The sequence below is a fragment of the Planktotalea sp. genome (assembly GCF_050633725.1).
In the GTDB taxonomy this organism is placed as follows: Bacteria; Pseudomonadota; Alphaproteobacteria; order Rhodobacterales; family Rhodobacteraceae; genus Planktotalea.
The window spans coordinates 1-55,712 of record NZ_JBOEHB010000030.1; the positions used below are offsets into that span (position 1 = coordinate 1).

61 protein-coding genes and 2 tRNA genes (1 of these 63 running past the window's edge) are annotated in these 55,712 nt (G+C 53.8%); 45 read left to right on the forward strand and 18 right to left on the reverse strand.

The features are described 5' to 3' along the window. Window positions 1–577 precede the first annotated feature (577 nt). Both ACRBCU_RS17610 and ACRBCU_RS17615 read left to right on the forward strand, forming a co-directional pair. Entirely contained in the window at window positions 578–961 is a 384-nt protein-coding gene (locus ACRBCU_RS17610) for a hypothetical protein (protein ID WP_431366704.1), read from the forward strand. Window positions 962–1,424: 463 nt separating this feature from the next. After that, the gene (locus tag ACRBCU_RS17615) at window positions 1,425–2,393 is read left to right on the forward strand and encodes a tyrosine-type recombinase/integrase (protein ID WP_431366705.1); all 969 of its coding nucleotides are present in this window, start codon (window positions 1,425–1,427) and stop codon (window positions 2,391–2,393) included. Here the strand turns inward: ACRBCU_RS17615 and ACRBCU_RS17620 are convergent. The 15 genes from ACRBCU_RS17620 to ACRBCU_RS17690 form a co-directional block, all read right to left on the reverse strand. Then, complete coding sequence (locus ACRBCU_RS17620) at window positions 2,378–2,653, reverse strand: helix-turn-helix domain-containing protein (protein WP_431366706.1); 276 nt, start codon at window positions 2,651–2,653, stop codon at window positions 2,378–2,380. The two genes, ACRBCU_RS17615 and ACRBCU_RS17620, sit on opposite strands and share 16 nt — an antisense overlap. Window positions 2,654–2,913: 260 nt before the next feature. Beyond that, window positions 2,914–3,147, reverse strand: a complete 234-nt coding sequence (locus ACRBCU_RS17625; RefSeq protein ID WP_431366707.1) for a hypothetical protein — start codon at window positions 3,145–3,147, stop codon at window positions 2,914–2,916. A gap of 9 nt (window positions 3,148–3,156) precedes the next feature. Further along, window positions 3,157–3,321 (reverse strand): hypothetical protein, encoded by a 165-nt coding sequence (locus tag ACRBCU_RS17630; RefSeq protein WP_431366708.1) that lies wholly within the window; start codon window positions 3,319–3,321, stop codon window positions 3,157–3,159. 20 nt (window positions 3,322–3,341) lie between these two features. Next, complete coding sequence (locus tag ACRBCU_RS17635; protein WP_431366709.1) at window positions 3,342–3,569, reverse strand: hypothetical protein; 228 nt, start codon at window positions 3,567–3,569, stop codon at window positions 3,342–3,344. A 259-nt stretch (window positions 3,570–3,828) separates the two neighbouring features. Continuing rightward, window positions 3,829–3,963: a hypothetical protein gene (locus tag ACRBCU_RS17640; protein ID WP_431366710.1), complete on the reverse strand. Its 135-nt coding sequence runs from the start codon at window positions 3,961–3,963 to the stop codon at window positions 3,829–3,831. A 70-nt stretch (window positions 3,964–4,033) separates the two neighbouring features. After that, a complete protein-coding gene (locus ACRBCU_RS17645; protein WP_431366711.1) occupies window positions 4,034–4,774 on the reverse strand; it encodes a hypothetical protein in 741 nt (246 codons plus the stop codon). Further along, window positions 4,771–5,829 carry a DUF5131 family protein gene (locus ACRBCU_RS17650; RefSeq protein WP_431366712.1) on the reverse strand — a complete coding sequence of 353 codons (1,059 nt, stop codon included), beginning with the start codon at window positions 5,827–5,829 and terminating at the stop codon, window positions 4,771–4,773. The genes ACRBCU_RS17645 and ACRBCU_RS17650 overlap by 4 nt, the downstream gene beginning before the upstream one ends. Beyond that, window positions 5,826–7,349, reverse strand: coding sequence for a DNA cytosine methyltransferase (locus ACRBCU_RS17655; RefSeq protein ID WP_431366713.1), 1,524 nt, complete (start codon window positions 7,347–7,349; stop codon window positions 5,826–5,828). The genes ACRBCU_RS17650 and ACRBCU_RS17655 overlap by 4 nt, the downstream gene beginning before the upstream one ends. Window positions 7,350–7,396: 47 nt before the next feature. Then, on the reverse strand, window positions 7,397–7,585 hold the full coding sequence (locus ACRBCU_RS17660) for a hypothetical protein (RefSeq protein WP_431366714.1): 189 nt from the start codon (window positions 7,583–7,585) through the stop codon (window positions 7,397–7,399). Beyond that, window positions 7,582–7,872, reverse strand: a complete 291-nt coding sequence (locus ACRBCU_RS17665; protein ID WP_431366715.1) for a hypothetical protein — start codon at window positions 7,870–7,872, stop codon at window positions 7,582–7,584. The genes ACRBCU_RS17660 and ACRBCU_RS17665 overlap by 4 nt, the downstream gene beginning before the upstream one ends. Next, window positions 7,872–8,123: a hypothetical protein gene (locus ACRBCU_RS17670; RefSeq protein ID WP_431366716.1), complete on the reverse strand. Its 252-nt coding sequence runs from the start codon at window positions 8,121–8,123 to the stop codon at window positions 7,872–7,874. The genes ACRBCU_RS17665 and ACRBCU_RS17670 overlap by 1 nt, the downstream gene beginning before the upstream one ends. Next, window positions 8,120–8,308 (reverse strand): hypothetical protein, encoded by a 189-nt coding sequence (locus tag ACRBCU_RS17675; protein WP_431366717.1) that lies wholly within the window; start codon window positions 8,306–8,308, stop codon window positions 8,120–8,122. The genes ACRBCU_RS17670 and ACRBCU_RS17675 overlap by 4 nt, the downstream gene beginning before the upstream one ends. A gap of 307 nt (window positions 8,309–8,615) precedes the next feature. Next, window positions 8,616–9,245: an acyl-homoserine-lactone synthase gene (locus tag ACRBCU_RS17680; protein ID WP_431366718.1), complete on the reverse strand. Its 630-nt coding sequence runs from the start codon at window positions 9,243–9,245 to the stop codon at window positions 8,616–8,618. Further along, window positions 9,187–9,657, reverse strand: a complete 471-nt coding sequence (locus ACRBCU_RS17685; protein ID WP_431366719.1) for a response regulator transcription factor — start codon at window positions 9,655–9,657, stop codon at window positions 9,187–9,189. The genes ACRBCU_RS17680 and ACRBCU_RS17685 overlap by 59 nt, the downstream gene beginning before the upstream one ends. Before the next feature lie 325 nt (window positions 9,658–9,982). Continuing rightward, a complete protein-coding gene (locus ACRBCU_RS17690; protein ID WP_431366720.1) occupies window positions 9,983–10,354 on the reverse strand; it encodes a hypothetical protein in 372 nt (123 codons plus the stop codon). A 318-nt stretch (window positions 10,355–10,672) separates the two neighbouring features. Between ACRBCU_RS17690 and ACRBCU_RS17695 the strand changes: the two genes are divergently transcribed. Genes ACRBCU_RS17695 through ACRBCU_RS17705 form a run of 3 tightly spaced genes read left to right on the forward strand, consistent with a single transcriptional unit; the run spans window position 10,673 to window position 11,596 of the window. Beyond that, window positions 10,673–11,083, forward strand: coding sequence for a hypothetical protein (locus ACRBCU_RS17695; protein WP_431366721.1), 411 nt, complete (start codon window positions 10,673–10,675; stop codon window positions 11,081–11,083). Continuing rightward, on the forward strand, window positions 11,067–11,399 hold the full coding sequence (locus tag ACRBCU_RS17700) for a hypothetical protein (RefSeq protein ID WP_431366722.1): 333 nt from the start codon (window positions 11,067–11,069) through the stop codon (window positions 11,397–11,399). The genes ACRBCU_RS17695 and ACRBCU_RS17700 overlap by 17 nt, the downstream gene beginning before the upstream one ends. Then, window positions 11,396–11,596 (forward strand): DUF7220 family protein, encoded by a 201-nt coding sequence (locus tag ACRBCU_RS17705; protein ID WP_431366723.1) that lies wholly within the window; start codon window positions 11,396–11,398, stop codon window positions 11,594–11,596. The genes ACRBCU_RS17700 and ACRBCU_RS17705 overlap by 4 nt, the downstream gene beginning before the upstream one ends. Window positions 11,597–11,619: 23 nt before the next feature. On the opposite strand, the gene ACRBCU_RS17710 is transcribed toward ACRBCU_RS17705, so the two are convergent. Further along, window positions 11,620–11,952 carry a hypothetical protein gene (locus ACRBCU_RS17710; protein WP_431366724.1) on the reverse strand — a complete coding sequence of 111 codons (333 nt, stop codon included), beginning with the start codon at window positions 11,950–11,952 and terminating at the stop codon, window positions 11,620–11,622. 227 nt (window positions 11,953–12,179) lie between these two features. Here ACRBCU_RS17710 and ACRBCU_RS17715 point away from each other — a divergent pair, with 227 nt between their 5' ends. The 30 genes from ACRBCU_RS17715 to ACRBCU_RS17860 all read left to right on the forward strand — a co-directional run bounded on the left by ACRBCU_RS17715 (window position 12,180) and on the right by ACRBCU_RS17860 (window position 38,271). Beyond that, a complete protein-coding gene (locus ACRBCU_RS17715) occupies window positions 12,180–13,355 on the forward strand; it encodes a hypothetical protein (RefSeq protein ID WP_431366725.1) in 1,176 nt (391 codons plus the stop codon). Beyond that, window positions 13,352–13,675: a hypothetical protein gene (locus ACRBCU_RS17720; RefSeq protein ID WP_431366726.1), complete on the forward strand. Its 324-nt coding sequence runs from the start codon at window positions 13,352–13,354 to the stop codon at window positions 13,673–13,675. Before ACRBCU_RS17715 ends, ACRBCU_RS17720 begins: the two co-directional genes overlap by 4 nt. Continuing rightward, on the forward strand, window positions 13,672–13,986 hold the full coding sequence (locus ACRBCU_RS17725) for a hypothetical protein (protein ID WP_431366727.1): 315 nt from the start codon (window positions 13,672–13,674) through the stop codon (window positions 13,984–13,986). Before ACRBCU_RS17720 ends, ACRBCU_RS17725 begins: the two co-directional genes overlap by 4 nt. Beyond that, entirely contained in the window at window positions 13,983–15,101 is a 1,119-nt protein-coding gene (locus ACRBCU_RS17730) for a DUF7146 domain-containing protein (protein WP_431366728.1), read from the forward strand. Before ACRBCU_RS17725 ends, ACRBCU_RS17730 begins: the two co-directional genes overlap by 4 nt. Then, entirely contained in the window at window positions 15,098–16,951 is a 1,854-nt protein-coding gene (locus ACRBCU_RS17735) for a DNA primase family protein (RefSeq protein WP_431366729.1), read from the forward strand. The genes ACRBCU_RS17730 and ACRBCU_RS17735 overlap by 4 nt, the downstream gene beginning before the upstream one ends. 449 nt (window positions 16,952–17,400) lie before the next feature. Continuing rightward, entirely contained in the window at window positions 17,401–18,081 is a 681-nt protein-coding gene (locus tag ACRBCU_RS17740; RefSeq protein WP_431366730.1) for a hypothetical protein, read from the forward strand. Window positions 18,082–18,151: 70 nt separating this feature from the next. Further along, a tRNA-Met gene (locus ACRBCU_RS17745) sits at window positions 18,152–18,227 on the forward strand. Window positions 18,228–18,244: 17 nt separating this feature from the next. Beyond that, window positions 18,245–18,676, forward strand: a complete 432-nt coding sequence (locus ACRBCU_RS17750) for a hypothetical protein (protein ID WP_431366731.1) — start codon at window positions 18,245–18,247, stop codon at window positions 18,674–18,676. 71 nt (window positions 18,677–18,747) lie between these two features. Further along, the gene (locus tag ACRBCU_RS17755; protein WP_431366732.1) at window positions 18,748–19,230 is read left to right on the forward strand and encodes a hypothetical protein; all 483 of its coding nucleotides are present in this window, start codon (window positions 18,748–18,750) and stop codon (window positions 19,228–19,230) included. Next, the gene (locus ACRBCU_RS17760; protein ID WP_431366733.1) at window positions 19,230–20,930 is read left to right on the forward strand and encodes a terminase large subunit; all 1,701 of its coding nucleotides are present in this window, start codon (window positions 19,230–19,232) and stop codon (window positions 20,928–20,930) included. Before ACRBCU_RS17755 ends, ACRBCU_RS17760 begins: the two co-directional genes overlap by 1 nt. After that, complete coding sequence (locus ACRBCU_RS17765; RefSeq protein WP_431366734.1) at window positions 20,927–22,129, forward strand: phage portal protein; 1,203 nt, start codon at window positions 20,927–20,929, stop codon at window positions 22,127–22,129. Before ACRBCU_RS17760 ends, ACRBCU_RS17765 begins: the two co-directional genes overlap by 4 nt. Then, entirely contained in the window at window positions 22,116–22,808 is a 693-nt protein-coding gene (locus ACRBCU_RS17770; protein ID WP_431366735.1) for an HK97 family phage prohead protease, read from the forward strand. Before ACRBCU_RS17765 ends, ACRBCU_RS17770 begins: the two co-directional genes overlap by 14 nt. A gap of 9 nt (window positions 22,809–22,817) precedes the next feature. Beyond that, a complete protein-coding gene (locus tag ACRBCU_RS17775; protein WP_431366736.1) occupies window positions 22,818–24,092 on the forward strand; it encodes a phage major capsid protein in 1,275 nt (424 codons plus the stop codon). 75 nt (window positions 24,093–24,167) lie between these two features. Continuing rightward, complete coding sequence (locus ACRBCU_RS17780) at window positions 24,168–24,434, forward strand: hypothetical protein (RefSeq protein WP_431366737.1); 267 nt, start codon at window positions 24,168–24,170, stop codon at window positions 24,432–24,434. Further along, complete coding sequence (locus tag ACRBCU_RS17785) at window positions 24,434–25,003, forward strand: head-tail connector protein (protein ID WP_431366738.1); 570 nt, start codon at window positions 24,434–24,436, stop codon at window positions 25,001–25,003. Before ACRBCU_RS17780 ends, ACRBCU_RS17785 begins: the two co-directional genes overlap by 1 nt. A gap of 4 nt (window positions 25,004–25,007) precedes the next feature. After that, window positions 25,008–25,343: a head-tail adaptor protein gene (locus ACRBCU_RS17790; RefSeq protein ID WP_431366739.1), complete on the forward strand. Its 336-nt coding sequence runs from the start codon at window positions 25,008–25,010 to the stop codon at window positions 25,341–25,343. Between the two features lie 3 nt (window positions 25,344–25,346). Continuing rightward, entirely contained in the window at window positions 25,347–25,736 is a 390-nt protein-coding gene (locus tag ACRBCU_RS17795; RefSeq protein WP_431366740.1) for a hypothetical protein, read from the forward strand. 18 nt (window positions 25,737–25,754) lie between these two features. Beyond that, complete coding sequence (locus ACRBCU_RS17800; protein ID WP_431366741.1) at window positions 25,755–26,171, forward strand: DUF3168 domain-containing protein; 417 nt, start codon at window positions 25,755–25,757, stop codon at window positions 26,169–26,171. Between the two features lie 76 nt (window positions 26,172–26,247). Continuing rightward, entirely contained in the window at window positions 26,248–26,679 is a 432-nt protein-coding gene (locus tag ACRBCU_RS17805; RefSeq protein WP_431366742.1) for a phage tail tube protein, read from the forward strand. After that, window positions 26,679–27,089, forward strand: a complete 411-nt coding sequence (locus ACRBCU_RS17810) for a GTA-gp10 family protein (protein WP_431366743.1) — start codon at window positions 26,679–26,681, stop codon at window positions 27,087–27,089. Before ACRBCU_RS17805 ends, ACRBCU_RS17810 begins: the two co-directional genes overlap by 1 nt. A gap of 141 nt (window positions 27,090–27,230) precedes the next feature. Beyond that, window positions 27,231–30,956: a hypothetical protein gene (locus tag ACRBCU_RS17815; protein ID WP_431366744.1), complete on the forward strand. Its 3,726-nt coding sequence runs from the start codon at window positions 27,231–27,233 to the stop codon at window positions 30,954–30,956. Next, complete coding sequence (locus tag ACRBCU_RS17820) at window positions 30,953–31,864, forward strand: hypothetical protein (RefSeq protein WP_431366745.1); 912 nt, start codon at window positions 30,953–30,955, stop codon at window positions 31,862–31,864. The genes ACRBCU_RS17815 and ACRBCU_RS17820 overlap by 4 nt, the downstream gene beginning before the upstream one ends. Beyond that, window positions 31,861–33,552 carry a hypothetical protein gene (locus ACRBCU_RS17825; protein WP_431366746.1) on the forward strand — a complete coding sequence of 564 codons (1,692 nt, stop codon included), beginning with the start codon at window positions 31,861–31,863 and terminating at the stop codon, window positions 33,550–33,552. The genes ACRBCU_RS17820 and ACRBCU_RS17825 overlap by 4 nt, the downstream gene beginning before the upstream one ends. Next, a complete protein-coding gene (locus ACRBCU_RS17830; protein WP_431366747.1) occupies window positions 33,549–34,352 on the forward strand; it encodes a hypothetical protein in 804 nt (267 codons plus the stop codon). The genes ACRBCU_RS17825 and ACRBCU_RS17830 overlap by 4 nt, the downstream gene beginning before the upstream one ends. A gap of 15 nt (window positions 34,353–34,367) precedes the next feature. After that, window positions 34,368–34,928: a hypothetical protein gene (locus ACRBCU_RS17835; RefSeq protein WP_431366748.1), complete on the forward strand. Its 561-nt coding sequence runs from the start codon at window positions 34,368–34,370 to the stop codon at window positions 34,926–34,928. Window positions 34,929–34,934: 6 nt separating this feature from the next. After that, the gene (locus ACRBCU_RS17840; RefSeq protein ID WP_431366749.1) at window positions 34,935–35,285 is read left to right on the forward strand and encodes a DUF1353 domain-containing protein; all 351 of its coding nucleotides are present in this window, start codon (window positions 34,935–34,937) and stop codon (window positions 35,283–35,285) included. Between the two features lie 58 nt (window positions 35,286–35,343). Beyond that, window positions 35,344–35,655, forward strand: coding sequence for a hypothetical protein (locus tag ACRBCU_RS17845; protein WP_431366750.1), 312 nt, complete (start codon window positions 35,344–35,346; stop codon window positions 35,653–35,655). A gap of 339 nt (window positions 35,656–35,994) precedes the next feature. After that, window positions 35,995–36,825 (forward strand): N-acetylmuramoyl-L-alanine amidase, encoded by an 831-nt coding sequence (locus ACRBCU_RS17850; RefSeq protein ID WP_431366751.1) that lies wholly within the window; start codon window positions 35,995–35,997, stop codon window positions 36,823–36,825. A gap of 30 nt (window positions 36,826–36,855) precedes the next feature. Beyond that, a complete protein-coding gene (locus ACRBCU_RS17855) occupies window positions 36,856–37,209 on the forward strand; it encodes a hypothetical protein (RefSeq protein WP_431366752.1) in 354 nt (117 codons plus the stop codon). A gap of 255 nt (window positions 37,210–37,464) precedes the next feature. After that, entirely contained in the window at window positions 37,465–38,271 is an 807-nt protein-coding gene (locus tag ACRBCU_RS17860) for a DNA adenine methylase (protein WP_431366767.1), read from the forward strand. A gap of 147 nt (window positions 38,272–38,418) precedes the next feature. Here ACRBCU_RS17860 and ACRBCU_RS17865 read toward each other — a convergent pair. Next, a tRNA-Leu gene (locus ACRBCU_RS17865) sits at window positions 38,419–38,505 on the reverse strand. 199 nt (window positions 38,506–38,704) lie between these two features. Here ACRBCU_RS17865 and ACRBCU_RS17870 point away from each other — a divergent pair. Further along, a complete protein-coding gene (locus ACRBCU_RS17870) occupies window positions 38,705–39,685 on the forward strand; it encodes a complex I NDUFA9 subunit family protein (RefSeq protein ID WP_431366753.1) in 981 nt (326 codons plus the stop codon). 47 nt (window positions 39,686–39,732) lie between these two features. Here ACRBCU_RS17870 and ACRBCU_RS17875 read toward each other — a convergent pair whose 3' ends face one another. Further along, window positions 39,733–40,539 carry an undecaprenyl-diphosphate phosphatase gene (locus tag ACRBCU_RS17875; protein WP_431366754.1) on the reverse strand — a complete coding sequence of 269 codons (807 nt, stop codon included), beginning with the start codon at window positions 40,537–40,539 and terminating at the stop codon, window positions 39,733–39,735. 227 nt (window positions 40,540–40,766) lie between these two features. On the opposite strand from ACRBCU_RS17875, the gene ACRBCU_RS17880 reads away from it, so the two are divergent. The 9 genes from ACRBCU_RS17880 to ACRBCU_RS17920 form a co-directional block, all read left to right on the forward strand. Then, on the forward strand, window positions 40,767–42,206 hold the full coding sequence (locus ACRBCU_RS17880) for an NAD(P)-dependent oxidoreductase (RefSeq protein ID WP_431366755.1): 1,440 nt from the start codon (window positions 40,767–40,769) through the stop codon (window positions 42,204–42,206). A gap of 26 nt (window positions 42,207–42,232) precedes the next feature. Beyond that, entirely contained in the window at window positions 42,233–46,765 is a 4,533-nt protein-coding gene (gltB, locus tag ACRBCU_RS17885) for a glutamate synthase large subunit (RefSeq protein WP_431366756.1), read from the forward strand. A gap of 79 nt (window positions 46,766–46,844) precedes the next feature. Beyond that, window positions 46,845–47,603, forward strand: coding sequence for a monofunctional biosynthetic peptidoglycan transglycosylase (mtgA, locus tag ACRBCU_RS17890; protein ID WP_431366757.1), 759 nt, complete (start codon window positions 46,845–46,847; stop codon window positions 47,601–47,603). A 60-nt stretch (window positions 47,604–47,663) separates the two neighbouring features. Continuing rightward, window positions 47,664–48,329, forward strand: a complete 666-nt coding sequence (gene fzlA, locus ACRBCU_RS17895) for an FtsZ-binding protein FzlA (RefSeq protein ID WP_431366758.1) — start codon at window positions 47,664–47,666, stop codon at window positions 48,327–48,329. Then, complete coding sequence (queG, locus tag ACRBCU_RS17900) at window positions 48,319–49,350, forward strand: tRNA epoxyqueuosine(34) reductase QueG (RefSeq protein WP_431366759.1); 1,032 nt, start codon at window positions 48,319–48,321, stop codon at window positions 49,348–49,350. Before fzlA ends, queG begins: the two co-directional genes overlap by 11 nt. Window positions 49,351–49,466: 116 nt before the next feature. Beyond that, window positions 49,467–51,467 (forward strand): hydantoinase/oxoprolinase N-terminal domain-containing protein, encoded by a 2,001-nt coding sequence (locus ACRBCU_RS17905; protein WP_431366760.1) that lies wholly within the window; start codon window positions 49,467–49,469, stop codon window positions 51,465–51,467. 129 nt (window positions 51,468–51,596) lie between these two features. Then, window positions 51,597–52,046: a peptide-methionine (R)-S-oxide reductase MsrB gene (gene msrB, locus ACRBCU_RS17910; RefSeq protein WP_431366761.1), complete on the forward strand. Its 450-nt coding sequence runs from the start codon at window positions 51,597–51,599 to the stop codon at window positions 52,044–52,046. Next, window positions 52,043–52,546 carry a peptide-methionine (S)-S-oxide reductase MsrA gene (gene msrA / locus ACRBCU_RS17915; protein WP_431366762.1) on the forward strand — a complete coding sequence of 168 codons (504 nt, stop codon included), beginning with the start codon at window positions 52,043–52,045 and terminating at the stop codon, window positions 52,544–52,546. Before msrB ends, msrA begins: the two co-directional genes overlap by 4 nt. A gap of 194 nt (window positions 52,547–52,740) precedes the next feature. After that, window positions 52,741–55,712, forward strand: partial view of a calcium-binding protein gene (locus tag ACRBCU_RS17920; RefSeq protein WP_431366763.1) — the 5' portion only. It continues 703 nt past the right edge of the window; only the first 2,972 of its 3,675 coding nucleotides appear in the window; the start codon lies at window positions 52,741–52,743; its stop codon lies beyond the right edge, outside the window.

Sequence of the window (55,712 nt, forward strand, 5' to 3'; positions counted from 1 at the left end):
AGGAAACTAGGGGCACCTCACTCATCCGAGCACTTTGACACTTACTTTCGATTTTCAGTGCCCCTCAAAACGATACCCAAGGCAGGACTCGACTGTCTCCTTGATGCATCGAGGACGGTTGAAGAAATTTAAGTCCGTGTTCGGGAGGCAATTGGAATCACACAAGCCGAGGGGCGAACCAAAGCTGCCTACATTCTTGATGAGTTGACTACTCATGGCCCCAAAATCTCTTTTGAACATGGGGAGAAGTCGCTGACCGCATTGTTCGGCATGGCTGACGATTTGCTTTTGGACCAAGATGAGGGACGCGGTTTCGCATCATATGGCGACAACGGGCTACGACTGCATTGGTTATCGCGATCCATACTCAGGGATCGAACTACTCTTGAAGAACGATCCAAGCTTCTGGGTAGGGCTGTCGCGGTAGCCACCTTGCAATGGCACGTCGATTTCAGCAATTCTGCTTGGGAGGACTACTATCCAAGCCATCCAGACCGCGAACCTTCTTCAGGAGCGGAAACGCTCACGACTGAAGCCTTGGCCGAACGGCTTCGCAGTCAATCACTCGATATGCTCCGTGCAGCCGCAACTGACGGCACTTTGCTATCTTCGCCCGCTTGCTTTTGAGTGGGACCGATTGCAGCCAGATGCGGCTGGTGAGGTCATAGCCTACACAACGCAGGCGTTGGAGGACGACGTAAAGCTCTACCAACGTGCTTCAGCCTTTCTAGGGAAATCTTATAGTCACGGTATGGGAGGCTTTGGTGGCGAACCTGGTGATCTTGTGCAACGAGAGAACGACCGCGCACAAGTGAACGGAATTGATCGACTGCTAGAAGTGGACGAGTTCCGGCGGCGGTTGAGTGAGCCCCCACGAAGCGATGCGTTCGATGAAAAGCACAAGTCTACCATCAGTCGGTTTTTGACTGCATGGGGCCGGCGGGACGCTGGTGAGGATTGATGAAGGGACGTCTTGAAATGCTGCCTGACAGACCAAGGTCCGCTATGCAGGTTGCGACTGCAGCATTCGAACGGTGAGGTGAATGGCAACTTAGGGCCGATTGCGATAAACAGCGATGAGTTTCTTGCAGACTGTTTAGTTTTGTCGCGGATCGGCCAAAAAACCGAGACCGAAAGAACTACTTTGCGCACTGGGTGCGGTCGAGATCGGAAGAGCAAGTGGTTTAGTGTGGATTGAAGTGTGGATGAAAACTTGCATAAATCTCATTACACACTGAATTTGTTTGATTTTTACGGAAAAATTGGTGCCCAGGAGAGGCAACTCAAAAAACCCAACAAACTCACATAAACACCTATGTTTTAAGGCCAAATGGCGTGTTTTAGGGGTGCTATGAAGTGAGAACATACCACAAACAAACATACCATTTTGACAATCGATTACGAACGAATTACGAATCCGCCACATGGCGACATTCCGAAAACTACCGTCTGGCAAGTGGCAAGCTCAGATTGCCCGCAAAGGCAATCGTAAATCAGCGAGCTTCGCAACCAAGCGCGAAGCTCAAGATTGGGCTGCGCGGCAAGAGTATCTTGTAACAAATGCAGAGCCGCCCCAATCGAAGATCACATTGAAAGACGCCTTTGATCGTTACGCGCGTGAGGAATCGCCCAAACGTGACGGGGGAAAGTGGGAAGTGGTGCGCCTTGAGCGCTTGTCGACCGACAGGATCGCAGGCAAGCGCTTAGCGGATCTGGAGCCTTCTGACTTCGCCGATTGGCGAGACCGCCGCTCCAAAGAGGTTGCGCCTGGAACCGTGCGTCGCGAGTTGACGCTTATATCATCGGTGCTGACAACCGCGCGCCGTGAGTGGGGTCTGATCGCGCACAATCCTATATCTGACATTCGAAAACCGTCATCACCACCGCCACGCGATCGGCGCGTGTCTTCGGATGAGATAGAGAGGCTGGTGGAGGTTGCAGGCACGGACTTGACCAAGGCTACAGCGCGAGCAGTGCATGCGTTCCGCTTTGCTGTTGAGACGGCCATGCGAGCTGGTGAGATTGTCGGCCTAACAGATGAAACCGTTGATCGAGAAACGCGGGTTGCTACTTTGCCGAAAACCAAGAATGGCACTGTCCGAAAAGTTCCCTTGTCTACATCAGCTCTCGGTCTTTTGGAGGCTCTACCCGAAACGGATGGGCCACTGTTCGATCTTAATAGTCAGCAGATCGATGCGCTGTTTCGTAAGGCCCGAGACAAAACAAAGATTGAAAATTTGCGGTTTCATGATAGCCGCCATGAGGCAATCACTCAGCTGGCGAAAAAGATGGATGTTCTAAGCTTGGCCAGAACGGTAGGCCACAAAGATATCAAAATGTTAATGATTTATTACAATGAGACTGCTGAAGAGTTAGCTCAGCGATTGGATTGATCTACAATACACTCTCTGCTGATCAAAATGTTTTTGCCCTCACGGCGTGTGTCGAAATGGCCGGCGCGCACCTTGCGCCTAATTGTGTCTGGTTTGACGCGCAGGTATTCCGCAGCCTCTTTGACAGTGAACCATTCCGGCATTTGTTCCTGGCGCAAGCCCTCAACAGTTTGGGTAAGGGATTGCACCTGAGACGAAAGACCAAGCATGATCTCTTTCATCTCGGCAATGTCTTCGGAAGTCGCGATTTCAATTCCCATTATAGTCCAACTCCCATCAATGCTTCTCGGGTTGCTGCGTCTACGCAGCGCCGCCAGATACGTTCCTCTCGCTGCAGGAGGTTCTTGTCGTCCTTGGAGGCGTTGAGGCGTCTCAGTGATCGTGTGTGAAGCCTGCGCATCTGGTCGGGAACTAAGCGGTAGTGATCTCGGCAAAGAAACGACCAGTGCGGCGGAAACTTGCGTGACCACCGCTTGCAGCCGAAACAGGCACAGGTTTGTTTTGGATGCTGCGACATGACCTATTCTGGTGCCTTTTGAGTGGTGACGCTGACAGGCGGATGACCTGTGCCAAGGATAGTGAGCTTGACCGAGCCACCGTTTGCCAGATCCGCGAGCTCTTTGGGCGTCGGCTCCCAGAGTGAGGTCATGTGGTTCACCCCATCGATCACCTCATCGTGGATCGTAAGGGCGTGATATTCGTCTTGGCTATCCGCTAAGACTCGCGTAGCGTTGGATATACGAAGTGCTTGCATGTTCGTCCCTTATTTCTGTTCGTAGGCTGCGGAAAGAAGGTTGGTTTCCGCCTCAGTTAAATCATCGCGAAAGCGGGCCTCTTCTGCCCATGCGCCAAGCGCTAAAACTAGGTCTTTGAAGCTTTCGAGATCTTGAATATTGATTTTCAAATCCATCACTACGTTTTCGGCCATTCCTGAAACGTCCCTTTTTGTCAAAGCTGTGCCAGTAGCGTTTTTGGCGCTTCGCTGGCGAGGTAAACCTTTTTGCGATTGTCGTATTTCATCGCATCGGGGTTGGCGTCATTGAACGCGCGAAAGTCGAGTGCGGCTTGCGCGCAAGAAATACCAAATTTGCGTTGCAGGTGGCTGCGAGTGATGAAGCCATAAACGCGCAGCATGTCCGCGATCCAGTCTTGTCTGTGCGATGCGAACCAATTCATGCGAGCCTCGGAAGGGTTTGAAGCCAAATATTCACCTCGTGAGCGGAAATTTCGCACTCGCGTCTTTTTGGTTTCTCCGGTTCTCGAAGATCAGGTCGGTCCCAATACATTCTGCGCGCGGCCAGAACATATCTCACGCGGTCGGCATTGTAGGCTGGTTCACCATCAAAGTCTCTTGGGCGAAACCTCTTAGGTATTTCGTGGATCAAGTCGCATAGCTCTTTTTTCCGTTTTGGGATTGGTACAAGTAGCCAGTCTTTCATTTCCCATCCCCTTTTTGTTTGAGGCCATGTCGAACGAAATCCTGCACCAGCTTGTAGGGAGCCAGTGATCCAAATTTGTTGGCGATTTCATCAGCAATTTGTCTGCGCAGTTCGCGTTCGAAGTCGGTCATTTAGCCACCTTCCTTTCTGCCAACGCGGCTTTGACCGCATCATGCTCAGACACCCATCTTTCGATTTCGGTCATGCCGCGACCCCTTGGACGTTCTGGTGCAGGACATCGAACTTGGTGACATCGACCCAAGGGTTGGCGTCCCATGCGCAGAACCCGTTGATGCTGTTCCAGAGTGTTCGATATGACGCCCTTGCGCTCCTGCAGCCGTCACCGATTGTGCGGTTGCCGTAGACTTTGAATGGGTATTTTTGGCGTGTCGGGTTGGCTAGGCGTTCAACCCCTTCAGCCGCAGCGCTGGCTTCATCAATGTCCTGCAGTTGTTCAATATCGAACGCAGTGACTTTCAGCGTCAGGCGGCTTTCCAGTTTGGGCAGAAAGAGGCTGGAACGCTTATACCATCCTGACCGCTGTTCGGGCTGGCCGGTCATCACATCATCTGGCGCTTCGAACAGCACGGGTTTTTCAGGGTATCTGACAAACTGCCGCTTTGGCTTCTGCGTTTTCTTGGTCAGTTCATCGGTGGTTTCCCACCACCCGAGCGCATAGTGCGCTTCCTTGACCCAAATCAGGTCACCGACTTCTGCCCTGCATTCTTGCGTGGTGATAACGCCCGACCCGCCAAAGCCTGACGCTATGCGCGACCGCGTTTCACCTTCCACCCTGAAGGGGTAGATGTCGCAGGTTTCACCCGCGTCATTTTGGTAGGTTTCGGGCTGCGGATTTAGGATGCGCCGCGTTTCGGTTTTGCGACCGGCCAGCAGTGCTTCCACCATGGCTGGACTGAACAGCATCGGGATTTGACGCGTCATGTTGGCACCTCGTTCCATTCGCGGCCATCAAGCAAGCGCCCAGCGGCTTTCTTGCCGATGCGATGCATGGACATGGAATGCGGACCTGCGAACGCACCATGCGGTGCCTTTGGGAATTGGCCTTTTTCGCCAAGTCCATATTCGGTGCCGTCACTGTCCATGCAGATGGCGTCAAAGCGGTTGCGGGTTCTGGCATCGGGGTGTCGGATTGGCGGCTCATCGTGCAATGCGGGGCCGTTGGTTTCATCGTGTTCGGAATAGGGTTGCCATTCCCCCCACTGCTTAAACAAGAACGCTGTGCCTGCGCTCTGGCATTGGTCGCGCAGCGACTTGGCCCATGTAGGGTGCATAGGGCGCGCGTGCGGGCCGCTCTCGCCACCGCAGATGACCCAATCTATTATCGGAGTTCGATAGAATACGTCCGCGCCTTCAGGGTCTGTCGGGTCGACGCCTAAGCCACGTAATACCGAAAGGTCGTGACCTTCATGTGTCGTCACTAGCAGATCAACCGGCCCCAACATCGGCTCGATACTCAACCCAACCCAAGGAATGCAGTGGCGTTTCTTAAGATCGAGCAATCTTGGAATGTCGCGGTTTGCTTCTTCTTGGTTCACAACCGTGATCATAAGGCCCACATGCTTAGGCCAGTTCCACTGCCTCCAAAGCTCTGGGATCATTTTGTCGACGTTGCCAACACGCTTGGTAAGCATCTGGACCCGGGTATCAGTCGCAGCCTCTATCGCTTCGAAAGCCTCTTTGCGCCACGCTAAATCAATCGCGTTGTCGAACACATCGGACAGAGAGGAACAAAACACGCGCGGCCAGCGGCCATGTTTCTCGAAGAACGCAGGCGCGTCACGATTGATCTTGCGAAGCTTCGCGATGCCGCCTTTCACCTTCCGGCGCGGCGCGCCTGACCCCCAATGCTTGCCGTCTGTAAAGCGATTGTCGCGCGCCTCTGCGTAGCAGTTATCGCAGCCCGGGCCGACCTTCTGGCAACCTTCCCAGAAATTGACCGAGTAATCTGTCCATTCGATTTTGGTTTGATCAGTCATGATTGTGGTTTCCTTTTTATCTGCTCCATGCTGAGCTTCATCCGATCCATGACCCACTTGATGTTTGGCACGGCCATCGAGTTTCCGTATGCTTTGTATTGCGGACCGTCTGCCGCAGGTTTGCCGCGGTAGGTGATTGCCGTGTGATCGTCAGGAAAGCCCTGCAAGCGCGCGCATTCAGTTGGTGTCAGGCGGCGCACGGCCCACGATTGGGCTATGGCCGTTGTGTGCGTCACCGAAAGCGCAGGCGATAACGGACCCGGAGCCGCGACTTGTGTGCCTGACATTTCGGCTGGGAACGCGATGGGAACAAAATGACCAGCAGCTGCACCCTCTGGGCGTCCGCTGGGGCCGCCTGAAAAACTGTCTCGGCAAATCGCGCCTGCAACTGGCACAATCGGCGTGCCGCGGCCAGAACCGTCCTCACTGGCATCATAGCCTTCGCCACGCAGGGAGTGCGCCACAATATCTGTCGCGTCTTTGTAATCGCGCTCTTTAAGCGTAGAAGCCGTGCCATCGATTGTGTATTCGCCGATGGCCGTCATGCGCGCAGCAACCGCATGTGGGCCGCGTGCCACCAATGCAGGCATTGACGGTTTCTCGCTTATCTCCGGAGAGAATTGCGCGTTTTCACCCTGATTGAAAGCCGCTCTATCTATAACTATTGGGGAGTCACCACACTCTTGAGTGCTCGCTCCAGCGCCTTCGGCAGAGCTTTGTTCCGCTTCCCCGCGCGTCGGAGGATCCCCGCGCATGCTGTCTGGCTCAAGAAGTACCGCTGCGGGATCGACGCAGTTTCCAAAATCGACGACAACGAACACACGCTTGCGCCGCTGCGCCACTCCGAAGAATTGGGCATCGAGAACGGACCATGCTGCCCGTGACCTTGGCCCCTGCACCATACCCTCACTTGGCCATTTGCATCTGTGGTGGGCTTTAACAACTTCGAATTCTCCGGTTGGCTTTCCATCTTCGTCTTCGATTGCAATTCTGCCGGCCTTGACCCATGTCCATCCTGCGTTTGACTTCCCCCTTGCTGGACGCTCACACGGTATGAGGGGATCCAATGCGCCGACAAGTCCTCCCAAGAAGCAGCCGAAGGCGTTTCCTTTGTCTGAGAGGACGCCTGGGACGTTTTCCCAGAGGACTGCGAGTTTTCCATCAGGTCGAGCATCGACTGTTGCATGGCAAGTCTCCACAAATTTCAAAGTTAGGTTACCGCGTTGGTCATCGGTGCCTTTGCGCAGGCCAGCGATCGAGAATGCTTGGCAAGGTGTTCCAGCCACCAAAATGTCAGGCAGAGGAACGCCGCGGCTCCGCAAAAGGTCTGGCGTTACTTCGGTCATGTCGCCCCACAAGAGCGGGTCGCCCTGATTGTGGTTCTCTGGCAGTTTGTAGCCAAATCGCGCTTGCAGTACGGCACGGGGAAACGCCTCAATTTCGCTGGCAAGGCGCCAATCAACCCAAGGAGCTGCCATTTCTGGCGCTCCGATGCCAGAGCAGAGTGTCATACCGATCATGAGGTTTTTACTTTCATTTGGTGGCCGGTGCGCTTCAACTCTGACCGTCACAAAAGCCACCAAATGAATGCGGCCCATGTGGCTATCATGATCAGGATGCACGCGCCCAGCATGGACGCGAGCACCTGATCATTCTCACCTTCCGAGTCTTCAAATTCGGGCTCTTCGGGTGAACACCTTCCGTGAGTGAAGGATTCCTTGCGCTCTGGCTGTGCGTGCTGGCGATGGTTGCTCATTGTATCACCTCGTAATTCTCAGGACGCAGCGTCAGCGGCTTGGCGCGCATGTCGCTGATTTCGATGATGCCAGTGAAGTATTGGCGGCTACGCACGACGCCTTGCTCTGGCGCTGCGCAGGGTGATCGGCGAAAGGTGACCCAATCGCCAATTTCGGGTGGGCAAAAAATCGCCCTTGAACGCGGGTCTTTCGCATCCAAGGGCAAGTTCAAGCGCGCGCGGTCATGAGGTTGGCGCGACGCTCCCAAGTGATCGTGATTGTCTGAGTGAGCGAAAGAATGTCCCATCATGCGGCTCCGTCATAGAAAGAGCGCGCGCGGCAGGCGGTGCAAAGGCGGTTGTGCGGACCTTCACTTAGAAAAGCTGTGTCGCACGTCATGCAGCTTCGCTCTTGCGAATTTTCTTCGCGCTTGAGGCGCTCCAAGGCTTCCTCTGCTTGATCGAGGTTTTCAGGGCCAAGCACGGGCACTTCATTTCGAAAGACGTAGTAGGCGTTTTTGAAGCGCCGAACCTCGAATTGAACTTGGCCTTGTGTCATGCCGCTTCCCCTTTGATGAGGGCTTGCAGATCGAGAGCGCGGGCGCGTTCCTCGTTGTCATGGCTTAGCGTGCGAATTGCATCGCATGCATTAAGGATCATGGCGTCGCTTGCATCCTTTGGTTGGGCGATTACGCCGCGGGCGTGGTTTAGCGCCTGCTCTGACTTGCTGAGTAGCGCCTTCATTGGGCCACCTCGGTGCGCAACTCGACCATGTGCCTTTGTCGGCAAACCATCCCATTCGCAGTCTTGAGTGTTAGCCAAGCAAGGCGACGCAGAAGGGGGCGTTCGCTGTATTTCTCAGGATTGGCCAGCACCTCGCGGGCATCCGAAAGAAACTGAGCGCTCGGCTGTGCCTGCGGGATCCGGGGTGGTTGAAAATGTACCATCTTTGCCTCCTGTGATGCAAAGACGTGTAAGCGGTAAAAAAACCGCTGTCAATAAAAAGCGGTTAAAAAACCGCAATCTCCAAATCGAGGCATCTTGGTGCAACCTAAACTTCGAAGGCAAACACGGCCATCTCGGAGCTGTTTTCATTCATTTTCACAACTCTACTTATTCTAGAAGTCCTTAAGCCAATTTTAGCGAAGTGTGCGGGTACCTGTGGATTGGTAACTGCCAGCATTCGCGTGCAACCAACTGACTTCGCCCTTTGCCGATGCCGAGCAAACAACGTCCGAAATCCGATTATCTTTTGAGCGAGTGGTACGCGGAGAGTTGGATGTAATAGTAGTCGCGTTACATCCCAATCTGATTTACTGATCGGAACTGCTAGGTCGGGGTAAAGTTGAAACAGCGCTTCGATCAGAGACCCCGGATTGGGCGACCCAACACGATGTCCGCGAGCGGCCATTGCGAGTTTTTCATTATTTAGAATGATGCAATAGTATGCGTTTTCATTGTCATATTCATCGGTTTCCCGGTCGTTAAAGTGATTTATTTCCCATCCCAGCTTGTCGACGAACACTTTTTTCCGCGATCGAAAATACTCATCCAATGCCGGATGTGGTTGGCTTTCACAGTATTCTGGTTCACAAACAGTTAGGTTAAGCCAGCTTAAGGCTTTAGTCGAATATCCCTGCTTTAGTTGCTTTGATGATTGCTTGGTGAAATGTTTCGACACGTAGAGACCTTTCAATGTTTCTCTTGTGTGTCTGTACTGTTTTTATCGAGACTCCCAAACTGTGAGCAATTTGCTTTTCTCTTTTGCCGGCGCGGATCTGCATCAAAATGTCGATTTGGATTTCGGAGAGTGCCAGATCGGTTGACTGACTGCCAAAGATGGACCCACACAGCGTAATAATGCTTGCCGCCAAATCATCCTGGAGGGTTTCAGTTAATTCAACCGTTGGTCGCATAATGATACTTGCGATCGAAGGTTCCTCTCCCAGCCTAAAGAAGAACGTATGCCCCCGTTCCGGGTTTAGGCCGTGCTTCTCGCAGTGTTTGAATGCCTTGTGAGTGAGATCGTAGTTGTCACGCCAAGCAACCCAGCCATCAACATTACCTACATCTGCAACAACAGGATCATTCACAAACATCCTCTTAAGGGTATAAGAAACTTTGAAGGAAAGCGGCGCGTTAGACTTAAACTTGGTTGGATGCCGGCCTCTGAAATTTGCGGCGAAAAAATAGTGTTGTGTAACATTCGAGATGTAGTCGACTATCTTGGCAGGATCGTTTTCCATTACCTAAAAAGGAAGCTTTCGAAGGTGAATTGCAACCCCTATGCTGTAAATTGCAACCCCTATGCTGTAAATTGCAGGGATATTTGATTAAAATGTGCTAAGAGGTTTAACGTGGCAAGTAATGAGGTGGTTCAGAAGCTTTCCCAATTATCTAAAGAAAACTTAGATATTCTTAGTCGGACCTTGGATTTTTCTCTTGTTTCTCTAGGAGAATTTCCAGCAATCCCAGTACTTGATCATGAGCAGCAGGATCTAATTCCAAAAGCCGGTCCATCTTCATCGCAGTAGAGTCCGGTGTGGCTTCCGTCCCATGGATAAGCCAACTTTCTGTTGTTTCTAATACTCTCGCTAATGAACTAATTGTATTTGCGTTTGCCCCACCTGCCGCATCGGGATTTTTTTCGGCGCGCCGGCGAAGATTGCGAATTGCGTCGCTAGACAGCCCGGCTTTTAGTGAGAGTGCCCTGTCGGTTAGTGAGGCAAGTTGTTCAGGCAACTCGGCCCTTCTGCTGTCAATGCGATGGATAATGTTACGTATTTTCATGCGGTTACGTTACCTCAATGTGTTTAGCCAGTGTGAGCGGTAAAAATACCGTTGACAGTGAGGTAAAAAAACCGCATCTACTGTGGCCATGTATAGCATTTCAGATCTACTCGAAGCGATTGATGCCTACCGACTTGCAGTCGGTGTGAATTCAGAAACGACGGCAAGCTATCGCATTTTTGGCGACTCAAAAAAACTCACTTCTCTTCGAAATGGGGGTGATTTGACTACTTCTCGCTTCAATGCGACCCTTTGTTGGCTCGGTGAGAACTGGCCCCCAGAGACCAAAAGGCCGTCGTGCGTTTCCGAGGCAGCGCCGTGAGCAATCGTGATCAAAAATCTGTTCCATGCTCTGACTCTAGCGCAACTAATGTAGAAAATTCTTGTGCTGATCAGCGTCAAAACACGCCTGTACAGGAAACATCTTTCCAGATTGATCGAACCAACCTGCAAGATGTCGCGCGTCAGCGGTTTCGCGATCTGCTGAAAGATACCTGGCCCGGATCGGACAAGGAAACGGCGCGGCGAGCAGCCAAGGCGCTCAACGTGCATGAAAAGACCGTCCTCAACTGGCTGGCCTGTACGCATTCAGCGCCATTCGAGATTGTTTTCGCCATTGGCTGTTTCACTGGCGTTTATCGCGTCATGGACGTGATGACGCGCGGACAGGGACGTTTGCAGGTGCTCAATCTGTTTGCCAAGGGGGTGCGCCGTGTACTTGGGAAGTGATCTCTTGGGCCTAGGCTATTCGGATGTTGGGGCGGTTGGCGTTGAGCAATTGACCAGCCAATTGGGCCTCTGGGTGCGCAATTCGATTATCCACCTATGGGGCGGCTATGTCGGATTTCACCAGTGGTTTTATCATCCTACATGGCAAGCCGCACTACGCATGCTCTTCATTGCTTATTGCTTATTGCAAGTGGCGCAGCTTTGGACGCCCGGTGATTTTGTATGGATCGCGCTTGATAGTGTTTGGGATGTGGGCGCAGTTGCGATCGGCATTTGCTGGGCTTGGTCAGACGCAATGCGCGGGGCTTTGAGATGAGTTTCGTTGAGGCCCTCATTAATTCGTTGGTTGGTTTGTGCGTGGCTGTTTTGTTAACGCGCTTTGCGTTGCCATTCTGGGGGTACGCGCCTTCGATCGCAGAGTCTTTTGAGATAACCGCGCTGTTTTTCGCCGCGGGTTTCACGCGCAACTGGATTATTTGTGCGCTGTTCCGCCGCTTTGGGAGGAATTCGTGATGTCGCTTCCAGCCGATCAGGACTTAGCGGAGATCGCCTGCCACAAAGCGATCTACAGTTTCAACAAAGTTGTCCTCTTTGTTCATGTAACAATGCACAAACAAGGTGCTCAGCGGATTTGCAGCGTTTGCAGATGTGTCAGACACGCGCCCAAGAATGAAACTTACCATCGGCGAGAAGAGAGCTGGATTTCCGGCTGTTTTGGTAAAATCCTCGCAGGAAATTGCCTCCATCGCGTTCAGTGCGCTGGAGTAAGATTTGTCAAGCGCTCGCTTGGCTTTGTTGATGTCGCTGGCCGTCGCTTGAGTTGCCAGCAATGCGATGGCGATGGCCATGCCCGTCAGTTCGAACTTCATAAAAAGTATCCTTGTAAACAATCTGTTGAGGTTAGGCGCGATCGGGGCGGATTGTCTATCGCATTGACGTCGAAACTCGCGAGCGGGGGTCGCAAGGCCAGCCGTCTTTCGCCGTACCGTGGGGGCGCGGCGGCTCGCATAGAGTGTCCCCCTACCTCCCTGTTGTCCTTGGGCCGCGACTGGTTTCGCCGGTTTGCGGCCCATTTTTTTGGCGTTGGGAGTTTGGCATGAATGCACAGCCCACAACTTGGGAGTCCTGCGCAGAGGCAGGAATGACCCAAAGTGAAGCCGCGCGTGCAATGGGACGAAAGCCAATGCATGCGCATCGATATGCGCTCAAGCATGGTTTGAAGTTCGCCAAATTTGTGCCGCCTTCGCAGAAACTTGGCGCGCACATTGATTTGCCAATTGGCGACGCTGAATTTGACAGCACAGCGCCTGCTCAGAACTGCGCGAACCTTTGGTTGGCTGTTTTGCTTGAAGAAATCAGGACAGTCCTGAACGAGCGTGTTGCAGATCGCCATGCAGATCGGGCGCGCGCCCGAAATTGGTTCGGGTCTCCTGATTTTGAGGTGGTTTGTTTGATGGCTGGTCTTGAACCCGAGTATGTTTTGGGAGTTGTCAACGCTCGCTCTGGTTCACTTCGATTAGGGGGGGGCGCGCAAATGAGCAGCGCAAATACTTCCGCAGCTGTTATGCAGCAACGATCCGAGCCCCATGATAGTTTGGACGACTTCCCAACGCCGCCATGGGCAACGCGCTCTCTGTGCGAAAAGCTGTTGTCTCACGGCGAGCCTTTGAGAGCGCAAACCGCTTGGGATCCTTGTTGCAATCGCGGATATATGGCCAAGCCCGCGGCTGAATATTTCAAGTCAGTTTATGCCAGTGACGTGCATGATTATGGTTGGGAAGGGCAGGATGCGGTTGCCGACTTTTTGATTGACGGGGTAGCCGATGCGCCAAGCGTCGATTGGGTGGTGATGAACTTTCCCTTTAGGCTCGGACAAGAATTCATCGAGCGAGGTTTGGAGGTAGCGCGGCGCGGCGTTGCAGTCTTTGCGCGGACCGCCTTCGTTGAAGGCCAAACACGTTATGAGCAGCTGTTTCGAGATCACCCGGAGTCGCTGTTTATGCCCTTCGTTGAGCGCGTTGTGCTTTGGAAAGGTGTGTTGCTCGATCCTGATGTGAAGATTTGGCGTTGGAACGAGAAGAAAGGCAAGTTCGTCAATGAGAAACCGACATCTGCGACAAGCTATTGTTGGTTGGTGTTCACCCATGATCGTCCCAAGTTCGGCAAGGTCGATCGCATTGGCATTGTTCGCAAGTCATTGACGCGCGCTGGCGATTATCCCGAGTTGCCAGAGAAGTTCAAAAGGCCCACTGAGTTGGGGGCGTTGCTATGAGGCGGGACTGTGTTCAAGCTTTTGCCTTGCTGGCCTGTTCTGTCGCTTTGAAAGCAAAGACAGGACGCTTGAGTGTGCGTGATCAATTGGGATTTGCAATTGCGGCGCTTGAATGGTTGCCCGCTCAGGATGCGGCGCAAACTGCGGTTGTCGACTTTACCAATCGTTTCCTCGTAGACCCCGTCGATGCGGGAACGCGCCTACAAGCATTCGTCAGCAATTGGTGCGAGGAAGTTAACCCGACCCGTCTGGAGGCAACTTTGGATGAGATCAACGCACAGGGCGTCTTCGCTTGGCAACAGCGGGCGGACTTAAAATGAGCGAGCGGATCAGAACTGCAGAGCGTTGCTTGGTTGCGACTTGCGCCCATCTTGCGTTGACTAATGAGCGCGACACCAACTTCCAAGTTTGGCGCGACTGCCTGTCGATTGTGTTGGTTGATGCTCAGAAAGGATCCCGCGCGCTTTTTCCATTGGTTGAGGTTGCTGAGGAAATTGTTTCTGCATCAACTGCATTGGCTATTTCTGGTGCCATGCAACGTCTGCGATTTGCGGTGAGTGGATATTACGCGCGTGCAGCTGCACAGAGTTTCGAGAAATTTCAAGAACAGCCAAACGGGGCGTGCCAATGAGTTATGCGACGGATCCACGTGTGGACGAAGCAAAAGCCTTTAGCATGCCAGAGGTTGTTCATCGCCTTGGGGTTCAGGGGTTGCGTGATAATTCAGGCGAGTTGATTGGGCCTTGTCCGCTTTGTGGTGGTCGCGATCGATTTGGAATCAACAAAGGCAAGAAGACATTTCTGTGCCGCAAGTGCGATATTCGCGGCGGGGATACGATTGCCCTGGTGATGGCCGTTTTAGGAATGAAATTCCCTGACGCTTTGACGTTTCTTTGTGGCGATCAAGCCGCTGTCATTTCACAAGATGAGATCGATGCACGCCGAGATCGCGCACGGCGTGCCGAGCAAGAGCAAGCAGATAAGTCAGCTCAGTTTCGCAGGTGGGCCATTGCGAAGGCCGTCAAGATCTGGAACAGCGCAGAGCGGGTAAGTGGCGGGCCGCTATTCGATTACCTGCGCGGGCGTGGTTTTGGGGATGCTGTTTTGAGCGATCTTCCCAAGGCAATCCGTTTCCTCCCAGATCACCCTTATATCAAGAAAGTTGGCGGCGAAAATGTCACCATGCATCGCGGACCCTGCATGATTGCTGGCATTTTAACGCCTGGCAATGTTTTGGGCGCTGTTCATCGAACGTGGATCAATCCGGAGCCGCCCTTTGGAAAAGCCGTGATTTCGCACGGGGGTGAAAAGCAGCCAGCCAAATTGGTGATCGGGTCCAAAAAGGGCGGCGCTATTCGATTAACTTCGCGATGTAGCTCTGTGTTAATCATGGGCGAGGGGATTGAAACGACGCTCTCTGCGTTTGCTGCGGACCCGATCGAGGGCGCGGATTATTGGGCTGGCGTTGATTTAGGCAACATGTCGGGCAAAATGCAGCGCGTACCAGGTGTTCGATACTCTGGGTTGCCTGATCTGAGCGATCGCGATGCATTCGTGCCACCGCCTTGGGTCACTCGTTTGATCTATATTCAGGACGGTGACAGCGAAGAAAAGATGACACGCGCCAAGCTTACGTCTGGCTTGCAGCGCGCGATGGCGTTTTACCCTGGTCTGCGAGCGCAGATTGTTCGTGCTGGGCAGGGCATTGATCTTAATGATTTGTTGTTAAGCGGGGCGTCCAAGTGAGCGATCGCGGCGAAGACAAAGTGCGCGGGCAATTTGATGCAGCAGAGGATCTGCAGCCTGACCCATCTTTGCGCGCCGAAATTGAGAATGGGAAAGAGGATCGGGGTGCGCCGCCTGATGATCCCCACACCCCGATCAATCCGTTTGAACATTTACTGCCGGAGGGCGCAGGCCTGCCTTTGAATGATACAGGCAACGGAAAGCGGTTTTGCCTCTATTACGGCGAGGATGTGATCTGGGTGCCCCGCGTGGGTTGGCATGTTTATGACGGCAAGCGCTGGCAGGTCGATGCCGATGATATTCTCATAAGAGGGTTGGGGCAGAAAATTCACGATCGTTTGTTGGATGAAGTACCTTTCGTCACGCTCGATGATTGGCAACTAGAAGTGATCGCGTCTGAGCCAAGCGTGCGCGCAGAGATCGCGCAGCTAGAAGCCGTGGAAGCCAAAGATCAAACGCCTGAGCAACTCATGAAGATGGAAAGTCTGGGTCGCAAGCTTACCAATATCCGCAAGACCAAAGACCAGAAGTCAGCGATCAAGACTGAGCATCGCAAGTTCGCAAAGTCGGTCGGCAATAGCTCGCGGATCGATGGGCTGCTCAAAGAAGGCCAGATCGAACTGGCGCAAGCGCTTGAAGATCTGGATGCTGACCCGTTAACAATCAACACGCAAAGCGGTGTTCTCAGATTTGAAGTTACCCCGGACCCCAAAAGCAAGCTTGATCGAGCTGATTACACATTGCTCGATCATGAGCGGCGCGTGCCCGTTAAGGGCCGCAATATGCCTCAGTTTATTACCAAGATGATGCCTGTCGATCACGATCCTGAAGCACGTTGCCCTAAGTTTGATGCCTTCCTAGAGCGTGTTCAGCCTGACATCGAAATCAGAGGGTTTCTGCAGCGTTGGCTTGGCCTATCAATGACGGGCCTTACCGGTGAGCAAAAGTTCGCATTCCTTTATGGCAGCGGTGCCAATGGCAAATCGGTTCTAGTCGACCTTATCGCCAAGATGATGGGTGATTATGGTGCGACGGCCAAGATTGAAAGTCTGACAGGGCGCAACCGGCGTGGTGGCGGCGATGCGACGCCTGACCTTATTCCGCTCGTTGGTGCGCGTTTTGTACGCGCCTCTGAGCCAGACCAAGGCGAGCGTCTACAAGAGGGCATGATCAAAGAGCTGACAGGGGGTGAGCCGATACTTGTGCGCCCTTTGCATGGCGACTTTATCGAGGTGCACCCAGAGTTCAAGCTCACCATGTCCGGCAATCACAAGCCTGACATTCGGGGCACTGATGACGGCATTTGGCGTCGCATCTTGCTTGTGCCATTTGATGTTCAAATCCCGCCCGAAGAGCGCGATCGCGGTTTGACCGAGGCGCTATATGCCGAGCGATCGGGAATCCTCAATTGGCTCATCGATGGGCTGTTGGATTACCTCGAGAGTGGTTTGCGCGAGCCAGAGAAGATTTTGGACGCGACAAAAGAATACCGCGAGTCGAGCGATCCAATTGGTACGTTCCTTGCTGAGTGTTGTCTTGTGACTGGAGAGCCGAGTGACTTTATGACGGCGCGCGATCTGGGTGATGCATTCAACTATTGGCTCGATGCCAGCGGTGAAACCATGTGGGGCTTGCGCACTGTGAGCAATCATTTGCTTGCGCGGGCGGGGCGTTACAAAGACGCCTCAACTGGCAAGAGTTTCATCCGCTCAAAGATGAAGGTGACGGGCTATCGGGGTATCGTGCTCTCGATCGAGTTTGCCGAAGATCTCAAGAACGCCACGCGCAATGCTCAGGGTCGTCCTGTCGCTAGGAACGCCTCATCAAGTAGCGGCGAACCCGACAAGTGACGCTTTGGCGTCATATCGCCGCCTTGGGCTTCGCCCGCACCCCGCACCCCTACATCCAGACAACGATTGATTTTCGGCTTAGTCGGCCCACTGGGCGGCTTTGTCGGCTTAGTATTGGTTTCGGGGGTTTGGGGAAAGCCTTTGATTGTCAGTACTTTATGGCGCGATTTCGGCGCGGTCGGCCTAATCGGCTCAATCTGCGAAGTAACGCATGCGCGAGCGATGTTGTCGGGGTCTGGGGGAAAACGAAATTTATCTATAAACCCCGCAAACTGAGCCGACTAGGCCCACTAGGCCGCGCACCGCCAATTTATCCCTCTATTTCATTCACTTATGTTGGTGTGGAATGCGATGATATTGGGCCGACAATTAGCCTGCTAAGCCGATTGCGCCCCCATTCTTTCTATCGAAAATCAACATTTAGCCACTAGTAAATAAATGGATACAAAATGCAGGGTTTAGCCTTGATGGTAGATCAAAATAGCAGTGTAAGCAGCTCAAAGATCAAAGAAACTAAGAGTGTGGTGCAGCTTTTGCAGTGGGCATTTGGGGCGGAATGCGCTCAGCTTGATCTTGATGAATATGGATTTAGCCAACGCGCCAGCATGGCTTCGCAACTAAGGATCTTGCAGCAGGGGTGTCGCGTTGATGGGGGTGGTCGCTCGCTGCCGCATCACGATGCTGAGTTGATTTCTGGTGCTGTTGCCTCGCTCATTCACAAGAGGGCAGTTGGTGGTGCGCGCTTGGCGTTAGATGTGGCTCACTATGCTCGGTTTGGTAAAGCACCAGATTGGATGCCCGGTGCACAACCGAAATGCGCTCCGGTGCGTTGGATGAACAGCAGATATGGACCGCGCGCGATGAAAGATGTCTCGACCGATTGGCGAGGTTTGAGCCGTAAGAACAAGTATGGTGCGCAGGTTCGTGTTGATGTCGACTATTGCCCTATCGTTTGGCAGGACACTCCTGATGAAATAGCAGCAGCTCGGCGCAGGTATTTAGAATGGTATGGCGCTTTGATAGATATCAGGGATGAGCTAAAACGGCTGCCACTTGAGCGCTATGTTGTCAGTGATAAGTTGCCGAGGCGCGCGCCGTGGCGAAAGAAAAATATTGACGGTTCAATTTAACGACTATAGACAAGCGACCAACAACTGATTTGCGCCCGCACGGTACATTCCGCGCGGGCGCTTTGCGTTTCGTGGGATGGAGCAGTTGGTAGCTCGCTTGGCTCATAACCAAGAGGTCGCAGGTTCAAGTCCTGCTCCCGCAACCAGAACAGAAGGCGAAGTGATGGGCAGACTGAAAGGGCGTGCGCTGCCGCCTCGGTTTAAACCTTTGCCGTCGCGCTTGAAGCCTATTGGCGAACGTGAGGGGCGCTCAGCTGGTGGTGTGCGTCGATCTGATGGGCCAATCAACACGGCTCGCTGGCAGAGGCTGCGCTTGGCTGTGTTGCGCCGTGATGCCGTCGACATATCGGGTCGGTTAGAGGACATGCCGATGCATGTGCTGTTTAAGAGAGAGCCGTTGATGTGGCCCGTTTGCCAGCAGACTGGCGTCCTGCTCGTTGGCGGAAAGAACGAACCTAATAGCCCGGTGGTTGATCACATCGAACCGCATCGCGGCGACCTCAAGTTGTTCTGGGATAAGAGCAACCTGCAATCCGTGTCGAAAGAGTGGCACGACAAAACGAAACAAAGCTTGGAGAAGCGAGGGCTGGCTTGAAGGGGGGGGCATCAAATCCCTGAAACCCCTTCATGGCCTAGACCCGTCCTCCCCCTCGTCGGAGATTTTTTTTGACTGCTCGAGAATTTGACCTTCTTGGTGACCCTATTCCCGTCAATCGCGGGAGTGCTGGAGCCAACGGGCATATTGCGACTTCAAAAAACATCAACAAAGTCAGACTGTTAGTGGCCGCAAAGTGGACCGCGGCGCAGATTGCAGAGGAACTGGGAGTTTCCGTTCCTACACTGAACAAGCATTATTTTCGAAACAGCTCGATAAAGAAGGCGCGCTTGAAAGTGATCGCTGAGGTGAGAGGCCGGGTAATGCTTCGCCTTGGGGATGCTATTGATGATGGCAACGTTGCGGCGATGAAGCACATGGGTCAAATCCTCGATAGAATCGAATTGGAAGAGGCTTCTGCTGAGTTCCTGATACCTAAAAGTGGGCAGAAGGTAGCAAAGAAGAAAGTTGGCAAGAAGGAGCAGCGCGCCGTTGATGCGCCAGAAGCTCTCAGCGATTTTCTCGATCAAGCCGATAGCCAGAGGCTCAACTAATGCCATTTGATTTTGATCTCTCTTGCCCCGATTGGTTTGATAAACTCCAAGCGGGCGAAACGCCTTTGCCGAATGTTCCGATCGATGAAACGAAAGCGGACCTGGCTGAAAAGGTTTTCAATCAGCTGCGCTTACCGGATGTCAAAGGCCAGCCGAGGTTCGGAGAGGTTGATGCTGAATGGTTCACAGACATTCTGCGAACTGTCTACGGCTGTGTGGACCCTGATACTAAGGTTCGTTTGATCAACGAGTTGTTCTTATTGATCCCTAAGAAGAACTCGAAAACAACCAATTCAGCTGGTCTCGGCTTGGTTGCATTGATGCTGAACGAGATCCCGAATGCGCGGATGATCATCGCGGGGCCGACACAAAAGGTTGCCGAGACTTGCTTTGGGCAAGCGCAGGGCATGATCGATGCAGATCCGAAGCTGCAGAAGTTCTTGAAGGTCCAAGAGCACCGTAGCACGATCGTCAATGAGGTCACCGGGGCAAAGCTGGAAATCAAAACCTTTGATATGGCGGTTGTGACCGGGGTTATTCCAGTATTCGTGATCTTGGATGAGCTGCATTTGATGTCATCCAAAGCCTACGCGACAAAAGTTATCGGGCAACTACGCGGCGGCTTGATCAAAGAAGGCAGCTTGCTGGTCATCATCACTACACAATCAGCGGAAGAGCCCGCGGGCGTATTTCGCTCTGAGTTAAATCATGCGCGCGCCATTCGCGACGGAAGTATCCCGGCAGAAGGGCAGTTGGTTGTTCTCTATGAGTTCCCTGAGGCGTTTCAGACAGACAAGTCGAAGCCGTTTCTCAACACCGATTGCTGGCACCTTGTACTGCCAAATCTCGACAAATCGGTCACTCTGGATTGGCTGAAAAGAGAGTTTCGCAAAGTGAGCGCGAAAGGAGCTGAGGACTTGCAGCTCTGGCTTTCGCAGCACTTGAATATTCAAATTGGCCTTGGCCTGCACTCCGATCGGTGGGTCGGAGCGGATTGGTGGCTTGATCAAGCGCGCGAAGGTCTCTCGTTGGAAACGATTATGGAAGAGTGCGACGTGTGCACGGTCGGCATCGATGGTGGTGGCCTTGACGACTTGCTCGGACTGGCTGTGATTGGTCGCCACAAGGAGACGCGGGACTGGCTGCATTGGTCGCGTGCCTGGGTGCAGAAAGACGTTCTCACTGAGCGTAAGGAAATCGCCGAGCGGTTGCAGGATTTCGACAATGATGGTGACCTGATAATTCTGGATGATGTTGGAAGCGATACCGAAGAGGTCGCCGAGATTTGCGCAATGCTGAATGAGCGCGGCCTTCTTTCAGACGACATTGCGATCGGGCTCGACCCGGAAGGGGTTGCTGACATCGTTGATGCGCTCGCATCGGAAGGTTTGAGCGATGACCAGGTGAGACCCGTCTCACAGGGTTATAAATTGAATGCTGCGATCAATGGCCTGCCACGAAAGCTGAAGCGCGGTACGTTCTGGCACTGTGGACAGCCATTAATGAGCTGGTGTGTTGGCAACGCTAAAACTGAGCAACGTGGTAACGCGCGCATGGTTACGAAGCAGCGCTCTGGCGTTGCCAAGATTGATCCGCTCATGGCGACATTTAATGCGGTCATGCTGATGTCATTGAATCCGGTTGCGTCAACCAAGGGCGCGGCTTCCGTTCTGCTTGAAATGGATGAGGTGGTCGTTTGAGGTTTGGTCTGTTTGAGCGAAAATCTACACCTGTTGAAGCGCGCATACTCGAGGCGCTTGATTCTGGCTCCAGTGGCGCTGCGAGCAGCGTTCGCGTGACGATAGAGCAAGCTTTTGGCGTTATGGCGGTGTTTGCTGCAGTACGCGTGATTTCCGAAGATGTCGCAAAGCTTCCTGCCAAGCTCAAGCGCGAAACTGACGACGGAAACGAAGTAGCAAAAGGCGAGCCCGAACACATCGTGCTCAGCCGCATCGGTAAGCCGTCGAATGACATTGATGATGGCTTTACTGCGATGGAATGGATCGAGGCATTGGTGGCTTCGGCTGCGCTAAACGGGGTTGGTGTTGCCCACCTGAACCGCGTCGGCGGTACGGTTCGCGAGGTTACGCCAATCGCTCGGGGATGCTGGAAAGAAGAGCAAGGCAAGTGGTCGCTGAAATCGAAAACCCACGTTTGGGAGACTGTCGAGCGGAGTGAACTTTTCGTGTTGCGTGGTCCGCAATTGGGGCTGAATGTTACTCAGGCGGCGCGCCAGGCGATCGACTTGGCACGTCGTCTAGATCTCATGATGACCAGCCTCGCGAGAAAGTCAGGTCGCGCCAACGGCATTATCAGTTCTGAGAGCATTGATTCCGCTGAGAAAGCGCAGACTTTTGTCGATCGGATCAAAAGCTATTTTGGGCCGTCTGGCGATGGCGGTTTAATGCCGCTGGATCTGGGCGAGTTGAGCTACATCCGCCTGAGCATGACCCCGGAAGAATTGCAGCAAGACACAACCTATTCGAGGGCCGTTACCCAGATCGCGTCCGCATTTCGTGTCCAGCCAGCGCGTGTGATGCATGCGCTCACGGATCATAACAATGCGAGCCTTTACAGTTCGAACCGATCGCATGTCGAAGACTGTGTCCAACCCTGGACAAAGAGGTTTCGCCAGTCGTTTGATAAGGACGTACTTGGCGCAGAGCGCACAGCGCAGGGCTATTTCTGTGAGATCGCGTTGCAAGGGTTGCTTCAAGGTGATCCCGAAGCGCGCGGTAAACTTTACGTGTCGCTTCGAACTGTCGGTGCGATGTCGCCTTTAATGGTCGCGCAGTTGGAAGGCCTGCCTACGGCTGGTGTCAGCGAAGACCCAGCGTTCCCGCTTTTGACCAACCCAAATCCTGAGAGCGAAAAGGAAAAAGAAAATGCGAAAGACTGAAGTTGATCATTTGATGGAGCGAAAGTCTGATGCTGTTTTTGCTGAAGGTTTGGTGACCCCCGAATTCAAGGCTGCAAAGGATGGAAGTGTTGAGGGTTATGGCGCGATTTTCGGGAACGTCGATCGTGGCTATGACATTGTTGAGGCAGGTGCCTTTTCCGACAGCCTGAAGAGCGGCGCGAAAGTAAAAATGCTTTGGCAGCATGACCCATGGAAGCCTATTGGAGTTTGGGATGAGGTGAAAGAAGATGACAAAGGCCTTTGGGTCAAAGGCCACATTCTTGGGGACGTAGAGCAGGGCCGCGAGGCCACAGCGTTGCTGAAAGCTGGCGCGATCGATGGCTTGTCAATCGGATATCGGACATTGGAATTCCGCGAGGCAAAGATTGATGATCGCTGGGTTCGCGTGATCGAAAAAGCAGAACTTTGGGAGGTCTCGTTTGTGACTTTCCCAATGAACCCCGAAGCGACAATAGATGCGGTCAAAGCTGCATCAATGACGCAACGGGATTTTGAACGGCAAATTCTGAGGGAATCGAAGATGTCGAGAACAGTCATCAATGCGCTTATGCGTGATGGCTACAAAGGTGTTCAGGCCCTGAGTGACTCGGGCGATGAGGACTATTCGGAATTGCTGGAGGCCATGCAGGCGTCCAGCCTCATGAACTCGTTGTCATAGGAGAAAATCATGGCGACTCTTGCAGAAGTAAAAGAACTGATCGTTGAAGATCGGAAGAACACTGAGCTGATCCGGGGAGAATTGGACAAGCTCAAAGGTGATGCGGTCGACCAGGCATCGTTCAAGAAGTTGGAAGACTTGGTCGCCAAAGGTTTTGAGGACCGCAAAGCGAAAGAAGATGAGTACCTCGCTGAGCTCAAAGAGGCCAAGGAGGTCGCGGAAGAGGCGTCCCTTAAAGCTGGTCGTCGCGGTTCTGGGTCGGGCGATGCTCCTGATGAAGATCAGATTGCACACAAGAACGCTTTTGTTGACTTCATGCGCTCGCGTGGTGCCGAAGGCTTGAAAGATGGCCTGCGCGATATGGAAGCCAAATCGCTCGGTCTTGATGTTAAAGCGCTTGGTTCCGCAACCGGCTCTGGTGCTGGTGTCGCGGTGCCAACGTTGGTTGCGCAAGAGATTCAGAGCAAGACGAATGACGACAGCGTCATGGCGGGTCTTGTGAAGGTGGTTCAAGTTGGTACCAGCGACTACAAAGAGATCGTTGACAAAGGCGGTCTCGGTTTTGGCTGGGTTGGCGCGGGCGACGCGCGTGACGGCACTGGCAAGCCTGATATTTACGAAGTCGAACCTGCGATGGGCACTGTATATGCCTATCCTGAAGCGCAGGAAGAGCAGCTGGATGATGTGTTCTTCAATGTTGAGGACTGGCTGGTAAATTCAGCCCGCACTTCTTTTGCAAACGCGCGCGACGTTGCAGTTATTGCTGGCGATGGAACCAAGAAACCACTTGGCTTTCTTGGTACTGCGCCCGTAGCTGCCGCCGATGGATCCCGCACAGACAAAGTATTCCAGTTTCTGGCATCGGGTGACGCTGGCACGATCGGCGAAGCAGACAAACTGATTGAGCTGATTTACCTTACCAAGGCGCAATATCGTTCAAATGGCCGTTTCCTGATGAATTCGCTCACGACGTCCAAGGTGCGCACAATGAAAGATGGCGATGGCCGCTTTCTTTGGGCAGATGGTCTGGCTGCTGGCCAGCCTGCCACTTTGTTGGGGTATTCTGTGGCGACCGCTGAAGCGATGCCGGGCATTGCGGCAAATTCCACTCCAATCGCGTTTGGTGACTTTCAGAAGGCCTACACGTTGGTCGAGCGTCACGATCTGCGCGTCACACGCGATGACGTTACAAAGCCGGGCTTTGTGAAGTGGCATATTCGCCAGCGGCTTGGTGGTGCGCCAACCAATGATGATGCCGTCAAGTTCCTGAAGGTCGCTGCATAACGCAACGATAGGGACTTCAATCGAATTGCCCCGCGATGTTCACGCATCGCGGGGTTTTTTATGAGGAATGAAACGATGATCAAACCAATCTCAAATTTTCGCGCGGTTGTCGCTGGCTCTGCATATCCACGCACGTTTACGAAAGATGATGAATTTGAGCCAGACTCAGAAGCGGCAAAAGCAGCACTGGATCTTGGAAAGCTAAACGATGAAGACGCTTCGATGGTACGCGAGGCACTCGGTTTGAGCGAAGCGCAAACCGGTGCCGCTGCTGACAAGGCCGCTGCTGACAAATCTCAAGGCGCAGCGCCAGAGAGCAAAACAGGTGGTGCAAAAACCTGATGCGCCCGGTGCTCGTTATCCCCCCTGAAGCCCCGTTGGTAGCCCTTTCTGGCCCTGATGGACTGCAGGCCCAATGCCGAGTTGATGTCGATGAAGAGGGGGCCAGCGCTGAAGATGGTCTGTTGCAAGCTTTCGAGCGCTCGGCTGTTTCATATCTGGATGGCTACAGCGGTAAGTTAGGGCGGTGCATTCTCAAGCAAAAATGGGCTCTTCCGTTGTCGGATGGTTCGCACGCGATCTTTCTTCCGTTTCCCGATTGCCGCGATTTCAGCATTGAACGTCTGGATAGCGAAGGCAATTGGTCTGACGTTGAGGGCGTATCCATTCAGGTCGGCAACGATGCTGCGGTTTTCACAGACTTGCCCTCGGATCGAACGGGCTTGCACCTGACATGTTTTGCGGGTTGGGAAACGTCGAACGATGTGCCTGAGAGCTTAAAGCAGGCGGTCCGGATGATGGTCGCGCATTGGTTTCTGCATCGCGAAACGGTGACTCCGATGGGGAACGCGCAGCATTTACCGATGGCTGCCCAGGCGCTGATCGCGCCGCTTACCCATATTTTTGTGTGAGGCGATGATGCAAGCGGGTCGGCTCAACAAAAAGGTCAAGTTCTACAGCAACGCTGGGGACGTAAGTGATCACGGTAATTGGGTGGACGGCCGCGCGCTGCGGTGTACGCTTTGGGCAAATGTGCGCGAGCAGCTTGGCAAAGAAAAGTTGGAAGCGGGAATTCTAGAGAGCAAGCACAGGGCAACAATTCGAGTGCGACGTAGCGCGCTGTCCGAGGAGATTGAGACGGGCGACACTGCTCAGCTCGGAGAGCAGGATTGGAAGATCCTAAGCATCGCACCTGTTGGCGATCGCGGCGACGATCTCGATATTCTCTGTGAAACTGCGGGGGCGGGTTAAGCCATGGCAATGACGAAGTCAGGGTTCAAGAAAAACAGACAGATGTTGCGCAAAATCACGCCAGAAGTTGTGAAGCAATTTGAAACTGCGAACGCTGACAATGCGGATCTGATCGTTGATACCGCCAAAGCACTAATCCCTGTCCAAAGCGGTGTTTCGCGCAGGTTGATCCGATCAATTCCGGGGGAAGGAACATCCCAGATCGTTGATTTTGGCCCTATCTCACGCATTTTGGAAGGCGGAACAGCTCAGCGATTTACCAAAGACGGCAAGAACCGCGGCAAGGGGCCTGCGCGGCCATTCAAAAACCCGGCCATGAACGCGACAAAAAACGACCGAAAGGCGAGAAACCGGAAAGCCGTCAAAGACGCGATACGAATTGCGAAGAGCTGAGTTGGGGAGAGGTGTACGATGGCTGATGAGATAGCGCTGGAGCTGCAGGCGGCGTTGATTGCCAGTATCAGAGGATCGTCTGAGTTGACGGATTTCTTGGCAGGAAGGGCTTATGCAACGTTGCCACCTGTCGACAAGCTCGCGTTTCCGTTTGCTCAGATTGGGCCCATCGAACCGCGGCCCCTCTATAGCGATTGCAGCCGATCGGAACGCGTAATTTTTTCGATTGAAGTGATCAGCGGTAGTGCCGGTGAAGGCCAAGTCGAGGTTTCCAGAGGGGCGGGACTGTTAAAGGATCTGCTCGACGGCAATCCGCTAGACTTGGCGACACATCGAATGGTTTCGATCAATTGGAAGACCCAAACATATGAGCATGATGCGCTTGCCAAACGGCATTCCATGCTCGTCGTATTCTCGTCTGTCATAGACGAGTAAAGCCCTATCCGGCCCTTGGGCAAGGCAACGGAGCGAACGCCGCGAGGCGTCCATATCCCAAAGAAGGAGCCTAAATATGGCTAAGCAGAATCCTGATCTAATGTTGCTGAAAATGGGTGACGGCGCAGACCCCGTTGGCTATTCAACGTTGTGTGGGCTAAATTCCCGAAATCTGTCACTTGATGGCGAGAACGTCGATGTCACCACAATTCCTTGTGATGGCGCTGGCGGCAAAGTGTGGCGCGAATTCGCGGCTGGCGTTGCACAAGTGAGTTTCAGTGGCAACGGCTATTTCGCTGAGAAAGCTCAATCTGTTCGTCTGGTCGAGGCGAAGATGACTGGCACGAGTATCGATGATTTTCAAGTGATCGTTCCAGGGCTCGGAACTTTTGAAGGGAAGTTCGCGATTGGCACGCTTAGCATCGCCGGGGAGGTCAGTGGCGGTGCCGTGACCCAGTCGCTGGAACTGGCATCCACTGGCGAAATCACGTTCACTGCAGAGTCATAATGAGCGTTTCGGTTGCTGCCCCGATCGGCGGGGCCATGGCGCAGTTGGGCGGTCAGTCCCGCCCACTGCTTCTTGGTAATGGTGAAATCGAGCGTTTCGAAAGTCACCACGATGTCGGCATTTTTTTGATGTTGGACAAGGTGCTGGACAAAAGTGCGCCGGCTCATCAGTGCCGCGATCTGGTGGCGCTTGGCTTGATCGGTGCTGGTATGGCTGACGTCGACGCGGATGCATTGATTGCAGATTTGCCGCCCCATGAGAACCGCGCGATCCTTAAGGCTGCTCAAGACGTCATTTTTGCGGCGTTCATCGATCCGAAGGTCAAAAAAAAAGACCTAAGCGATGGTTCGCAAGAACCGACGAGCGCGCGCGCTCCTATAACGCCAAAGAAAAGATCAAAAGCGCCATAAGCGCAGGCTTATCGATTGACGAGTGGCGGAAGATGACGCCGCTCGATTGGGCTTTGTTTGTTGAAGCCAAGAACGAAGAGGCGGGCGGCGAAGATGTTGCCGCACCGACCAAAGAGCAATTCGACAGTTTGGTGAAGAAATATGGTTGATGAAACCGAAGCGATTAGGATCCGGCTTCAGTTTGAATCGGAGCAAGCGGAAAAGCGCGGCAAGTCTATGGAGCGTCAACTTGTGGCGCTTGAGCGCCGATTTGACCCGCTAGCCAGTGCTACGCTCAAGTTCGATCGTGGTGTAAAGCTTCTTGAAAAGAGCCTTGAAGCCGGAAAGATCGATGCGGCCCGATACGAGAAAGGGTTGGAGAACCTTAACCGTGAATTCGACGCGGCGAAGGTAAAGGCAGCCGGCATGGCAAATGTGATGGCGCAGGCGAAGGTGCCTGCTGGCACCATGGCAAAATTCGTGGACAAAAACCGCTTCGCTCTACAGCAAGCAGGCTATCAATTCGGTGACTTTGCCGTCCAAGTGCAGGGTGGCACAAGTGCTGTCACAGCGTTTACCCAGCAAGGCACACAGATGCTTGGGGTCTTTGGCGCTTATGGTGCCATTGCAGGCGCGGCTTTGGCGATCGGAACGCCCTTAATCGCGAGTTTCATGGGATCAAGAGAAGCTTCGGTTGAATTCAAGGATTCTCTTAGCGATCTGATTGAGAAGGTTGGTGCCTATGAGGCGGCAGTCGCAAACGCCAACGTCAAGACCGATGACTTGCGGGCGAAGTATGGCGAGGCCTCCGAGGCCGCGCGTGTGTTTTTGACGACGCTTGAATCGATAGCTGGTGTTGAGGCGGTTAACGCTCTGAATTCGGCGATGTTGAGGCTTTCGGAAACATTCGGAGACTTTGGGTTCGAGGACAGTGGTTTTAGCAACTATGAAACCACGTTGCGGATGCTGCGCAAAGAACTCGATTTAACTGGAGAGGCCTCAGTTGAGGTGGCTCGTGGTCTTGAGGCGATGGCAAATGCTTCGGGTGCGGAAGAGCAGGCGAATGCAGCTAGTGTTTTGCTCGCGATTCTTGAAGATACGCTTGGCCCGTTCGACGGAATGAATGAGGCCGCGCAGGAACTTTACAAGCAGATTGCGACTGTAGGGGATCAGGCTGCGTTGCTTTCTGGCGAGATTGAAAATTCCGAGACATCAATGCTTGATATGGTTGCCGCGATTTATAGCGCGAGCGGGGGCTTGGACGGCGCAATCGTACGCGCGAATAATTTGGCAGGCGCAATCGCTGTCGCTGCACGAACGGCGTGGGACTACGCTGGGGCAATGGGCGCGGCGCGAATGGCCAGTCTTCGACAGCTTGATGAGATGAAAACAGAGTTTTCACCGGGCGGTCAGGCACGCAAGAAATACGCTGGCCGCGGTGAAACCAGCGAAACCCCGATCACTGATGGGCGTGGTTTCATTTTGAAGGATGGCACGTTTGTTGATCCCAATGCGAAGCCAGTCCGACGCAGTTCCAGTAGCAGGAAGGCTGGTGGCGGAAAGTCGAGCGGTTCAAGCACGAAGAATGTCGCAGATATTTTTGTCGCTTCTGAGCGTGATCTGGTAAACCTTGAACGTCAGATCGAACTGATTGGCAAAAGCAAATCCGAAGTTGCTGGATTGACTGCTAAGCACAGACTTTTGGACGGTGCCAAGAAGCAGGGGTTGGCGCTGGATAAAGAGCACGCCAAGTCTGGCAAAACGTTAGGTCAGGTCATTGATGAGCAGGCAGCATCTGTTGGACGATTGACAGGCGAGCTTGAGCGCGGAGAAGCTTCTCAGCAGCGTTTTGAGGGCGCTATCGAAGATCTAGCAGATGCTTTCACGGATGCGATTTTTGAGGGCGAAAGCCTGCGTGAGAGCTTCCAGAACATTTTGAAAGGCATCGCCAAAGATATCGTTAACAGTGGCATTCGCAATTTGCTTGTTGGGCAGTTCCAAGCGCCAACAGGCGGCTTGCTGAGTGGTTTGTTTGGTGGCGGCTCTAACGCAACTACCGCGCCGACAGGCGGTGGTTTGCTCAGTGGCCTGCTCGGGGGGGGCGGAACTGGCGGCGGTCTGCTCGGCAAGATTTTTGGGGGAGGTGCCGCCAAATCTGGCGGATTGCTGAGCGGTTTGTTTGGAGGTTCTGGCGCAAGCGCGGCCTCTGGCGGCGGTCTGTTTTCTGGCCTTCTTGGCGGCGGTGGCGGTGCACTTGGTGCCCTAGGCGCTGCTGTGCCGTGGATCGGTGCGGGAGCTGCATTGCTGAGCGGTTTCAAAAAGAAAACTGAAGTGCTCGACGAAGGATTGAGCGTCGATGTCTCCGGCAAATCGTCCAGCGTCCATAGCTATCGAAACGTGAAAGAAACTCGTTTTTGGGGTTTGAGCAAAAAGAACAGAACAGAGATCAACGCCGCAAGCCAGGCTATTCAAGATAGTGTTGCAACCAGCGTTGCGGACCTAAGAACAAACGTGTTGGACGCGGCTTCCGCTTTGGGTGTTGGCAGCAACGCTTTTGAAGGGTTCTCTCGCAAGATCAAACTTAGCACCAAAGACATGACCGAAGAGCAGGCGATTGAGGCGTTAACTTCGGAATTGGAAGGCTTGCAAGATCAATTTGCTTTGGCTGCGCTTGGCACATCAGAATTCACACACGATGCAGAAACCGCTTCTCAGGCCCTAGAGCGAATAAGCGGAGCTTTAGGCGGGGTGAACCCCTTGTTGGAGCAACTAGGCCTGACGCTTTTCGATGTTAGTGTTGCGGGCGGTGCGGCTGCATCTCAATTCGCGGATCTATTGGGTGGGGTGGATGCCGCCGGTTCAGCTGCGGCGAGTTATTTTGATGCGTTTTATTCGGACGCCGAAAAGCTTGACCACCTTAAGAAGACGGTGCGTGAAGTTATGCGTTCCTTGGGTGTTAACGGCTTACCCGATAGCTTAGAGGCGTTTCGCGATGCGCTTGAGGCTTATGACAGCGCGGGTGACAAAGAGGCTGTCGCGCGACTTCTGCAAATAGCTCCGATATTCAAGGAAATCGCTGATCAGGGTGTGAGCGCGGCAGAAGCGGCCAAACGTCTTGCAGATGAGCTGGTCTCGGGTGTCGGTCCAGAGCCTTTTTCGAACAATGCCGACTATCAGCGCGCTGTCGTGGCCGCGCGTGCCGAGGGTAAGAAGGCCATTGATGCGGCAAAAGCATCAAGTTCAGTGAGCCCTGAAGAGAGCAAGGATTTCGCTAACAAAGTTGGCTCGGCCATCGACAATCGCAAAGCCGATGCTGAAATAGATAGACTGACCGAAGCTGCAAAGGCGCTCGGACCGCGTCCTGAAGAAATTGGGATCGCATATGAGAATTTGAACGATCGTATGACGTCTCACATGAGATTGAGCGATGGAACCAAGCTGACTGATGATCAACTTGGCCATAAAGCGTCCTGGTATGGGCTGCGCGCGAAAGCCAATCCTATCATGAACCGTCGCAAAGCAGAAATCGCAAGCTGGGAAGCCAAGATTGAGGCGCTGCGTGATAAGGTCCGCGCACAAGGCGGTGTTCCCTCCTTTTCTGGCGGTGGTTGGACTGGCAGCGGTATTCGCGCCGGTGGCTTAGACGGCCAGGGAGGTTTCCCAGCGTTGTTGCACCCTCAGGAACTTGTTTTGGATGCACACAAGATTGGCCGTGGCTCATCGAGGGCAGGTAGTGTCTTGGGCGGCGATGGTGACGGTCTGGCGGCTCGTATTCTCGATGAAATTCAAATGCTGCGTTCCTCAGCTTCCATCTCGGCGCATCAACTTGTCAAAATCGCTGATGATACCGATGAGCTGGTTGCGCTCGAACAGGAGGCGCAGTCGTGAAGATTATAGAGTCTTACCAAATCACTGAGGCCAATATCGTCAGCACCAATGTTCCTGACGATACGCGGTGGGACAATACGACGAATTTTGCGAAGGGGGCCACGGCACTTCATATCGTAGATAATGAGGATCTTTTGTGGGAAGCACAGCAGGTGAACGTCAATTCGACACCGTCTCATGAATCGACGGTGTGGGCGAACCTAGGTCCAGCTAAGAAGCTCTGTCCGTTTGATTTGCAGGTGGGGTTAGAAAAATACCGAGTCATTGAGACTTCCGCTTCTCTCGCCGATAGCGTCACTTTCACACTCACGGGCCTCAAGCGCGTCTCCGGAATTTATCTTGATGGACTTTCTGGGAAAAGTGTCACGGTGCACGCCACTGTTGGAGGAAAAACGGTTGCGGATATCGATGAGCCACTGCCCGATATCACGGCCTATAATGGCTCGTTTTGGCGCTGGCGGTTTATGCCGCGTCGCCTTGCGGCCGAATTTCAGAAAACCAATCTGAACATTCCTGCGGATGCCACAATTGTTATTACCGTTGTCAATCCGGGTGGTACCGCAAAACTGGCTAGCTGTGTGCTGGGTATGGTGCATTCATATCCAGGTACGCGGCCGGGCGTTTCACGTTCTATCAAGGGCCGTTCAACCAAGAAGTCGGATGGTTTACGGAATTCTCTGAAAAGACGATTGCCCTCTCGGAAAATCAACTTTCCTGTCATCATTACTAATGGGCGTGCCGAGGCACTTTTGACTTTGCTCGAAGACCTAGACGGAATGATGGCTGTCTATATCGGAAGCGACAGTGTGGGACGACTTCTCACAGCGTTCGGGTTTCACACCAGCGTGACCATGACGGCCCAAAGTAAAAACAACAGCGAATTCCTAATTGAGGTAGAAAGCTCATGAGCACAGATATTCCCCAGCTAACGCCGCCGCCACCTGCTGCAAACAAGGACATGGATGATACCACGTTTGATGCGCATATCGATCAGCGTCATGATTGGGAGCCGCTTCGTGTTGAAGAGGAAAATGAACTGGTGGAATGGCAGCGCCAAAAACTTGAACAAACTGCGGAACACGAACAACGCGCCAAAGCGGCGAAGGCAGAGCTCGAAGCGGATGCGGCTGTTGTCGAAGGGTTGAAAATCGAGGTTGAGCAGGACGCAGCAGATGTCGCTGATCTTCATGCTCAAGTTGAACAAGCGCAAAATGACGTGAATTCGAGTAAGTACGAAGCCGCACTATCTGCAAGTTTAGCGGCGGAGTCAGAGGCAATTACGATAGGTGCGGAAACGAATGTTCTGTCCGCTTTGGATGCTCAAGGCCCTTATACTATCGTTGCGACCAAGGCTGAGGCAGATGCGCTGAACCTAAACAATGGTGACATTGTCGAAGTGCAAGCTGATGAATCCAGAGACGGCAATCGCACCAGATATCGACAAGAGGGTGGTTCGCTTACCCTCCTGATCGACCTAAGCGCAACAGGAGAGGCTTTGCAGGCAAGAAACCGGCGGATTGTGCTGCATCCGAAGTATCAGAAACTCATTTGGACCTCCGATTGGCAACTGGACCGGAACGCGCCGAACGGCGCTGATCAAGAGGTCATGCAAGCTGACATTCATGCGAGTATCTGCGAGAACCATGCGGATGCAGATGGCGTCTTCTTTTTGGGTGACATTGCGGATCTGGGCGAAGTGCCCGCGCATATTCTGTCGGGCTACACGGTTCCTCATGCAACCCTTGCTGATCAGCGCGCGCTAATCCGCAACTTGCCCGGTTGGCTGCAAGCCGAAATCGATGGCAATCACGATTTCAACACGCGTGATCCTGCCGAGGATTTCGCGGAGGGCGAGACGCTTGCAGAATATGAGCGCCAATTCCCTGCCCCGACATATCACCTTGAGATGGGCGATGTGGTGCTCGTCTTCATGGGCGATGAAAAGAAAAGCAAGCAAGGCAACATCTCGCACCAGACTTTTGAGTGGTGGGAGGAAATCCACCAAGCCTATCAAGAACACAAGTTGATGATAACTGGCTCGCACCAGAGTCTTGCGCATACGATTGACTACACGCCTGATATGCCTGGTCGCCATATCGACAATTCTCAATTGTTCATCGATGCTATGACGCGTGCAGATCGCCCCTGTAAGCCGCATCTGTGGTTCTGTGGTCATCATGGCTCTTATCAGTCGGAAAATCTGGGACAGAGGGCCTTGGTCGCCCATGGCGGGTGCCGTTTTGTGCAGGTGGGAGCGCATATCCCGTCCATTGCTGGTGCTGATCCCGCGCGGCCCCTAGTCTATTGGACTATGCACCTTACAGGCGGCTCTGATCAGGTTGTGCTCAAGCAATGGGATGTGGGGGCTGGTGGCTACATCGATGCCAATGAAATCACCGTGCAAGCGCCCGTACCGCTCAAGCTGCGCAATCATCTGACCTTTGATGGCCGCGTGCAAAAGCATGCGCGCTTCGATCTGCAAGCGCAGGTGATGCTGGCCAGTGCATCTAGGCTTTTGCGCGTAACAATCAATCAGGAAATCCGCCTTCGACAGCTTGAAGGCAAGCCAACTTATGGAACGGAGAAAATATTATGAGCACTTACGCACTTGCACGTGAATTTGGCGCTTTGAACGAGATGGCCTTATCGCTCTTTGCGGCCTTTGACGGCAAAAGTATGGTGAAGGTCGAAGACCTCGATCAGGTGGAAGGCACTGGTTTCTATTTCTTCGCCGCCGCCGCCGCTAACAACCCGCGGCCGGGCTTTGATGGTCGCCTGATCCATCTGGAGGAAGAAAACGGCGAGGCCACCCAGTTTGCCGCTTTCGGCAAGGATGCTTTCATGGTGCGCGACCGTGATCTGCCAAGCGATGACCCCAATCAGGAATATGGCCCTTGGCGTGCAATTGTCTTGTCTGGAGAGCGCAAGGTCATTGACGACGGTGACACTGCTTTTGACGCCAACTGGATACTTGCCGCCAACATGTTCGGCGATACGGCGATAACCTGCTCTAACTACAAGGTGATTTTCCTGATCATGGGCAATATTGCCCATGTGAGCGGGTTCTTCGACATCGAGGACTTCGCCGCGACGATCCCCTCTGATGCAAGCTGGAATATCGACCTTGATCTCGGTGCTATGGCGGTTGCGGCTGGAGCCTTCACCAACATTGATGGTGAGCCGTTCGGCAATGCGACGGTAGAATTCGAAGGCGGTGGCGAAAAGGCCATGCTGCAATCGGTTTTTGCGCGGGTACGTGATCAGTCTGCCACGCTGGCCAATTCCATCGAATTTTCCAGCACGCAAACCGATACGGGCGGGCTAGCCGGAAACAGCAATTTGGCCATCACCGAAGGCCGCATTCGCTTCAACATCACGTTGATGGTTTCAGCTTAAAAGGGGTAAGCAATCATGGATATCCAATCTGTTCACGCCAATCTCAAAGGTGGCTATGATGTCGCCTTTGAAGGCGGTGGATTCGTCAGCTTTGGCATTGATCTTGAAGGCAGCGCCGACGCTGAACGCGCAGCCCAGCACGGGGATTTCATCGCTTGGATCAAAGCTGGTAACAAACCTGCCCCTTGGCAGCCCAGTGCTGAAGAGGTTGCACGGTTCGAAGCGCAACAGGATCGCGATGTGGTTCGAGCGCGTATTGCCCAGAGCGCGGGCGACACGCTTTCACTTCTGGGCACCACGTCAGATGCTGGAACCATCGCCGTGCTTGTGGCCGCGTGCTTCATGGCCGCGCTCGATGAAGAAACTGGCTATAAGGAGTTTCGCGCCAAAGCGAATGCCCTCATGGCGGGAATTTCTGGCGATCATGATCCTACTGAGATCGCGACCTCCTTCCTAAGCGATGTCGCATCCGGAGTCATTCGCTTGCCTGCTCTTGAGAAGGGCATTGTGGAAGTTTTGGCCGAGGTCACAGAGCGTGGCACTGCCGTCTCCAAGGCCATTCGTCCTTCGGAATAGAGCGCAATGCCAGACGTTTCGTGGTGCTGCAAAGGCGGCGCGCGTGGGTATGTGACAGTGCGAACTGTGTATTGGAGCTTGATGTGGAAAGGCTCTCCTTTTCTTCTTACCATCTTGCCAGGCAGAGAATTCGAAAGCTCCGTACCGTGTGTTTTGCAGTGGCTTTGGTCTCCTGACGACCCGTTCTACCTCAAGGCAGCTCTCATTCATGATGTGCTGTTGGAAAGTGGCTCCAGAACCTTTGAGGCGGATGGTCAATGGCGCGCGGCCGCGATCAGCGAAAAAGCACCTCCGTTTAAAACAGGCATCGCCTACGCAGGAATGATCCTGCGTAGGTATTGGCAATGGCTGACTTAGGGGCAGTAGTCGAAAGTTATACGATTGCTGCGCCAGCGCCAAAAAAAGGTATCGTGAAATGGCAGATCAAGGGGGCTTGCCCCAACTTCTAGTCGGAATGAAAGAGCAGATGGCGATTTTGGCTTTTTCTGGGGTCGGTGGCGCGTTTGTGCGTGCGATCTTTTTGCCAGAAGAAAATTGGAAACGGCGTATAGCTCAGGGTCTCGCCGGCGCGCTTTCCGCTATCTTTTTGGGTGGCGTGTTGGGGCATATCATTAACAGCATGACGGGCGCAGGGCAGATGTCTTACCTAGCTGCTGGCTTTATCATGGGGTCAGGGGGCGAACTTGCTGTCAAGACGATGCAAGATCGCTTGATGGTGAAGAAATGAGTTGGCTTTCAATCGGAGATCATCTTGTTGTTTTTTGCCTCGTTTTTGTGCTGTGGACGCTATCTCACCAAAATTCAGGTGGAACTGAGCCGCTTAAGCGAACCATTTCTCTTGGTTATGGAGTGTCCGCGCTTCTGGTTCTAGCTACATTGATGGTCGAGGATTTCGCAGAGAACGAAACGCTTGAGCATATATTCAATATCCTGTCTCGGGTAGCTCTCACTGTCGCTCTTTGCGCTGTCTCCTACCGGCTTAGGCAAATCTACAAGCATCAATGAGCTGATCTAAACGAAACTGAACCGGCCTCGCTTTTGCGGGGCTTTTTTTATGGAGAAAGAAATGGGCTTGCATCCTGCAAATCGTCACATTCAACTTGGCATCAAATCACTTGGCTATGACCCCGGCAAGATAGATGGGTGGTTCGGCAAAAACACCGCGCGATCTTCATTGGCGCTGTTTGAAAGCGGTCCCTTGCGCCAAACTGAGTGGGCGGTACTCCAACTGAAAACTGGTTTGCGTGACCTTGGCTATTTCTCTGGTCGGATGGATGGCGAGTATTCCGGCGTTCTACGCAAAGCGCTTGGTGCCATGCTTGACGCCGAAGGAATGCCGCTCGCAGAGGCGGTTAAGGGTCCAGAGGTACTGACACCTACCAAGCCACTTCTCAAGCCTGTGTCGCACGGCGCTCGTCTCTACCAAGGGTCAGCCCGTTATGAGATCGATACGATTTGCCTTCACTGCCTAGCTGTTCCGAGTAGCTGGCACGCAAGTCGATCGAACAAACAGATCCTTGCAGATGTTCGTTCCATGCATGTCACACCGCGCTCTGAAGGCGGGCGAGGATGGCGCGATGTAGGTTATCAGTGGATTACCTGCCCTGACGGAGAAGTGCTGGAAGGACGCCCAGAGGATCAAATTGGCGCGGGTGCCAAAGGTCACAATCGCGGCGTGATCCACATCAATATGGTGGAGACCCGCACCATCGATCGGATGCGTCGGCCAGAGGACTATTTCACCCCCGAAACTCTCAGCTCAGCCAAAGCTCTGATCGAGAGCTACATGCAGCGCGCTCAGATCAAACGCCTGATGGGTCACAACGAAGTCGCAAGCAAGCTTTGCCCGGGCTTCAAAGTGATCGATCGCGACTGGACTGATCGCACAGTTGCCTAAATCCAAACGAAGCATAAAAGGAGATACCTTATGCAAAATCTACTCACTGCGGTTCAACCATTTCTTGTCGAAGGCCTCGCGACTATTTTGGTAGCAGTCTTCACTTGGCTCTCTGCGTCGATCAAAGGGCATCTGAGCGACCGTTCTGCCCATCTCGTTCTGCAATCCGAGGCGATCTTTCGTGAGGCGCTACATCGCGCTCTTGAGACCGGCGCTGCGCAAATCTCCGAGGCTACTGCGACCTCAACGCCCCAAAAGATCGAGGCGGTGGTTCGCTATGTGAATAAGAGCGTGCCTGACGCCGTAGTTGGCCTTAAAGCGCAGCGCGATGTGTTGGAAGATTTGGCGCGATCGAAATTGCGACAGTTCGGGGTTCAGCTTTAGTCGAATGTAGCTACCCTCCTTAGCATTCGTGCTGGGGAGGAATGATAGCTTTTGATGGTAATGGTTTCTGCACCAAAAAGAGCAATCAAATACCCCCGCCTTCACTCACAGGCTGGCGGGGGTAGGCGGCGCGTCCAACGTCGCCCACCATGTGGCATTCCTGATAAGATACCCACACCGACGTACTAGACCAGAAACGTCGCCCGACTCTCGCGAGAGCGGGCGCTTGTTATTCTGGAATCACCAATGACTACAATGACCAAAGTTTTCCCTGCGAAGCCTGTTGCTCCTTGGTTAGGAGGCAAGAAAGCGCTCTCTCCAAAGATCATTGAACGCATAGACGCTATTAACCATTCAACATATGTTGAACCTTTTGTGGGAATGGGAGGTGTATTCTTGCGCCGCTCGTGGAAGCCAAAGTGCGAGGTTGCGAACGACCTGAACGGTGAGATAGTAAATTTGTTTCGCATTCTACAGCGCCACTATCCTCAGTTTATGGAGGTGATGCGGTTTCAAGTCACCTCTCGTGCCGAGTTCGAGCGACTTCGGATCGTTGAGCCGTCGACACTGACCGATCTAGAGCGCGCTGCGCGTTTTCTCTATCTTCAACGGCTGGCATTCGGCGGCAAGCTTGGCGGCGTCTATGGTGTTGCAACAGGGCGTTCTGCTCGATTTGATATTGGCAAATTGGCACCGCTTCTCGACGCTGCCCACGATCGCTTGTCAGGCGTTATTTTTGAAAACCTAGATTGGCGGGATGTCGTTCAGCGTTATGACAGCGCTGAGACACTGTTTTACCTTGACCCACCCTATTTTGGGAATGAGGCCGACTACGGAAAAGATCAGTTTGATCGCGCTTCATTCGCTGAAATGAGCAAAATGCTTTCAAAAATTCAAGGTGTGTTCGTCTTGTCGATCAATGACTTGCCAGAGGTGCGAGAAATATTCTCAGAGTTTCATTTGGACGAAGTCTCGCTGAAGTACACGGTGGGAAAAGAAAAAGCTCTAGATGCGACAGAGTTGATAGTTAGCAATCGTGCAAATTCGACAACACTGTTCTGAACAAAACTTCTTGGGTGTAGCGGACAAGTGTCGCGATGCACCCAAGTTGAATGTTCTGAATGAATGGGGTTGGGTCGTCCAAAACTCCCGATCGATAACGAAAAAAATACGAACAAAAGAGATAATCAATTGATTTTGTGCATTTTGTGGTGCCCAGGAGAGGACTCGAACCTCCACGTCCATACAGACACTAGCACCTGAAGCTAGCGCGTCTACCAATTCCGCCACCTGGGCAGGTGCGTATCTGTGGGCGTTTAGTGAAGCGCGTTGTTGCTGTCAACGGGATTCGTTTTGAAAACCCCTTGTAGTGAAGTCGCTGGAAAATTTTCTATGCGAGCAGCGCGAAAACGCACAAAATGCCCCAGATAAGCAGCTTGCTCGATGGCTCTAGGCTCGGTACATCTGCGTAAGCACAAGGCAAAGGAATACCCGCATGTCTAACCTCGTAACAATCTACGGCGGCTCTGGCTTTATTGGTCGATATATTGCTCGGCGCATGGCGAAAGAGGGTTGGCGCGTTCGCGTTGCTGTGCGCCGCCCGAACGAAGCAATGTTCGTAAAGCCCTACGGAAGTGTTGGTCAAGTTGAGCTGGTGCTATGCAACATTCGTGATGACGCGTCCGTCGCCGCGGCAATGCAGGGGGCAGATGCGGTCGTCAATTGCGTCGGCACATTTGACGCTGGTGGGAAGAACAATTTTGAGGCGGTTCAAATTTATGGAGCGGAGCGCATTGCAAAGCTTGCGTCGGAAGCCGGGATTGCGCGTATGGTTCATATTTCCGCTTTGGGAGCCGATGTGGCAGCGCTGAGCGACAGCGCACGCACCAAAGCTTTGGGTGAAGCTGCGGTTCATAAATATATGCCTGATGCGATGATCTTGCGTCCGTCTGTCGTCTTTGGACCTGAGGACCAGTTCTTCAATCGCTTTGCGTCGATGTCACGTTTGGGGCCCATCCTGCCAGTTATTGGCGGCAAGACGAGGTTCCAACCTGTCTATGTCGATGATGTTGCAGCTGCGGCAGTTAAAGGTGTTCTAGGTGATGCGAGCGGGACCTATGAGCTAGGTGGCCCAGAGGTGCGAACCTTCCGTGAGCTATTGCAAACCATGCTTGAGGTGATCCAGCGACGAAAGCTGATCATGAATATACCGTTTCCGATTGCTCGCGTTTTGGCAGCAGTCTTTGACGTGGTGGAAAAGATCTCGCTGGGCATAGTCAAGAACCCGTCGGCAAGCCCTGATCAAGTGAAAGCGCTTCGCGTTGATAACGTGGTACATGAAGGTGCGAAGGGGTTGGATGACCTTGGCATCACACCTGTTGCGCTGGAGGCCGTTCTACCTGACTACTTGTGGCGTTTCCGCCCGTCAGGTCAGTACGCGGCGCTTAAGGATTCTGCAAAGAACTTACGAGCTTAAGTCAAGAACACAAGAAAGCTTGGAAGGCGCTCCTTAGGGTCGCCTTTCTACGCGCTGTATCCGATCCCGATCAGTATGACGCCTAAAATAACTCGGTAAATGACATAGGGTGTGAAGCTGACTGATTTCAGCAATCGCATCATCAATGTCAACGCAAGCATAGCGGCGACGAAAGCGAAGAAAGCAGCGATAGCTCCGTCGCGTGCGAGGGCTGTATTAGCCTCAGATGCAACCTCAAGGCCGAGCAGTGTGCCCGAAGCAATGATCGTCGGAATTGACATGAGCATCGCGAGCTTTGCACCGTCCTCGCGCGTGTACCCGAGGCTGCGCGCTGCGGTGATCGTAATGCCAGAACGCGACGTGCCGGGGATCAACGCGACCGCCTGCCAGATGCCCATAGTGATCGCATCCTTTAAAGACCAATCGCTTGCAACTTTCGTGGTCGCCCCCCTTTGGTCGGCCCAGTAAAGCACGAGCCCGAAGATCAGCATGGTCCAGCCAATCACCGTAATTCCGCGCATGGCATCATCAAGACCTGTGACTTTCAGGAAAAGACCAAACAGGATCACAGGTATGGTCCCGACGATCAGTAAGAACGCCAGCTTTGCGCCTGCATCATCCAGGTTTCCGCGAAACAGTTTTGGAAGGCCCATAACGGCCAGTCGAACATCACGCCAAAAATAGAGGATTACAGCGAAAAGCGTACCGACATGCACCGCAACATCAATCACTTGGCCTTGATCCGCTAGCCCCGTGAGGTTTGGGAGCAGGATGAGATGGCCAGACGAGGAAACGGGTAGAAATTCGGTGATGCCTTGGATGATCGCAACAAGGAGCAAATGGTACAACGTCATGGAAGTGCCTTTTTAGGTTCCGCCAAAGCCCTACCTCATGGTGATTCGCGAGGGAAGAGGGAGGTTGCGTCCGATTCGGACCTAAAAATTCTTTCCAGCCACAAGATTTGCAAGAATTGATCAGTGATTTTGATAATTTAGGTAACTCTTTATGACTTTTATTTTCTGAAGGCTTTGGATAAAGAGGGCGAACCGGATTTCTACCCGATCTTAAGGAGTGCTAGATCATGGCAAAACAACCGATGCTAAAATTCGTTTCCGTTGAGCGCGATATGCCCACGAAACGCGCGCCTGATCTGCGCAACAAAGATTTCGATGAGATTTACGCGGAATACGCAGGCGAGAAGGCGAAAGAACAAGCAAGCCGTTGCTCGCAATGTGGCGTGCCCTATTGTCAGAACCACTGCCCACTTCACAACAACATCCCTGATTGGCTCCGCCTTACAGCTGAAGGTCGTTTGGAAGAGGCCTATGAGATTTCTCAGGCGACCAATACGTTCCCAGAGATTTGCGGTCGTATTTGCCCACAGGATCGTCTGTGCGAAGGTAACTGCGTGATCGAAAGCTCTGGTCATGGCACCGTGACCATCGGCTCCGTCGAGAAATACATCACCGATACAGCGTGGGAAAAAGGTTGGGTCAAAACGATCAAGCCTTCTGCTGAGCGCACCGAAAGCGTGGGCATCATCGGCGCTGGTCCCGGTGGCCTTGCCGCAGCGGATGTGCTGCGCCGCCAAGGTGTGCAGGTCACGATCTATGATCGTTATGACCGTGCGGGCGGCTTGCTGATGTATGGTATCCCCGGCTTCAAGCTTGAGAAAGACGTTGTGATGCGTCGCAACGAGCAACTCGAAGCAGGCGGCGTAACCTTTAAACTGAATTGCAATGTGGGCGAGGATATCTCCTTTGAGGACATTCGCGCGGCGCATGATGCTGTGATCATCGCGACGGGTGTTTACAAAACACGCGATCTGCAAGGACCGGGCGCTGGCGCGGCAGGGATCGAACGCGCGATTGACTATCTCACCGCGTCTAACCGCAAGAGCTTTGGCGATGCAGTTCCTGAGTTTGACGATGGCCAACTGGATGCGAATGGCAAAAAAGTTGTCGTCATCGGCGGCGGCGATACGGCTATGGATTGTGTGCGTACAGCGATCCGCCAAGGCGCGACGTCTGTAAAGTGTCTCTATCGTCGTGACCGTGCAAATATGCCGGGTTCCCAGCGTGAAACCCAGAATGCGGAAGAAGAAGGCGTCATTTTCGAATGGCTCTCCGCGCCTAAAGGTTTCACCGAAAAGGACGGCAAAGTCTCTGGCGTAATGGTTCAGAAAATGCGTCTTGGCGCGCCTGATGCAACTGGTCGTCAAGCTCCTGAAGTGATCGAGGGCGCTGATTACATTGAAGACGCGGACATCGTGATCAAAGCGCTGGGCTTTGAGCCTGAAGACCTGCCAAAGCTTTGGGGCGTTGATGGCCTTGAAGTCACGCGTTGGGGCACTGTGAAAGCAGCCTTCACGACAGGCGCGACTGAAATGCCGGGCGTTTACGCAGTAGGCGATATCGTGCGCGGTGCGTCATTGGTTGTTTGGGCAATCAAAGATGGCCGTGACTGCGCCGAAGCGATTTTGGATGAGTTGAACGCTAGCGCCGCAGTAGCAGCGCAATAAGCGGACCCGAGAATAGGAGAATTACAATGACCAAGTATGATGCAGATTGGGTTCGCAGCGAAGAAGCCAAGCGCGCGTATATGGCTGAAAACGGTCTTTATGATGAAAGCGAAGAGCACAGCTCTTGCGGCGTTGGCCTTGTTGTTTCCATCGACGGAAAGCCGTCCCGAAGCGTGGTCGACGCGGGCATTGATGCGCTGAAAGCAATCTGGCACCGCGGTGCGGTTGATGCAGATGGTAAAACTGGCGACGGCGCAGGTATCCATGTGCAAATCCCTGTTTCGTTCTTTTACGATCAGATCGAGCGTACGGGCCACAAGCCGCGCATGGATGAACTCATGGCTGTTGGTCAGGTCTTCCTGCCACGCACCGATTTTGGCGCGCAGGAAACCTGCCGTACCATCGTCGAAACCGAAGTCCTGCGCATGGGCTATTACATTTATGGCTGGCGTCACGTCCCCGTGGACATCACTTGCCTTGGCGAAAAGGCCAATGCGACGCGCCCCGAGATTGAGCAAATCTTGATCTCCAACGCAAAAGGCGTAGACGAGGAAACTTTCGAGCGCGAGCTTTACGTGATCCGTCGCCGCATTGAAAAAGCGGCTGCCGCGGCTGGCATTAACGAACTTTATCTCGCGTCTCTGTCGTGCCGCTCTGTGATCTACAAAGGCATGATGCTGGCAGAACAAGTTGCGGTTTTCTACCCTGACCTGATGGATGAGCGTTTTGAGAGTTCTTTCGCGATCTATCACCAGCGTTATTCTACAAACACCTTCCCTCAGTGGTGGCTTGCACAGCCGTTCCGCATGTTGGCCCACAACGGTGAGATCAACACGCTGAAAGGCAACGTCAACTGGATGAAGAGCCACGAAATTCGCATGGCTTCCAGCGCGTTTGGCGATATGGCTGAGGATATCAAGCCGATTGTTCCGTCTGGATCATCTGACTCTGCGGCGCTTGATTCCGTGTTCGAAGTTCTCGTGCGCGCGGGTCGCTCTGCGCCTATGGCGAAAACCATGCTGGTACCTGAAAGCTGGTCCAAGCAGGCAGTCGAGCTGCCACAGGCATGGCGCGATATGTATTCCTATTGCAACTCCGTGATGGAGCCTTGGGATGGTCCTGCTGCCCTTGCCATGACTGATGGTCGTTGGGTTTGCGCGGGTCTCGATCGCAACGGTCTGCGCCCTATGCGTTATGTTGTGACGGGTGAAGGCCTGCTGATCGCAGGTTCCGAAGCTGGCATGGTGCCGATCAACGAGGCTGACGTCGTCGAGAAAGGCGCGCTTGGCCCGGGCCAAATTCTTGCGGTGGATATGAAGAAGGGCAAGCTCTTCCACGACACCGAAATCAAGGACAAACTTGCGGCGGCGCTGCCGTTTGGCGACTGGGTTGGCAAAATCAACGAACTTGATGAGGCGCTTGGTTCTGTCGAAGAGAAAGCGATCTACTCGGGTGCGGAACTGCGTAAGCGTCAGATTGCGGCTGGCTATACCATTGAAGAGCTGGAGCAAATCCTCTCGCCAATGGCTGAGGACGGCAAAGAAACGCTGGCCTCTATGGGCGATGATACGCCCTCTGCGGTTCTGTCCAAGAAGTACCGCCCGCTAAGCCATTTCTTCCGTCAGAACTTCTCTCAGGTGACAAACCCACCGATCGATTCACTGCGCGAATTCCGCGTGATGAGCCTGAAGACGCGGTTTGGCAACCTCAAGAACGTACTGGATGAATCCAGCGCACAGACCGAAATTCTGGTGCTGGATAGCCCCTTCGTGGGGAACGCACAGTGGGACGAATTGGTGCGTAGCTTCAATGCGGATGTCCATGAGATTGACTGTACGTTTGAGCGCGGCGCAGGTGCCTTGCAAGCTGGTCTCGCACGTATTCGTGCCGAGGTCGAAGACGCAGTGCGCTCTGGCGCTGGACATATTGTTCTGACCGATCAAGGTCAGGGCGAGGGCCGCGTTGCGATGCCGATGATCCTTGCGACATCTGCCGTGCACAGCCATCTGACCCGCAAGGGTCTGCGGACCTTCTGTTCTCTCAACGTGCGCTCTGCTGAATGCATTGACCCGCATTACTTCGCGGTTTTGATCGGCTGTGGCGCGACTGTTGTGAACGCCTATTTGGCCGAAGACTCCCTCGCGGATCGTATCGAGCGTGACTTGCTCGATTGTACCTTGACCGAGGCTGTCGCGCGCTATCGCAATGCGATTGATCAGGGCTTGCTCAAGATCATGGCGAAGATGGGTATCTCTGTGATTTCCTCCTATCGCGGCGGTCTGAACTTTGAGGCTGTTGGCCTTTCGCGCGCAATGTGCGCCGAGTTCTTCCCCGGCATGACCTCCCGTATCAGCGGTATTGGTGTCACTGGCATTCAGCACAAAGCAGAGCAAGTGCATGCACTTGGTTGGCAGGGTGGTCGCGACGTGTTGCCAATCGGTGGTTTCTACAAAGCACGCGCCAGTGGCGAGACCCACGCATGGGGCGCGCAGTCTATGCACATGATGCAGACTGCGTGTAACACAGGCTCTTTCCAGATGTGGAAGCAGTATAGCGCGAAAATGCAAAGCAACCCGCCGATCAACCTTCGCGATTTGCTGGCGATCAAGCCTATGGGCGAAGCGATCAACGTTGACGAAGTGGAAAGCGTCACAGCAATCCGCAAGCGTTTTGTGACGCCGGGCATGTCCCTTGGTGCTTTGTCACCTGAGGCGCACAAGCTGCTGAACGTCGCGATGAACCGCATCGGCGCGCGCTCTGACTCGGGTGAGGGCGGTGAAGATCCGGCGCACTTCGTACCAGAGCCGAACGGCGACAACCCATCTGCGAAGATCAAGCAGGTTGCCTCTGGTCGGTTTGGCGTAACTGCGGAATATCTGAACCAGTGTGAAGAGCTGGAAATCAAAGTTGCACAGGGCGCGAAGCCTGGTGAGGGTGGTCAATTGCCGGGTATGAAGGTCACCGACCTGATTGCGCGTCTGCGTCACTCAACCAAAGGCGTGACATTGATTTCACCGCCTCCGCACCACGATATTTATTCTATCGAAGACCTCGCGCAGCTGATCTACGATCTCAAGCAGATCAACCCGCGTTGTAAAGTGACCGTGAAACTGGTTGCCTCTTCGGGTGTTGGTACGATTGCCGCTGGTGTGGCCAAGGCGAAAGCCGACGTGATCCTGATCTCGGGTCACAATGGCGGCACAGGTGCGTCTCCTGCGACCTCGATCAAATATGCGGGTCTACCGTGGGAAATGGGTCTGACCGAAGCGCACCAAGTGCTTGCGATGAACAACCTGCGTGAGCGAGTCACCCTGCGCACAGACGGTGGTTTGCGCACAGGTCGCGACATCGTCATGGCGGCAATGCTTGGCGCTGAGGAATACGGCATCGGCACCGCCGCACTGATCGCGATGGGCTGCATCATGGTACGTCAGTGTCAGTCTAACACCTGCCCAGTTGGCGTATGTACGCAAGATCCAGCGCTGCGTGACAAGTTCACTGGTACCGCAGATAAGGTCGTCAATCTGATCACCTTCTATGCGCAAGAAGTCCGTGAAGTGCTCGCCTCTATCGGTGCGAAATCTCTTGATGACGTGATCGGCCGCGCTGATCTATTGCATCAGGTGTCCCGTGGTTCTGCACATCTGGATGATCTTGATCTCAACCCGCTTTTGATCACTGTCGATGGCGCGTCCGAGATCACTTATGATCGTGATCGTCCACGCAATGCGGTTCCTGATACGCTTGATGCCGAGATCGTTCGTGATGCTGCACGCTTCTTGGAAGATGGTGAGAAAATGCAACTGAGTTATGCGGTGCAAAACACGCATCGTACTGTTGGCACACGCGTTTCCAGCCATATCGTCAAGAACTTTGGCATGCGTAACGCGCTACAGCCAGATCACCTGACGGTTCAGCTCAAAGGGTCTGCGGGTCAATCGCTTGGTGCCTTTGCTGCGCCAGGTCTCAAGCTGGAAGTCAGCGGCGACGCCAATGACTATGTCGGCAAGGGCCTGTCAGGCGGCACTATTGTCGTGCGACCACCAATGGCGAGCCCGCTCACAGCGTCCGAGAACACCATCATCGGTAACACCGTTCTATATGGTGCGACGGACGGGTTCTTGTTTGCATGTGGCCGCGCCGGTGAACGTTTCGCGGTGCGTAACTCTGGCGCAAGCGTTGTGATTGAGGGATGTGGTTCCAACGGTTGTGAATACATGACCGGCGGCGTTGCCGTGATCCTTGGTTCAATCGGCGCTAACTTCGGTGCTGGTATGACTGGCGGGATGGCGTATCTCTACGATCCAGAAGGTCAGGCCCATAGCATGATGAACCACGAAACACTGGTGACTTGCCCTGTGACGCAGGCCCATTGGCAGCGTCAACTCAAGACACTCGTTGAGCGTCATGTAGCGGAAACCGGTAGTCGCAAAGCGGAAGATCTGCTTCAGCACTGGGATCTGGAATTGCCGAACTTTGTGCAAATCTGCCCAATCGAGATGCTGGACAACCTACCGCATCCTTTGGGGATTGAAGAAAAAGCGATCCCTGCGGAGTAAACGCAACTTGATCTAAAAAAACGCCCGAGGCAGTGCTTCGGGCGTTTTTCTATTCTGACAGTCTCTGTATGGTCCTCCCATGGCACGTGCAGCAAAGAAAAAAGCGACCTCGAAAAAGAAGACCAAGCCCAAGGTGAAACGTTCCTTTGCGGATCGGATCACGGCGGCGCGGGCTTTTGTGCGGCGCTGGGCGTTGCGGCTGGCTGTTTTGCTCGGTGTGGCAGTGGTTCTTTGGGTTTTGCTCTATGGCTGGGCTAATCCTACTAAGACACCCTACATGCGCAGTGAAGAATTGCGGATTGGCGGCGAAGTTGATCACGAATGGGTGCCCATGGAAGAAATTGCCCCCGTCATGGCGCGCTCGGTCGTGGCAGCTGAGGATGCCAACTACTGTAATCACTGGGGCTTTGATATAAGCGCGATCCGTGCTGCGGTGGATTCAGGTGGCGCGCGCGGCGCTTCGACGCTCAGCCAACAAGTGGTGAAAAACGTCTATCTCTGGCATGGGCGCAGCTATATCCGCAAAGCGTTAGAGGCTGTGCTGACACCGCTGGTAGAACTCACATGGTCCAAACGCCGCATTTTAGAAGTCTACCTAAACATCGCAGAATTCGATGAGGGCGTATTTGGCGTCGAAGCTGCTGCGCGTCACTATTTCAGCGTCGGGCCAGAGCAGCTTAGTGCGACGCAAGCAGCGCGGCTCGCCGCTATTCTACCTTCCCCCAAGAAACGAAGTGCCTCGCGACCCTCGAATTACGTGCGCAAACGCACGCGACAAATCATCGATGGGGCGGCCACGATCCGCCGCGACGGACGTGCTGCCTGTTTTCAGGATTGAACTTGGCCTCAATGCGAGGCATTCAGAGAAGCGCACAAATATGAGTTGACCTAAACGCCCATGGCCCGTCTTTATCACGTTCCTTTATCTCCGTTTTGCCGGAAAGTTCGCCTTGTCTTGGCTGAAAAGAAGATTGAAGTGGAATTGATCGAAGAACGGTATTGGGAAGCAGACCCCGACTTCTTGCGCCGCAATCCCGCGGGAAAAGTCCCGATCCTAAAGATCAATGGTCGTACGATGCCCGATAGCATGGCAATCTGCGAATACCTTGAAGAAAAATACCCCAGCCCAGCTTTGATGCCTCAAAGCATTGAGGGGCGCTACGAGGTCCGTCGGTTGGTGGCGTGGTTTGACGACAAATTCCATCAGGAAGTGACCTCAAAATTGCTCTATGAGCGGGTGAACAAAAAGCTGATGAACCAAGGGTATCCCGATAGCCGCAATGTCAAAGAAGGCGCGCGCGCGATCAAATATCACCTAGATTACATGGCGTGGCTTTTGGATCATCGTCGCTGGCTTGCTGGCGATGCAATGTCGATTGCTGATTTTGCTGCGGCGTCGCATTTGTCTGCGTTAGACTATAATTCAGACGTTGATTGGACCCGTTCGGATACAGTGAAAGACTGGTACGCCAAGATCAAATCGCGTCCTGCATTCCGTTCAATTCTGGCGGATCAAGTGCCGGGCTTCCCACCTGCTAAACATTACAACGACCTTGATTTCTGATCTCAAAGATCGACTTGTCACGCAGGCGCATGAGATTGGTTTTGATGCCTGCCGTGTTTGTCGGCCTTGGGATGTACCACAGGTGCCAGAGAGGCTTGCGACGTTTGTAGAAAAAGAGCGTCATGGCCAGATGGGCTGGATGGCAGAGCGCATGCATTGGCGCGGAAATCCTGCGGCGCTTTGGCCAGAGGCGCGCAGCGTCATCATGTTAGGGGAAAGCTACACGCCAGAACATGATCCGTTGGAGATTTTGAAGCATCCAGATCGCGGCGCTATTTCGGTGTATGCGCAGAACAAAGACTATCATGACATGGTCAAAAAACGGCTAAAGCGTCTTGCACGCTGGCTGATTGCTGACAGTGGCGGAGAGGTGAAGGTGTTTGTCGATACTGCACCAGTGCCCGAAAAACCTTTGGGCGCAGCAGCAGGGCTTGGCTGGCAGGGCAAACATACCAATCTGGTAAGTCGCCAATTGGGCAGTTGGTTCTTTTTGGGGTCCGTTTTTACGACATTGGAATTGCCCGAAGATAAAGGCGAGGTTGATCACTGCGGATCATGCCGTTCTTGTTTGGACATTTGCCCAACCAAGGCGTTCCCAGCCCCCTATCAAATTGATGCGCGTCGTTGCATTTCTTATCTAACGATCGAACACAAAGGCCCAGTCGAAGAAGATCTTCGCAAGTTGATGGGGAATAGAATCTACGGGTGCGACGATTGCCTGGCGGTTTGCCCTTGGAACAAATTTGCCATTGACGCGCGCGAGCTGCGATATGCGGCGCGAGAGGAGCTTAAGGCACCCTCTTTGGCAGAATTAGCAGCGCTGGATGATGCTGCCTTTCGCACGCTGTTTTCAGGATCTCCGATCAAGCGGATCGGGCGTGATCGGTTTGTGCGAAATGTGCTTTATGCAATCGGCAATTCTGAAGACCCTAGTTTGCGAGATGCCGCGCAAAGCTTGCTTGATGATCCAGATGCAACGGTAGCAGATGCCGCGCGCTGGGCGAGTGATCGGCTTGGTTGAGCCAGCGGACAGCTCTGAATGGGGCCTTTTTTAAAGATGACAAAGAACCTGCCGCGATTAGACGGGACGTGTCGTGATTTGATGTTAGATCGATGCGGGACCAAGGGAGTGAATTCATGGCGTTATTGCTAGGTGTGGATACAGGCGGCACATACACGGACGCAGTTTTGCTGCAAGACGAGAGCACGGTTGTTGCCTCCGCTAAATCGCTGACCACCAAGCATGATCTTTCGATTGGAATAGGCGGCGCGATTGAAGCTGTGCTCGCGCAAGGCGGTGTTGACCCCGCTGACGTCGCGATGGCGTCTTTGTCGACAACTCTAGCGACCAATGCATTGGTGGAAGGCCAAGGAGGGCGCGTTGCGCTCATCTACATCGGCTTTAAAGAAAGCGACCTTGATCGGCATGGCTTGCACGAGGCTTTGAAAGGTGACCCTGCGCTTATTCTTGCAGGGGGTCACAATCATGCAGGCGCAGAAGCAGAGCCATTGGATATAGACGAGCTGAAATCCTTCCTGAATGTGCATAAAGATGTGTCCGCATTTGCAGTGGCATCGCAATTTGCCACGCGAAACCCCTCGCATGAACGCGCCGTTATGGCGTCCATTTCGGAGCTAACTGGCGCGCCTGTGAGTGCGTCGCACCAACTCTCGGGAAAGCTAAATGGACCCAAGCGCGCCATGACTGCGCTGCTAAATGCACGTTTGATCGGCATGATTGACGGACTGATTGGCTCGACCCAAAGCACCTTGGAGCGGCTAAATATAAGCGCGCCCCTGATGGTGGTGCGTGGCGATGGAGCGTTGATAAGCGCCGCCATAGCCAGAGAGCGACCCATCGAGACCATATTAAGCGGGCCTGCCGCGTCGATTGTCGGTGCGCGATGGTTGACGGGCGCTGATCATGCGCTCGTCTCGGATATCGGCGGCACGACGACAGATATTGCGGTGCTACGCGAAGGGCGACCTGCGCTCGATCCTATGGGCGCGCAAGTCGGTCCCTATCGAACGATGGTGGAAGCAGTCGCGATGCGCACACATGGGCTTGGCGGTGATAGTGAAGTGCACTTCATCGGAACAGGCTTACGGGGGGGTGTTGAGCTTGGGCCAAGACGCGTTGTGCCGATCTCCCTTATTGCGATGGATGCGCCTGAAGAGGTGCATGCGGCGCTTGATAGTCAGGTTCGTAGTACTGTGCCAAACGAATATGACGGGCGCTTTGTAAGGGCTGTTCAAGGCGTGAACAAAGAGGGACTAGCTACGCGCGAAGTTGCGTTGCTGGATCGCTTAGGTTCGGGCGTCATGCCGCTGGCGCGCGCCTTGAAGAACCGTATTGGTGCGCAAGCATTGAAGCGGCTGGTTGAGCGCGGCGCGGCGCAGATCGCTGGGTTAACCCCGAGCGATGCAAGCCATGCATTGGGCCGAGTCAATGTGTGGGACGCAGACGCCGCGCGCAAAGCTCTGCTTTTGATGGGGCGCAGGCGAACCGGGGCGGGAGAAAAGCTGGCACCAAGCCCTGAAATAATGGCCCAAATGGTGATAGATCGACTGACCCAGCAAACGTCACTAGCGGTGTTGGAAACTGCATTCGCGGAAGAGCAAGATGATTTTGGTTTGCCCCCAGCTGATCTGGCTCGCCATGTATTGATGCAGCGGGGATTAGCCGGTCATCGTGGCTTGCTGCGTTTGGATGCCGGGCTCAATTTACCTGTAATCGGGCTCGGCGCCTCCGCAGCAAGCTATTACCCTGCGGTTGGTGCGCAGCTAGGATGCGAGACTATCTTGCCAGAACATGGTGGCGTCGCAAATGCAATCGGCGCGGTGGTTGGCCGCGTCACTATACGGCGAGAGGGTACCGTCACATCGCCTAGCGAAGGTTGCTTCCGTGTTCATTTTGAGACGGGGCCAAAAGACTTTGCTGAATGTGACACTGCTCTATCCGCGCTTGAAGAGCATCTCAAAGCGCAAGCCATGTCAGACGCTGCACAATCTGGAGCGGACGATATCCATGTCAGTGCAAACCGTGAAATCAAGTCCGCGCAAACAGAAGCGCGAGATGTGTTTGTCGAGGCTGTGATTTCTGTGGAGGCTTCAGGGCGACCAAGGATCGCTGTCTGATACCTAACATTTCGCAGTTTCCAAGTTGGTGTTTCAATCCCTCACGGCCGAGCGATCGAATTGAAATCTTTGTTGGATTTTTGCGTGCAAGCCCCATTTAATGGTAACAAAGCAACGAGGGAGTTTTCTATGACCGTGTATCGCAAAGATATGGACGTTATCGCGACGCTTGATCCAGAGCAGTATCGCGTAACGCAAGAAAGTGGAACAGAACGTCCTGGCACTGGTGCGTTGCTTGGCAACAAAGAACCAGGGATTTATGTGGACATCGTGTCGGGCGAGCCGCTGTTTGCTTCCTCTGACAAATATGAAAGCGGTTGCGGCTGGCCATCTTTCACCAAGCCTTTGGTGCATGAGTTCGTGAACGAGCTACGTGATACGACCCACGGCATGGTACGCACAGAGGTACGTTCATCGCATGGGGATAGTCATCTTGGGCATGTCTTCAACGATGGCCCACCAGATCGTGGCGGTTTGCGCTATTGCATCAATTCGGCTTCGCTTCGGTTTGTTCACAAAGATGAAATGGAAGGCGAAGGTTACGGCGAGTACTTGGATCAAGTGGAGGATATTGCATGAGCGAGCGCGCAGTTTTAGCAGGTGGATGCTTTTGGGGTATGGAAGATTTGATCCGCAAGATGGATGGCGTGATATCTACGCGTGTAGGGTACACAGGGGGCGATGTGCCAAACGCAACCTATCGCAATCATGGTACCCATGCGGAGGGGATCGAGGTGATCTTTGATCCCGCCAAGCTGACGTATCGCCGTCTTTTGGAGTTTTTCTTTCAGATCCATGATCCCACCACCGAAAATCGTCAGGGCAATGATAGAGGGCTGAGTTATCGCTCTGCGATTTACTATGGCGATGACACGCAAAAGGCTGTCGCGGAAGACACGATCGCGGATGTGAACGCCTCGGGCCTTTGGCCGGGCAGGGTTGTGACCGAACTTGAACCCGTCGGTGATTTTTGGGAAGCCGAGCCAGAGCATCAGGACTATTTAGAGCGTATTCCAAACGGCTATACCTGTCACTTTATCCGCCCCGACTGGGTCTTGCCACGACGCGCGGCGGAGTGAAGACAGGCTAGAAGTGTTGTTTCAGGTAAAGTAGCGCGCCGCATCTCGATTGGAGATGCGGCGCGCTTTTTCGTGCTGTGCGACATTCCAGCTAAGTATGGGGTATCGACCCCATGCACAGGCCGACCCTGTATTTGTACTTTCTTTTCAGACAACAGCGCATCTCGCGCTCTTAATCCTGAAGGAGTTTCAAAATGGGTTGGTTTAAAAAGAAGAGTATTCACCAGACGATTAAGAAATACGGCTGGAGCAGCTATGCAGATGGCGGGTCGGGCAATGACAAAATGTACGGCTATTCAGCCTACAAGAACCACCTCAAAGGGGGCTCAGGTGATGATTACATCAAAGCTTTTGGCGCAAAGAACTACCTCTATGGTGGCTCTGGTAGCGACACCATAATCGGCAAAGGCGTTTACAACTGGCTTGTTGGTGGGACCGGCAATGACAAGGTCTATGGCTATGGTGCAACCAATTATCTTTATGGCGAGAGCGGTCATGACAAACTCTACGGTTATGGCGCTTACAATCGGTTGAGCGGTGGAAGCCAGAACGACACTCTGAAAGGGTATGGTGCGCGCAACGTGCTGTATGGCGGGAGCGATCAGGACAAACTCTATAGTTACGGCGCGAGCAACCATCTGGACGGTGGCAGCGGTCATGACAAACTTTATGGATATGGCGTGAGCAACGTCATGCATGGCGGCACAGGCAACGACTACATGCTTGGGGCAGGTGCGTCCAATGTCATGCATGGTGGCTCGGGCAATGACCATATGGTTGGGCGCGGTGCGTCTAACTTGATGTATGGAAACGAAGGCAACGATACGATTGAAGCGACAGGGGCGGTCAACACGGTCTTTGGCGGCACTGGTGATGACAAGATCACGGCAACAGGTGGCGTGAACACGCTCTACGGTGAGGACGGAAATGACGTTCTGCATGCCAAGGGCGGTGTAAATACAGCAGGCGGCGGCGCTGGCAACGACACGATGATCGCTGAAGGCGGCGTGAACACGTTCTTCGGTAATGACGGCGATGACACCATCGAAGCCACGGGCGGCGTCAACACCCTGTTCGGTGAAGAGGGGAACGACAAGATCACAGCCAAGGGCGGTGTAAACACGGCCAAAGGCGGCGCGGGAGACGACGACATCACTGCGGAGGGCGGCGTTAACACGCTTTCTGGCGAAGAAGGCGCTGACAAGCTTACAGCCACAGGCGGCGTCAATACGCTGTTTGGAGATGAGGGAAACGATACGATTGAAGCTTCGGGTGGGGTCAACACAGCCTTCGGCGGCGCCGGTGATGATCTGATGATCGCTGAGGGCGAAGTGAACCCGATTGATCCGAAAAAAACGATTAACACCTTTTTTGGCGGCGAAGGCGAAGACACGATCGAGCTAAAGGGGAGCGTTAACACAGCCTTTGGCGGAGATGATGCGGATCACATCTCTGCTATAGGGGGCGTGAACTCTCTTTTTGGCGATGCCGGCGACGATCTGCTGCAAGCTGTGGGCGGTGTGAACACGGCTTTTGGCGGAACTGGCGATGATGTCATTCAAGGCCTTGGCGGCGTCAACACTTTCTTTGGTGGAGACGGCGATGACGTCATGGAAGCGGCTGGCGGCATCAACACGATGTTCGGCGGCGCAGGCAATGACAAGATGACCGCGGCCTCTGTGTTGGTCACTGCGCAGTCTGGCGAGGATGGCGATGACACGATGCTTGCGATCTCGACTGGCAACAGTCAATGGGGCGGCGCTGGCAATGATGTTTTGGTCGGTGTCGGTCAATCCAACCTGCAATGGGGCGGCACAGGCGATGACCTTCTGGCCGCAGGCGGCGCAACAAACATACAGTTTGGCGGCGATGGCGATGATGATCTGATGTCCCTTGGGATGCAGAACGTTCAATTCGGCGGCGACGGTGAAGACCTGCTGTTGGGTGTTGGCCAGAGCAACATTCAGCACGGTGGCAAAGACGCAGACGTTCTGGTCGGTGCTGGTTCTGCCAACATTCAAATCGGGGCAGAAGGCGATGACTGGATGGTCGGCGCAGGTGGCGGCAACGCACAATTCGGCGCGCATATCTGGTCGGCGATCCCTGAGGATTTCGAGTTAGGCGACCTCGACATTGATGCTGCGCGCGATGCGGTTGAAGACTTTCTGGATGTCTCTGCAGCGGACGATGGTCAGAACAAAATGCTCGCGGGTGGCTATGGCAACCTTCAAGTCGGGGGCTCTGACAACGACGTGATGATCGGCGGCGGACGCGGCAACCTACAGGTGGGCGGCGACGGCGATGATCTTTTGCTCGGCGGCGGTCAGGCTAATGTTCAGTCAGGCGGCGCAGGCAATGATACGATGATCAGCCTCGGTCAGATTGGCGTGCAATCGGGCGGCGATGATGGCGACGTGATGCTGGCGATGAAACTAGGTGGCAAACTGGGCTTGAACTTTCAGCACGGCGGCGATGGCGGTGATCTGATGCTGAGTGAAGGCGATCCGGTGGACTGGGCGCAGGGCACGTGGAGCAAATTAAAAGAGATCGTTCAAGACGTCGTCGAAGATAAGGCCGATCTTGATTCAGCGCCTGCTGAAGACACTAAGGACCAGCAGGATGCAGAACTGGCAGAGGCTCTGAAAGATCAAATCATCGACGAACTACCCACGGCGTTCAACGTGCAGATGGCTGGCGAGGGCAACGACTTGTTCCACGTTGGCGGTGACATGGGCTTTCAGTTTGGCGAAGGCGGCGACGACATTTTCCTTGGTGGCGGCGCGTTCAACCTGTCCATGGGCGGCGACGGCAGCGATCTGATGCTGACGGCTGGCGAAACCGTGAACTTTGCCTTCGGCGACGAGGGCGCGGACTGGATGATTGACACCGACGCTTTCGCGAATTTCTTCTATTCGGCGGTTCTGCCTGATCTAACAGACTTTGACATGTCGTCCTTCCTTGACACGGATGTGTTCGAACCGATTGGCGATGTTATCGAGTTTGCCCACGATGTGCGCGACACTATCGACGAGCTAAATCCGCTCAACAATGTCATGGATGCGGTTGGCGGTGCAATCAATGACGCCATTGAAGCCACGGGCGATGCCATTCAGGGCGTGACGGATGTGGTGTCCGATATGACAGCCGATCTGCGCTCGATGCTAGA

Coding starts and splice junctions, on each gene's coding strand:
- ACRBCU_RS17615 (WP_431366705.1), top strand. CDS start 1,425: ATGGCGACATTCCGAAAACTACCGTCTGGCAAGTGGCAAGCTCAGATT.
- ACRBCU_RS17620 (WP_431366706.1), bottom strand. CDS start 2,653: ATGGGAATTGAAATCGCGACTTCCGAAGACATTGCCGAGATGAAAGAG.
- ACRBCU_RS17625 (WP_431366707.1), bottom strand. CDS start 3,147: ATGCAAGCACTTCGTATATCCAACGCTACGCGAGTCTTAGCGGATAGC.
- ACRBCU_RS17630 (WP_431366708.1), bottom strand. CDS start 3,321: ATGGCCGAAAACGTAGTGATGGATTTGAAAATCAATATTCAAGATCTC.
- ACRBCU_RS17635 (WP_431366709.1), bottom strand. CDS start 3,569: ATGAATTGGTTCGCATCGCACAGACAAGACTGGATCGCGGACATGCTG.
- ACRBCU_RS17640 (WP_431366710.1), bottom strand. CDS start 3,963: ATGACCGACTTCGAACGCGAACTGCGCAGACAAATTGCTGATGAAATC.
- ACRBCU_RS17645 (WP_431366711.1), bottom strand. CDS start 4,774: ATGACGCGTCAAATCCCGATGCTGTTCAGTCCAGCCATGGTGGAAGCA.
- ACRBCU_RS17650 (WP_431366712.1), bottom strand. CDS start 5,829: ATGACTGATCAAACCAAAATCGAATGGACAGATTACTCGGTCAATTTC.
- ACRBCU_RS17655 (WP_431366713.1), bottom strand. CDS start 7,349: ATGATCGGTATGACACTCTGCTCTGGCATCGGAGCGCCAGAAATGGCA.
- ACRBCU_RS17660 (WP_431366714.1), bottom strand. CDS start 7,585: ATGAGCAACCATCGCCAGCACGCACAGCCAGAGCGCAAGGAATCCTTC.
- ACRBCU_RS17665 (WP_431366715.1), bottom strand. CDS start 7,872: ATGGGACATTCTTTCGCTCACTCAGACAATCACGATCACTTGGGAGCG.
- ACRBCU_RS17670 (WP_431366716.1), bottom strand. CDS start 8,123: ATGACACAAGGCCAAGTTCAATTCGAGGTTCGGCGCTTCAAAAACGCC.
- ACRBCU_RS17675 (WP_431366717.1), bottom strand. CDS start 8,308: ATGAAGGCGCTACTCAGCAAGTCAGAGCAGGCGCTAAACCACGCCCGC.
- ACRBCU_RS17690 (WP_431366720.1), bottom strand. CDS start 10,354: ATGAAAATACGTAACATTATCCATCGCATTGACAGCAGAAGGGCCGAG.
- ACRBCU_RS17705 (WP_431366723.1), top strand. CDS start 11,396: ATGAGTTTCGTTGAGGCCCTCATTAATTCGTTGGTTGGTTTGTGCGTG.
- ACRBCU_RS17710 (WP_431366724.1), bottom strand. CDS start 11,952: ATGAAGTTCGAACTGACGGGCATGGCCATCGCCATCGCATTGCTGGCA.
- ACRBCU_RS17715 (WP_431366725.1), top strand. CDS start 12,180: ATGAATGCACAGCCCACAACTTGGGAGTCCTGCGCAGAGGCAGGAATG.
- ACRBCU_RS17720 (WP_431366726.1), top strand. CDS start 13,352: ATGAGGCGGGACTGTGTTCAAGCTTTTGCCTTGCTGGCCTGTTCTGTC.
- ACRBCU_RS17725 (WP_431366727.1), top strand. CDS start 13,672: ATGAGCGAGCGGATCAGAACTGCAGAGCGTTGCTTGGTTGCGACTTGC.
- ACRBCU_RS17730 (WP_431366728.1), top strand. CDS start 13,983: ATGAGTTATGCGACGGATCCACGTGTGGACGAAGCAAAAGCCTTTAGC.
- ACRBCU_RS17740 (WP_431366730.1), top strand. CDS start 17,401: ATGCAGGGTTTAGCCTTGATGGTAGATCAAAATAGCAGTGTAAGCAGC.
- ACRBCU_RS17750 (WP_431366731.1), top strand. CDS start 18,245: ATGGGCAGACTGAAAGGGCGTGCGCTGCCGCCTCGGTTTAAACCTTTG.
- ACRBCU_RS17760 (WP_431366733.1), top strand. CDS start 19,230: ATGCCATTTGATTTTGATCTCTCTTGCCCCGATTGGTTTGATAAACTC.
- ACRBCU_RS17770 (WP_431366735.1), top strand. CDS start 22,116: ATGCGAAAGACTGAAGTTGATCATTTGATGGAGCGAAAGTCTGATGCT.
- ACRBCU_RS17775 (WP_431366736.1), top strand. CDS start 22,818: ATGGCGACTCTTGCAGAAGTAAAAGAACTGATCGTTGAAGATCGGAAG.
- ACRBCU_RS17780 (WP_431366737.1), top strand. CDS start 24,168: ATGATCAAACCAATCTCAAATTTTCGCGCGGTTGTCGCTGGCTCTGCA.
- ACRBCU_RS17785 (WP_431366738.1), top strand. CDS start 24,434: ATGCGCCCGGTGCTCGTTATCCCCCCTGAAGCCCCGTTGGTAGCCCTT.
- ACRBCU_RS17790 (WP_431366739.1), top strand. CDS start 25,008: ATGATGCAAGCGGGTCGGCTCAACAAAAAGGTCAAGTTCTACAGCAAC.
- ACRBCU_RS17795 (WP_431366740.1), top strand. CDS start 25,347: ATGGCAATGACGAAGTCAGGGTTCAAGAAAAACAGACAGATGTTGCGC.
- ACRBCU_RS17800 (WP_431366741.1), top strand. CDS start 25,755: ATGGCTGATGAGATAGCGCTGGAGCTGCAGGCGGCGTTGATTGCCAGT.
- ACRBCU_RS17805 (WP_431366742.1), top strand. CDS start 26,248: ATGGCTAAGCAGAATCCTGATCTAATGTTGCTGAAAATGGGTGACGGC.
- ACRBCU_RS17810 (WP_431366743.1), top strand. CDS start 26,679: ATGAGCGTTTCGGTTGCTGCCCCGATCGGCGGGGCCATGGCGCAGTTG.
- ACRBCU_RS17815 (WP_431366744.1), top strand. CDS start 27,231: ATGGTTGATGAAACCGAAGCGATTAGGATCCGGCTTCAGTTTGAATCG.
- ACRBCU_RS17825 (WP_431366746.1), top strand. CDS start 31,861: ATGAGCACAGATATTCCCCAGCTAACGCCGCCGCCACCTGCTGCAAAC.
- ACRBCU_RS17830 (WP_431366747.1), top strand. CDS start 33,549: ATGAGCACTTACGCACTTGCACGTGAATTTGGCGCTTTGAACGAGATG.
- ACRBCU_RS17835 (WP_431366748.1), top strand. CDS start 34,368: ATGGATATCCAATCTGTTCACGCCAATCTCAAAGGTGGCTATGATGTC.
- ACRBCU_RS17840 (WP_431366749.1), top strand. CDS start 34,935: ATGCCAGACGTTTCGTGGTGCTGCAAAGGCGGCGCGCGTGGGTATGTG.
- ACRBCU_RS17845 (WP_431366750.1), top strand. CDS start 35,344: ATGGCAGATCAAGGGGGCTTGCCCCAACTTCTAGTCGGAATGAAAGAG.
- ACRBCU_RS17850 (WP_431366751.1), top strand. CDS start 35,995: ATGGGCTTGCATCCTGCAAATCGTCACATTCAACTTGGCATCAAATCA.
- ACRBCU_RS17855 (WP_431366752.1), top strand. CDS start 36,856: ATGCAAAATCTACTCACTGCGGTTCAACCATTTCTTGTCGAAGGCCTC.
- ACRBCU_RS17860 (WP_431366767.1), top strand. CDS start 37,465: ATGACCAAAGTTTTCCCTGCGAAGCCTGTTGCTCCTTGGTTAGGAGGC.
- ACRBCU_RS17870 (WP_431366753.1), top strand. CDS start 38,705: ATGTCTAACCTCGTAACAATCTACGGCGGCTCTGGCTTTATTGGTCGA.
- ACRBCU_RS17875 (WP_431366754.1), bottom strand. CDS start 40,539: ATGACGTTGTACCATTTGCTCCTTGTTGCGATCATCCAAGGCATCACC.
- ACRBCU_RS17880 (WP_431366755.1), top strand. CDS start 40,767: ATGGCAAAACAACCGATGCTAAAATTCGTTTCCGTTGAGCGCGATATG.
- gltB (WP_431366756.1), top strand. CDS start 42,233: ATGACCAAGTATGATGCAGATTGGGTTCGCAGCGAAGAAGCCAAGCGC.
- mtgA (WP_431366757.1), top strand. CDS start 46,845: ATGGCACGTGCAGCAAAGAAAAAAGCGACCTCGAAAAAGAAGACCAAG.
- fzlA (WP_431366758.1), top strand. CDS start 47,664: ATGGCCCGTCTTTATCACGTTCCTTTATCTCCGTTTTGCCGGAAAGTT.
- ACRBCU_RS17905 (WP_431366760.1), top strand. CDS start 49,467: ATGGCGTTATTGCTAGGTGTGGATACAGGCGGCACATACACGGACGCA.
- msrB (WP_431366761.1), top strand. CDS start 51,597: ATGACCGTGTATCGCAAAGATATGGACGTTATCGCGACGCTTGATCCA.
- msrA (WP_431366762.1), top strand. CDS start 52,043: ATGAGCGAGCGCGCAGTTTTAGCAGGTGGATGCTTTTGGGGTATGGAA.